Genomic DNA, 57,348 nt, shown 5'->3' on the forward strand with positions numbered 1-57,348 from the left:
CTAACCACAGAGGCACAGAGGCACAGAGAAGAGAGCACAGATAAGAAAGAAGATGAGGGGGGAGAGGGAGAGGGAGAGGGAGAGGGAGAGGGAGAGGGAGAGAGGGAGAAAGAAACAGACCAAGATCATATCAGGACAGGGAAATAGTTCTATTTATTGATGCCCATGTCATGGTGTCGGGCGAATCGCGAGCTTCCATGAGCTGGGCCCTGAGTCTCCTTCCTGCCCGCCTTTGCATCCTCTTCTCCGTGCCTCTGTGCCTCTGTGGTTAGTTCGTATTTTATCCGAGCAGCCCGGCCCAGCGCCAGCGGGGGGGGCTGACGGCGGGGCCGGCCAGCCAGCGGCGGAGGTCGGCGGCGAGGTCGCGGCAGGAGGGGTAGCGGCGGTCCGGCCGCTTGGCCATGGCCTTCTGGCAGAACGAGGCGAGCGGCCGGGGGATGGCGGGCTCGACGCTCCGGGGCGAGGGGGGCTGGTGGTGGATGGCGTGGAACAGGACGTAAGGGGGCGGCCCGTGGAAGGGGGGCTGGCCGCAGAGGAGCTCGTAGAGGACCGCGCCCAGGCTGTACTGGTCGCTGGCGGGGAGGACGTCCTTCTGGCCGCCGCGGGCCTGCTCCGGGGCGATGTAGGCGGGCGTGCCCAGCATCTTGCCGGGGGGGAGCGGGATCTCGCCGGAGTCGGGATGATAGGCGATGCCGAAGTCCATCAGGTAGACCTGCCCCTCGCGGTCGATCCGGACGTTGGCGGGCTTGACGTCGCGGTGGACGATCCCCTGGTCGTGGGCGTGCCCGAGCGCCTCGGCGAGCTCCGCGACGACGGCCGCCGCCCTGGCGAAGGGGAGCGGCCCGCGGGCGATGCGGTCGGCCAGGCTCTGGCCCTCGATCAGGGCCATCGCGATATAAGGGCGATCGGCCTCGCGGCCGGCGTCGTAGATCGGGACGATCCGCGGGTGGCGGAGCCGGGCGAGGACCCGCGCCTCGGCCAGGAATCGGTCGACGCCGCGGCGGCTGGGCGCGATGTCCTCGCGCGGCAGCTTGAGGGCGACCTCGCGGCGGAGGAGCGGGTCGAGCGCCCGGTAGACCGTCGCGTGATGGCCCTCGCCCAGGACCTCGATCAGCTCGAAGCGGCCGAGCCGCGGCCGGGGCTGTTCCTGCTCCTCTCCCTGCCCCTGCCCCTGCTCCTCTCCCCGCGGGGGCCGGGCCTCGTCGGGCCCGTCGGCCTCGTCGCGGTCGAGCGGGCCGATGTAGACCTCGCCGCTCTCCTGGAGGTCGTGGGCCAGGGAGTGGCCGGATGTCGACGGCTCATCCACCCTGGGGCCGAACGCGGCGGCGAGGAACTCGCCGCTCTCGATGCCCGGGGGCGGGGCCGTGGCCCGGGCCGCGGAGGCCCCCCGCCGCGCGGCCGGCGGGCAGCGGCGGGGCAGAGGGCCCAGGACGGATGTCCAGCCCGAATCGGACGTGCTCGCGCCGGCCGTGGGGAGCTTGGTCAGGCATCGCGGGCAGCGGAAGATGCGCCCGAGCGGATCCTCGCCCAGGGCCGTGGTCCGGCCGCACGTGGGGTTCGGGCACTGCACCACCGTGGTCATCTCGACCCTCCCCTGCATCCTGCCTTCCCTCGATCGCCCACCCCCCCGGCCCGGGCGACTTCGCCCGGATCCATCGAAGGGGACCGGCGACCACCGCGACCACCCTCCGTGCCGCAACCCTCCGCATCGCCATGGGCGAGGGGGACGATGCGGGATTCGATGCGGGCATCCGCCATCGCGCAAACATCTCTAATGGTAATCCGGACTGTATATTGGGTCGCTCCGGTTCGCAAGCGTGAATCTCGCCGGAATGACCGGGCCGGGCGTCAGGCTCCTCAATCCCGCCACAATTCCCCCGGGTTCCCACGCCTCGGCCGCGCCGCGGCGCCCGGCGGAGCGTGCTCGCGAGGACCCTTGCGACGATCGTTGCATGGGCGGATCCGGGTTCCCCTCGTCAACGTCGAAGGGGGTCGGTTAGAGTATCGTGGACCGAGGTGGGCGCCTCGGTTCGAGACTCGAGCGGGTCCGATCCGGGGGCCATCCGCGACTGCGACCCGAGGCGAGTCGGGTGGCGGCGGCGAGGCGAGGCGAATCGAGCCGACGAGAGCGAAAGCACGATGGGCTTAAACATACTCGATGAGATCGTCATTTCCAAGCGGCGTGAGGTCGCCACGGCGCGGCGGTGGATGCCCCTGGAGGAGCTGGAGGTCCAGGCGGCCGAGGCGCCGCCGCCGCGGGACTTCCGCGCGGCGCTGGCGGGTCCGGGGCCGATCCGATTGATCGCGGAGGTCAAGAAGGCCAGCCCGTCCGCCCGCGTGATCCGCGAGGACTTCGACCCGATCGCGATCGCCAGGGCCTACCAGGAGCACGGCGCCGCCTGCATCAGCGTGCTCACCGACGCCCCTTATTTCCAGGGGCACCTCTCCTACCTGGCGCGGATCCGCGCCTCGGTGGCGATCCCGCTCTTGCGCAAGGACTTCATCATCGACGAATACCAGGTTGTCGAGGCGAGGCTCGCGGGGGCCGACGCGATCCTCCTGATCGCGGAGATCCTGGACGACGCGGCGATGGCCGGGCTGCTGGAGCGGGCGCGGGGCCTGGGCATGACGGCCCTGGTGGAGCTGCACGAGGCGGAGAACCTGCCCCGGGTCCTGGCCTGCGGGGCGGACCTCGTGGGCATCAACAACCGCGACCTGCGCGCGTTCCGGACCGACCTGGAGCACACGCTCCGGCTCCGCGACGAGGTCCCGCCGGGGGTGCTCCTCGTCAGCGAGAGCGGCATCCGCAGCCGCGAGGAGGTCCTCCGGCTGGAGCGGGCCGGCGTCTCGGCCATCCTCGTCGGCGAGTCCCTGATGCGGGCCCTGGACATCGGCGCCGCCGTGGACGAGATCCTCGGCCTGGGCGTCGGGGTGACGGCCTGAGCGGGGGCAACGGCCCGGCGCCGATCATCGCCGGGCGGCCTCGGCCGGCTCGGGGTGGACGCGGATGGAGTAGTCGGCCGGCCGCCGGTCACGTCCCGGAGGCCGGGCCGTCGACGTTGTCCGTCGGATGCCCTGAGGACAGTCCTGCCGGGATCGCGACGGATTGTCGATGAGTCGGAGCCCGCGCCCGCGGAGCATCCCCCGGGATCGTCCGGACCGCGCCAGGCCGCGGGACCATCCCGCCGCGGGGCCGCGGCCGGCCTGGAAAATCCTCGGAATATCTGTACACTTAACGCGTGCTGGTCGATCACCACGAACCGAGGCCCCACGACGCCGCCATGTCCAGTCCCGCATCGACGTTCAAGTTCCTGCACGCGGCCGACATCCACCTGGACAGCCCCCAGCGCGGGCTGGACCGGTACGAGGGCGCGCCGGTCGAGGAATGCCGCGGGGCGACGCGGCGGGCGCTCGAGAATCTCGTCGAGCTGGCGATGGCGGAGAAGGTCGCGTTCGTGGTCGTCGCGGGGGACCTCTACGACGGCGACTGGCCGGACTACAACACCGGGCTCTTCTTCGGCAAGCAGATGCTGCGGCTCCGCGACGCGGGCATCAACGTCTACATGATCCGGGGGAACCACGACGCCCAGAACAAGATGACTCGCGACCTGAAGCTCGCGGACAACGTGAAGATGTTCGACCACGAGTCCCCCGGGACCATGGTCATCGACGATCTCGGCGTCGCGATCCACGCCCAGAGCTTCGCCAGGCAGGCGGTCTGGGACAACCTGGCGCGGGCGTACCCGCGGCGGGTCGCGGGCTGCTTCAACCTCGGCCTGCTCCACACCGGGGTCGACGGCCGCGAGGGGCACGACAGCTACGCCCCGTGCACGCTGGACGACCTCCGCACGCGGGAGTACGCCTACTGGGCGCTCGGTCACATCCACAAGCGAGAGGTCCTGATCGAGGATGATCCGTGGATCGTCTTCCCGGGGAACATCCAGGGCCGCCACGCGCGGGAGACCGGTCCCAAGGGCTGCATGCTGGTGACGGTGGACCCGCACCTGGAGGTGGCCTCCGCGGAGCCCCGCTGGCTGGACGTGGTGCGCTGGGAGGGCTGCAAGCTGGACGCCTCGGGGGACCGCGACGGCGACGCCGTGGTGGCCCGCTTCAACGACGAGCTGGGCGGGCGGCTCGCGGGCGACGACGGCCGCCTGCGGGCCATCCGCGTGGAGGTCATCGGCACGTCGCCGGCGCATGCGGCGCTCGCCTCGCAGGCGGCGAAATGGACCAACGAGATCCGCCGCGCGGCGATCGACGCGGGGGATGGCCGGGTCTGGGTGGAGAAGGTGATCTTCAGGACGTCGCCGCCGCGCGAGCTCTCGGAGGACCTGCTGGCCGACGCCCCGCTCGCGGAGCTGGCCGCGTTCCTGGACGAGCTCCGCGGCGACGACGCCCGGCTCGAGGCGCTCCGCGCCCAGGTCCTGGACGACCTGGTCCGCCGGCTCCCGGTGGACCTGAAGGAGGCGTTCGACGGCCCGGGGCGGATCCGCGGCCTGCTCGACCAGGTCGGCCCCCTGCTCCTGGACCGCCTGCGGCGGCGTTGACCGGCGGGGGCCTCCCCTGGGATACTCCAGCGGGGAGACGGCCTCCGGGACATCAAGGAGATCACGATGACGAAAGCGCTTCTCGGCCGCCCGGCCGTGGCGAAGTTTGGCGCATGGGCGGCGGTCGCGGCCCTGGCGATCGCGGCCCTGCCGGCGGCGCGGGCCTGCACGAGCATCCTGGTCAGCCGGGGGGCCTCGAAGGACGGCTCCGTGATCATCACCTACTCGGCCGACGCCCCCTTCATGCCGCGGCTCCTCCGGATCCCCGGCGGCACCCACCCGCCCGACGCCATGGTGGAGGTCCGCGGCTGGGAGGATGACGAGGTCCGCGGCAAGGTCAAGCAGGCCCCGAGGACCTACACGGTCGTCGGCCTGATGAACGAGCACCAGCTCTCGCTGGGCGAGACGACCACCGGCGGCCGTCACGAGCTGGTCGACCGCAAGGGGCAGCTCGACTACGACGCCATGATGCTGCTCACGCTCCAGCGGGCGAAGACCGCCCGCGAGGCCATCGCCACCATCGACGCCCTCTGCAAGGAATACGGCTACGGCGCCTCCGGCGAGACGATCTCGATCGCCGACAGGGACGAGGCCTGGATCATGGAGCTGATCGGCAAGGGGCCCGGCGGCCGGGGCATCGTCTGGGTCGCCGCCCGCGTGCCCGAGGGCTACATCACCTCGCATGCCAACATGAGCCGGATCACCACGTTCCCGCTCAACGATCCCGACAACTGGCTGTACGCGCCCGACGTCATCTCGTTCGCCGTCGAGAAGGGCTATTACCGGACCGACTCCGGCAAGCCGTTCAGCTACCGCGACGCGTACCACCCGGACCAGAGCCCGTCCCAGAAGCGGGCCTGCGCCGGGCGGGTCTGGAGCATCTGCCGCCGCGCCGCCCCCAGCCAGAACTACTCCGACGCCTATTTCCGGGGCGCGGAGGGGGCGGAGGACTACCCGCTCTTCGTCAAGCCGGATAAGCCCCTGGCGGTCTCCGACGTGATGGCCCTGATGCGCGACCATTACGAGGGGACGCCCTACGACATGACGAAGGGGATCGACGCCGGCCCCTACGGCAGCCCGCTGCGGCTCCGCGACCTGGCGTTCACGGTCGACCAGAAGAAGTACATGTGGGAGCGGCCCATCGCCACCCAGCAGGCCGGCTTCGTGGTGGTCACCCAGAGTCGCAAGGCCCTGCCGGACGCGATCGGCGGCGTGACCTGGTTCACGCCCGACGAGGCCTCCACCTCGTGCTTCACGCCGCTCTACTGCTCGATCGGCTCCCTGCCCGCCGCGTACGAGCGCGGGGACTACCAGAAATTCTCCTGGGAATCGGCCTGGTGGGTGACGAACCTCGTCTCCAACCTCGCCTACGACCGCTGGTCGCGGGTCTACCCGGACGTCCGCAAGGCGCAGGAGGAGCAGGAGGGGAACCTCTTCCGGATGCAGCCCGTGATCGAGGAGGCCGCCGCCAAGCTCGCGGCGACCGACCCGGCTCTGGCGAACACGTTCCTCACCAATTACTCGGTCTCCACCGGCGAGGCCGTCTTCCGCCGCTGGCAGGAGGTGGCCTCGGCCATCCTGACGAAGCACGTCGACGGCTACCTGAAGAACGCCAAGGGGCACCCGTCCGCGCCCGGCTACTCCGCCGAGTGGCTCCGCGAGGTCGTCAAGAGCCGCCCCGATCAGTTCAAGCTGCCGGAGAACAAGAAGGCGGAGGAGACCGATCACTGACATGAAAGTCGCCCCCCGATCATGAAGATCCTCGAGCTGTCGCTCCTGGCCTTCGGCCCGTTCACGGGCGTGACCCTGGACCTCTCGGCGGGCGCCGAGGGGCTGCACGTCGTGTACGGGCCGAACGAGGCCGGCAAGTCGTCGTCGCTGCGGGCGCTCCAGCAGGCGCTCTTCGGCATCCCCGTGCGGTCGACGGACAACTTCCTCCACGCGCACGCGGCGATGCGCATCGGCATGACGCTGCGGGGCTCCTCCGGCGAGGAGCTCCGGTTCATCCGTCGCAAGGGGAGCCGCGCCACGCTCCTGGCCGAGGATGGCGAAACACCCCTGCCCGACGACGCGGTCTCTCGGCTCCTGAAGGGGCTGGGCGAGGGCGAATTCCAGGGCCGCTTCGCCCTCGGCCACGACGAGCTCGTGCAGGGGGGCAAGGCGATCCTCGGCGGCGGCGGGGACCTCGGCACCCTGCTCTTCCAGGCCGGCGGCGGGCTCAAGGACCTGATGGGCGTCCAGCGCGAGCTCGCCCGGGAGGTCGAGGACCTGTTCAAGCCGAGCGGCCAGAAGCCGCGGATCAACGGCAGCCTGGCCGCGATCAGGGAGGCCGAGGAGGCCCGCAAGGCCCACTCGCTCCGCAGCTCGGAATGGGTGGAGAACGAGCGGCAGCTCGCCGAGGCGGAGGCTCGGCTCGCGGACATCGAGGCCCGGCTGGCGGACGACCGCGCGGCGCGGCGGCGGCTCGAGCGACTCCGCGAGGCGCTCCCGATCCTCTCCCGCCAGCGGGCCGCGGCCGAGGAGATCGAGGGCCTGGGGGACGTCCCCGCGCTCCGCGAGCCGTTCGCCACCGAGCGGGCCGAGGCCCAGCGCGGGCTGGAAGCCGCCGGCCTGGCCATCGACCGCGCCCGCGCCGAGATCGTCGCGCTCGAGGGTCGGGCCGAGGGCCTTGCCGTCCCCGCGGAGCGGCTCGCCGAGGTCGGCGCGGTCGACCGGCTTCGCGAAGCCATGGGCGCGGCCCGCAAGGCCCGCGCGGACCTCCCCAACGAGGAAGCCCGCCTCCGCCTGGCCGTCCGCGAGGCGATCGACCGCCTGGACGAATCGTGGCCGGGCCTCCTCGGCGATCGTCCCCGCGGCGACGAGCCCGGCCTCGACCCGGACACGCTCCGGGCCGCCTCCGAGCGGCTCCGGCTGAACCGATCGCAGAAGGCCGCGATCCAGCGCCTGGCGACCGAACGGACCCGGCTGGATGCCTCGCGGAAGCAGGCCGTCGCCCTGCTCGCGGACCTGGCGGCCCGCCACGAGGCCGAGCGGGCGGAGATCGATCGGCTGCCGCCATCGGCGGATACCTCGGCGCTGGAGCTGGCCCTCAAGCGGGCGAGGGACCAGGGGGACCTGGACGGGGCCATCGAGGCCGCCCGCGCGAAGCTTGCCCAGGCGGAGCGGCAGGTGGCGCGAGGGCTCCAGGCGCTGCCGCTCTGGACCGGCCCGATCGAGGCCCTTGATGCGCTCCGCGTGCCGGGGAAGGAGACGATCCAGCAGGCCGACGTCGAGCTCGGCCGGATCGACCAGGATCGCAAGGAGGTCCAGCGCGATCAGCGGAAGGCGAAGGATGAGAAGGTCGAGGCCGAGTCCGCGGTCGAGCGGCTGCGCCGGGCCCTCGGCGACGTGCCGGCTGAAGACGACCTGAGGCGCGACCGGGACGCCCGCGACGCCCTCTGGTCCCGCGTTCGGGCCGGCTGGGAACGCCAGGTCGCCCCGGAGCCGGGGCAGGCCGACGCGTTCGAGGCCGCCTCCTCGACCGCCGACGCCACCGCCGATCGCCTCCGCCGCGAGTCGGACCGCGTCAGCCAGCAGGCGACCGCGCAGGCGAATCTTCGTCGGTCGGAGCGGCGGCTCGAGGCCTTGGCTGGACAGGAGGCCGAGGTCGACCTCCGCGAGGCCAAGGCCCGCGCCCGCTGGCAGGGCCTGTGGGGGGGGCTGGACGCCCCCCCGCTCTCTCCGCGCGAGATGCTCGACTGGCTCGAAGACCGCGCCAGGGTCCTGGAGAAGGCCGCCGAGGTCGACGCCATGCGACGGGACCTGGACGCCATGGAGGCCCGGCGCGACCAGCTCCGCGAGCACCTTCGGGGGCTGCTTCCGGCGGCTCCCGCCGCGACCACGCCCCCCCTGCTCTCCCTCGATCGCGACCGGGCCGAGGCGGAGCTGAAGCGCCTGGCCGCCGTCGAATCTCGCCGAGACCGGCTCGTCGAGTCGTCCCGGATGCTCGGCCGGCAGCTCGAGGCGGAGCGGGCGAAGGCCGCCGCGATCGACGGCCAGCTCGCGGCCTGGCGCGACGAGTGGGCGGGCGCCGTGGAGCCGCTGGGCCTGAAGCCGGACGCGACCGGGGAGGAGGCGCTGGACCTGATGGCCCGCGCGGCCGACCTCCTCACCGGCCTCGCCGCCGCGGCCCAGACGCGGGAGCGGATCGAGGCCCATCGCCGCGAGCTCGACCGGTTCGCGGCCGACGTCCGCGAGACCTGCCGCCGCGCCTCGGCCGACCTCGCCCCGGACGATTCGGCGAGCCACGCGGCCATCGAGGCCGCGGCGCACGAGCTGCTGAGGCGGCTCCGCGAGGCCGAGGAGGTGGAGGCGGAGAGGAAGGCCGTGCTCAAGCAGCTTGCCGCCGAGCACGACCGGCTCCGGGACGCCGAGCACGCGTCGGCCGATGCGACGCGTCGGATCGAGTCCCTCTGTCGCGAGGCCCGCTGCCGGGACGTCGCCGAGCTGCCGGAGATCGAGCGCCGGTCCGCGCGGGCCGCGCGGCTCCGCGAGGAGATCCGCGACCGCGACGAGCAGATCGAGGCCCTCCGCGGATCGGAGACGCCGGACGCCTTCCGCGAGGCCGCGCTGGCGCTCGACGTGGACCGGCTCCCGGAGCGGCTCCGCGAGCTGGACGACCGCATCACCACGCTCGAGGCCGATCGCGACGGGTGGAACCAGATCCTGGGCCGGCAGCGGCAGATCCTGTCGACGATGGACGGCTCGTCGCGCGCGGCCGAGGCCGCCGAGGCGGTCGAGGAGCTGAAGGCCGGCCTCGCCCTGGACGTCGAGGAATACGCCCGGCTCCGGATCGCCTCCGAGGTCCTCAGGCAGTCCATCGACCGGTATCGCCAGCAGAGCCAGGGGCCGGTCATCCGCCGCGCCTCGGCCCTCTTCCGCGAGCTCACGCTCGGGTCGTTCGACTCCGTGAAGGTGGACTACGACGAGCAGGACCGGGCCGTGCTCCGTGCCGTCCGCGCGGGGCCCGGGGCGGCCGTGGACGTGGAGGGCCTCAGCCTGGGGACCGCGGACCAGCTCTACCTCGCGTTGCGGCTGGCCAGCCTGGATGCCCACCTCGAGGCGCACGAGCCCATCCCATTCATCGTCGATGATATTCTCATCCAGTTCGACGACGACCGCGCCGCCGCGGCCCTCGGGGTGCTCGCCGGGCTGTCGAGGCGGACGCAGGTCATCCTGTTCACGCACCACAACCGCGTCGTCGACCTCGCCGAGGGGGTGGCCGGCGGCGAGGGCGTCGTGTTCATCCACCGGTTGCACGAGCTGAAGGCGCAGGCGGGATCCAGGGCGGCCGCGGCGGCGTCCGAGGCCGAGCCATGCCCGGAGCCGGTCAAGGTCAGGCGCGGGGGCGGCCGGAGACGGTGAAGCGGCCGAGCGGCGTCATGGGGACGATCGCCAGCCCCGGGCGGGACTGCAAGGGCCGGCTGTACGACATCGCCACGGCGCGATACGTCCCGCCGGCCAGGTCGTGCGTCGTGAACGTCCAGCGGCCGGACGCGTCGGCCGCGGTCCGCCCCGCGGGGGCGATGGTCGAGGGATTCGCGGCCGGGCCGATGTAGACCCGGACCTGCGAGCCCGGCGCCGCGGTGCCGGAGAACGTGACCGCGTTCGTCGCGACGGCCCGCGTCGTCGCCCAGGCCGCGGCCCGCCGGGCGGCGAGCGGGCCCGTGCGGCCGGCATTCGCCGCCATCGGCGTCGCGTCCTCGACCGAGCCCGTCAGCGTCAGCTCGCGGACCAGCGGCGATTGCTCGCCGAGCGTCGGGGCGACGAAGTTGCGATACCAGAGCGAGACGCCGTACTTCCCCGAGTGGATCGCGCCGGCGGCCGTCAGGTTGTAGTAGGCGATGGGGGCGTCGCTGAAGTTGGCGACCGGGACCTGGCCCCACAGGTTGTAGATCTGATTGTGCACCGAGGCCTTGCTGTGCTGGTAGAAGACCTGGGCGGCGTCCACCCCGGCGGGGACGTAGGCGGGCGGGTCGTTGGCCCGCCGCTGGTAGTCGCGGACGACCTGGCGGGCGATGCCGCCGACCAGGCCGCCGGAATCGCTGGCCTGGCCCGGGATGTTGTTGCTGGCCGCGTGCGGGTCCAGCATCGTCTCCTCCAGGTAGCCGGCGCGGAGGCCCGGGGTCATCGATCCCTCCAGGGCGACGATGGCCTGGGTGTTCACCACCGCGCCCTCGCTGTGGCCGATGAGCTGGAGGTCGATCACAGAGCCCGCGGGGAAGGACTCGGCGATGTCCAGGATCTTGCCGGCCAGCCGGACCCCCTGCGCCGGGGCCTTGCCGGGCTGGCTGCTGACGTAGGCCCAGTTGAAGGGGATGACGGCGTCGAAGCCCTCGCGCTGCAGGATCTTCGCGGTCTGGAGCTGCCAGGGGGGGCCGTTCTTCCAGCTCGCGTTGATGAGGGCGCCGTGGGTCACCACGCCGATCGTGTACTTGCGGAACGAGGCGAGATCCGCCGAGCCGGCAGGGGCCGTCGTCGCGTCGCCCGAGACCACCAGGACGTAGGGTTGCCTCGGGCCGATGGGCAGGCCGCCCGGCAGGGGGATCGTCAGGGTGTGGGTCCCGACCGAGCCCGCGGGATGGCCGGCGTCGTCAAGCGTCGTTGCCCGGGGTGCAAGGCTACCCAGCAGGCTGTCGCCGGCGTCGAGGTCCTGGTCGGCGGATCGGAAGACGCGAAACGTCGGGGTCGTCGGGCTGTCCACGCGGTAGGTCACGGTGACGCCCTTCGAGTCGGCGGTCGTGGCCGAGAGCATGGTGAGGGGCGGGGCGATGCTCGCCGCGCTGAGCGCGATCCGTCGCTCGAGGCCCGTCAGGTCGGGCGACCAGGAGCGGGGACGTCGGTCCGGTCCGCGGGCGGAGAGCAGGAATGCCCGGAAAATGTGGAGGAATCGGCAGGCGTTCATGGATGTTGACGACCCCTGTGACTCCCTGTGCTCCGGCGGTCAACCTCGTATCGGCACGCCCGTCGATCTCCGCCGAGCGATTCGGGGCCGCTCGCCGCCCGGGACGGGCCCGGGGGGTTCGCATCCGCGCCAGGCGTCAAACGAGACCCTTCCGGAGCGGCCGGAGATCCCCGAGAATTCAGGCTGTAAGAAGAACCGGCCGGGGAGCGACTCTTCTCCTGGAGATTCGCTCAAGGTGGGGGAACGGAGATCCATGCCGGACTGGCGGGAGATCCTTGAGGCGGACGGGCCGGCGGCCTGGCGGGCGGCGTATCGCCTGGTGGGCAACCGGGCCGACGCCGACGAGTGCTTCCAGGATGCCTGCGTGGCCGCCGTGGAGGTGGCGCGCCGGGAAGACGTCCGGAGCTGGCGGGCCCTGCTCGTCCGCCTGGCCACGGCCCGCGCCGTGGACCGGCTGCGGGCGAGGGTTCGGCAGCGGGCGGCCGTCGAGGCGGCCGAGGGCTGGAGGCAGGTCGAGGACCCGTCGCCGACGCCCGCCGACGTCGCCTTCGAGCGTGAGCTGGCCGGGTCGCTCCGCGACGCCCTGGGCCGCATCCCCGCCAGGCAGGCGGAGGCGTTCTGCCTCCACGGCCTCGAGGGGCTCGGCTACCGGGACGTCGCCCGCCGGATGGGCGTCTCGGTCGGGCTCGCCGGCGTCCTGATCCATCGGGCTCGGGGCCGGCTCCAGGCCCTGCTGAGGGCCTATCAGACGACACCCCAGCCCACGCCCGCGGCGAGAAAGGAGCCGTCGTGAGACCGGATGCCGATCCGACCTCCGGACGTCCCGGAGACGACCGCGACCGACTCGCCCGCGCGGTGGATGCCCTCCGCGCCGAGCCCGTGCCGGACGGGCCCGCGCCGGCGGTCCTCGCCCGCGTGCTCGAGGCGGTGGAGGCCGCCGCGGGCTCGACATCGACCCCGATCCCTCTCAGAACCAGGAGAAACGCCATGTTCATCACGCTCAAGGTCGCGGCCGCGGCGGTGCTCGCCGCCGGGGGACTGTTCCTCGCCGGTAGCCCGTTCCTGGCCGGCGCGCCGATCAGCTATCGGGAGGTCGCGGAGAAGATCCGGGATGCCCGCACGCTCTCGTACACGACGACGTCCGAATTGCCCGACACGCCCAAGATGCCGCCGACCCGTCTCTCCTTCAAGCAACCCGGCCACTTCCGCGTCGAGGTCGTCGGCACGCCGGCGCTGGTGATCATCTCCGACTACGAGGCCGGCAAGAGGATGTTCCTCGATCCCGCGAAGAAGACCGCCCTGATGCTCGAGGGCCGCCTGCCGGGCGAGCCCAAGCCCGGCCAGGTCGATCTCACGGCTCAGGGCCTGGCGGAGTTTCGCAGGCTCGGCTCGGCCGAGGGCGAGGCCCTGGGCGAGAAGAAGATCGGCGACGTCACCGCGAAGGGCTTCCGCATCGCGGAGAAACCCGGGTACGAGACCATCGTCTGGGTCGATCCGAAGACCCGCCTGCCGATCCAGGTCGACCAGTCCGTCCCCTTCGCGGGCAAGACGAGCCGCGTCACGACCACCGACATCCGCCTCGATCCGCCGCTGGACGACGAACTCTTCCGCCTCGACCCACCACCTGGCTATGAGGTCATCAAGCAGAACCTCGCCGCCGGCACGGAGAAGGACGACGGCACGCCCGAGGCGGCCCTGATCTCGATGCTTCGCGGCTACGCGACCGCGTCCAATGGCGCCTTCCCGAAGAAGATCGACGACTGGCAGGACTACGGCAAGGTCCTCGCGAAGAAGACCGCCGGGCCCAAGGACGCGAAGGATACCGGCATGGCCGAGGCCATCCGCGTGGCCACGCTCGCGGGCCGCGCCTCCGTGTACATCGCGATGCTCGACGGCCAGTACGGCTACAAGCCCGACGGCGTCAAGCTCGGCGACGCCGACAAGCTCCTCTTCTGGTGCAAGCCCAAGGGCAAGGAGACCTGGCGGGGGATCTACGGCGACCTGCACGCCGTCGACCTGCCCGCCGACAAGGTGCCGGCCCGGTGAGGTCTCCGCGGGCCCGACGCGGGGGCAAACGGGATCTCCCCCTCTCCCGCCAAGCGGGAGAGGGTTGGGGTGAGGGCGGAGCGAGCCCCCTCACGAATCAATAATTGACGAGTGCCGCATACACCAGGTCGGCCCGCCGCGGCGAGCCCTTGCCGGTGACGAGGTCATAGCCGGCCTTGGCGGAGGCGACGGCGTTGGTGCCGGTGATCACGTCGTAGAGCGGCGTGGTGCCGGAGGTGCCCGAGGCCATCGCGTAGAGCGCGGGGAGGACCTGGGTGTCGCCGTCGAGCACCGACTTGCCGGCCGCGACCCGGCCCTGGTTGGCCAGGGCGATGATCGCCGCCCACTGGGGGGCCCCGGCGCTCGTGCCGCCGTACTGGCCCCAGCCGTAGTTGCCGTACGAGTCATAGACCGCCACGCCCGAATTCGGGTCGCCGTTGTAGGCGACGTCCGGATTGGCCCGTTTCGAGTAGCCCAGACCGGCCTGATACGAGGGCGAGGACTCGTACGCGCTCATGCCGCCGCCGCCGCTGGTCCAGCCCGATTCGCCGGTCCAGTTGTAGCTGCTGTCGTGCGACAGGAGCGTGCCCCCCACCGACACCACGTAGGGCGACTCCGCCGGGTACGACTGGTTGCCGCTGTCCCCCGCGGAGAACAGGAACGTCACGCCCGGCACCTGGAAGTGGCTGTCGTAGCTGGTCTCCGAGGACGACTCGCCGCCGCCCCAGCTATTCGAGACGACGGTCGCGCCATGGCTCACCGCGTAGTCATCCCCGCCCAGGAGCGAGGCGTACGTGGTGGACTTCGTCTCCACCAGGAGGATCTTCGCCAGCGGGGCGATCGCGTGGGCCCACTCCACGTCGAGCGAGATCTCCTGGCCCCAGCCCCTGTTCCCGGTCGGCTTGCTGCCGCCGGAATAGGCCTTCGTCAGCCAGGTGGAGGCCGCGCCATAGGCCGCGTAGTACGACGTCGAGCCGCCGATGGTCGTCATGAACTGCTTGTCGAAGGTGTCCGCGTCGCTGGCGATGTTGGGGTCGTCGTAGGCGTCCACGATCGCGATCGTCTGCCCCGCCCCGAGGTTGCTGACCTGGTCGAGCCCGTAGATGTGGCGGAGCTGGGCCGGCGTCAGCGCCGACGACGGCACGCTCGTGCTCAGGGGGCCGGCGTCGTCGTGCGTCCGCGCCCGGCTGAGGAACGTGTGGGCGTGGTTCCGGCCGTGCGAGGCCGAGCTCGCCGTGGCCACCGCGGCCGTCGCCGCCCCGGCGACGCGGGCGTATTCGTGGATGTGATGATGCGACAGGAGTGCCGTCGTGCTCAGCATCGCACGCTCTTCGAGCCGCTCGACGGACGTGGAGCGGAACGGGCGGACCTTCCTCGCGGTTCGCGTCATGATGGGATTCCCGAGTTGTGGATCAATCGGATGGGGATCGGACGCTGGGATGCGGATGCGGATGCGGATGCGGCGCTCTGGCGGGAGAGGGGGCCTTTCGCAAGGCGACGACGAACATAGCGGCGGCGCGCAATCGTCCTCTATCACATTCGTGGGACGAGTCTTATTTCTCCAATCCAATCAAACGCGTTTGATATCCGTGAATTCCTTCGGATTGGTGCGTGCGCGGGGACCTTGCGACGTCAGAACACCTGATTGATCCCGAACCAGAGCACCGGGCCCCCCTTGACGCCGATCGGCTGGGCGATCAGCGAGACGTCCTCCCCCTGGCGCGGGCTGACTTGCGGGGAGGCCCTGCGAGAGCCTTGGGGTCGCTCGCTTCATCACGGACGACGATCTTGCGGCGGCCCGAGGATCTCTCGATCGATACGCCATTGAGGGTGACGGTGGGGATCCCCACGGCCCTGCACACGGCCTCGGGGTTCTCGCTGTAGATCTGGAGCAGTCTTCGCGAGGCATGAGAGGGCGTGCGGACGCCCTGCTCCCAGCTCTGGATCGTCTTGGTGGAGACGTTGAGCATGCGGGCGAAGATGGCCTGCGACATCCCGGACTGGTCGCGGAGCGCGACGATGGTATCAGCCTCGATCTCCGGAGGTTCCTCGGGGAGCCCGCAGGCCTTGGTCCTGAGCGTGATCTCGCCCTCCGCGTGGCGGATTGCCTCCTCCAGACTCGCCCTCAATCGCTCGGCAAGCGGCCTTCGTTTGCTCTGCGTTTTCATCCGCGTGGTTCCCCGTTCGAGCGTCTCGTGATCGAACGCTTGAAGTGATCGGCGAGCGCCCGGAGTGATGCCTTGTCGTCCGCCGACAGGTCCTCTTGCTCACCCTTGTCGTAGATGTCCATCAGGAAGATCACGTTCGCCTGCGGGACGTGCAGGTAGATGACCCGAATCCCTCCCCGCCGCCCCTTGCCTCGTCCAGGGTCCGGCATCCTGAGCTTTCGCAGGCCCCGCAGCCGGGCATGGGCTTCCCTCTGTTCGGGTCGGCCAGGAGCTACCGCTGGAGCCCCCTGAGGCAATCATCCGGGAGGAATTTGGAGACCCATTCGGTGAACTCGCTCGACTCGATGAAGAGGACTTTCATGACGCGTCGATCTTATCCTACGAGGTAGGAGAAGGCCACTCGGAGAGCATCCCCTCAGAACACCTGATTGATCCCGAACCAGAGCACCGGGCCCCCCTTGACGCCGATCGGCTGGGCGATGTCGAGGCGGAGGGTGGCGCGCTCGAGGAAGGAGAAGAGGATGACGTCCCAGCGCAGGCCCAGGCCGGGGCCGTGGACGACCGGCCCCCAGTGGTCCTTCAGGTAGGACTGGCCGACGTCGTAGAAGAGGGCGCCGTAAAGGTGGCGGAACGTGATCGTGTGGTCGATCAGGTCGTGGTCGATGTCCCGCCAGATCGGGAATCGCCACTCGGCGGTGACGATCCAGACGGCCGAGCCCTCCTGCGAGGTCAGGTCGAGCGCCCGCAGCCGTTGGCCGCCGCCCAGGCGGAACATCGTGGCGTCGGCGGCCGTGGACCAGCCGCCGTAGCCTCGGAATGCGAACCGGCTGTTGGGGAGGATCCCCCACGACTCCGGCACCTTGCGGACGAGCCCGTACTGGCCCACGATCCGCGCGTAGTCGAGCTGAGATCCGATCAGCGTATTGCCATATTCCGCGGAGACGTCGATCAGCTCGCCCTGCACGGGATCCCAGTAGGGGAACTGGGTGTTCTGGCGGTAGCGGGCGCCGATCGCCCCCAGGTACTGGTTCACGGGGCGGCCGTCGTCCCCCTGCCAGAACTCGTTGCCGATGCCGTAATAGAGCTCGAAGAAGACCGGGTCGTCGACGATGAAGCTGGACGACTCCAGCAGCCGCTTCCGCATGTAGAACCGGCCGCCGGAGTGCCGCTTGTCGTTGTAGAAGTTGTACAGGCCCTGCTCGTAGAAGAACCCCGTCGCCCAGTTGGTCCCGGGGGTGTGGAAGAGCGTCGCCTCGCCGCCGAAGATCGCCTCGCGGAGCGCCGGCTCGGTCCCCGCCCAGCCGACCACCGACCAGCGGTTCGTCCGCTGCACGCCCGCCTTGAACCCACCGCGGGCATACTGGTCGATGAACGGCCCGGCCACGACCGAGACCCGGTCATACGCCTGGAACTGCCCGGAGGTGTCCAGGGGCGTGAACAGGGGCGTGAGCCGCCAGGCGATGTCCGGCTTCCAGCGGTTGTTGTCCGGCGTCGCGTCCAGCAGCGCGTGGTCCGGGTCCAGCTCGATCTGCGTCGGCTCGCCGGGCGCGTCCAGGGTGATGATCCAGCGCCCCCCCTGCCATCGCGGCTGGCCCCGGCCCTGGCCCTGGGGGGTTGCCTTCGGATTCGGTCCCTCTTTCCCGTCCTTGTCGCCGGCCGGCTCCGGGCCCTGGGGACTCGGCCGGACGATCCGCTCGACGCGGGCGCCGGGGACCTCGTAGTTCCCCTTCTCCGGCCAGATGGGGACGCGGATCTCGCCGTCGGCGGTCGTGCAGAGGATGACGGTCGGCTCGGCGAGGTCCCCCTTCTGCTCGACCTCGACGGTCACGCGGCGGACTTCGGAGTCGGCCTTCGGGCCGATCCCGGCCTCGGCGACGTGGCCGTCGTGAGGGGCGCCGACCTCCACCTTCTGCACCGACCAGTCGGTCTCCTTGCCGGACTCGAGCCAGCCCTCCAGGAACGCCGGCCAGTTCCCCTTCGGGTCGAAGGCCGCCAGCTCGCGCTTGAAGTCGGCGTAGTAGAGGGTCTTGAAGGCGTAGTCCGCGTAGAGCTTGCGGAAGAAGGCGAAGAACCTCTCCTCTCCCATCCGGTTGTGCATCATGTCCACGACCTTGCCGCCGCGGTCGTAGGCCAGGCTGAAGAGGGACATCAGGTTCCCCATCTGGCCCATGTCCTGGATGACCGGGCCGGTCCCCCCCTTGCGCTTCCAGCCGTAGTAGCCGGCCATCCGCATGTCCTCGCGGCCGATCGTGGGGAGCCACGTCAGCCCCTTCGGCCAGGTGATCAGCGGGCCATTGCGGCCGTACTTCGCGTCCATCCTCCGCGCCGTGAAGCTGCTGACGAGCCCCTCGTCCATGAAGGTCTCGCCATAGCCGTTGGTCCCCACCGTGTTGTACCACCACTGGTGCATCGTCTCGTGGGTCACGAGGTGCTCGATGTAGCGCTGGCCGGCCGTCGGCAGGCGGAAGACCCGGTCGTCCAGCAGGACCAGGCCGGAGCACTCGTTGCCGTTCCAGCCGAAGAACGAGGGGGCGATCTCGAACTCGGTGTCGGAATAGGGCCCGAACCATTTCTCGTACTGGGGGATCACCTCGCAGGCATAGTCGAGCGCCCGGCGGGCGTTGGCCTCATGCTCGCGGAAGCCGTGGACGCGGATGGTCGTCGACCCGACCGTGCGCTCCCAGGTCTGGAAGCGGTCGGAGCAGACCAGGGCGAAGTCGCGGACGGGGTCCGCCGCGATGCTCAGCCGTTGCCAGCCGCCGGGGCCTTCCGCCCGCCCGACGATCCGCCCCGAGGACGCCACCACCTGCCCGGCCGGCAGGTCCACGTTCACATGATAATGCCCCGCATCCTGGTAGAAGGGCTGATGCCACGGGGCGAACGGCGTGCGGTCCCATCCCCCGTCGTCGTGATGGGCCAGCACGGGATACCAGTTCACCAGGTAGGTGACCCCCTGGTAGGTCCCCCATCGCCCCCACTTCTCCGGCAGGTCCACCACGAAGTCGATCCGGGCCACGACCTGGCCCCCCGGCGGCAGCGGCCGGGCCAGCGGCACGACCAGGATCGTCGGGTCCTTGGGGTCGAACGAGAAGCCCGCCGGCTTCCTCTCCCCATCCACGGAGACGGCGGAGACGGCCAGCCGGTCCCCCTTGTCGTCCAGGGCCTCTTCCGGGCTGAGGCGGAGCATCTCCATGGTCTTGGCCAGCTTGAGCCGATCCTTCCCCTCCACCTTGTAGCGCGGATAGACGTGGAAGACCAGCTCGTTCACCGGCACCTTCGACCGGTTCGTGAACGTCACCCGCTCGACGGCCCCCACCCGATTCGCCCGGGGGTCGATCCGCGCCGCGATCTCATACCGCGGCAGCCCCGGCGGGATGTTCACGGCCGGCCGTTGGGGCGAGGCCGTCACCTGGGGCGAGGCCGTCACCTGGGGCGAGGCGGCCGGCCCCTCACCATTCGCCCGGCCTGGCGTCTGCGCGCACGCCGATGTTCCCGGCCGGATGGCCAGGCTGGTGAGCACGAGCGCGAACCCAAGTCTAATCGCCGCGGACCGTTGCATCCTTGCCACGTGGTCCCATGAACCGATAAGCCCCTGGACAAGCGTCTGTCTTAACCCATTCAAGGAAGACCCTCAAGTTCAATCGCAGAAGATGCATGCGTGCTGTTGAGGTTTCGGCCCCCGGTTTGCGTGGGAAAGAATCCTGCGGTCATCTCCCAGGAACTGTCAGGATGTGCGGACCATGAATCACCATTTCTCGCTCGATCCCCGGACGATCCTGGGCGTCGGGCCCGGGGCGACGGAGGAGGAGATCGACCGTGCCTTCCGGGCGAAGTCGAAGAAGTATCATCCGGACGTCGGCGGCGACGAGTGGGCCTTCCGGATGGTCCAGCGGGCCCATGAGATCCTCACGGCGACGGTCGAGATGACGTCCCGCAACGGGTTCGCGCCAGCGGCCTCGCCGGCCTCGCCCCCCCCGCCGTCATGGGCGCCCGGCCCGCCGCCGGATTCGTCGTCCTCATCAGCCTCTTCATGGACTCCTCCGCCCCCCTCGCGGGCGGAGTTCCGCACGGTGGACGCGGAGCTGATCTGGATCCGCTTCGATCTCCGGGCCGCCGAGGCGGCGGGGGACAGCACCCTGAGCGTCTGCGTGGTCGTCTCCTGGCCGCGGACGTCGCTGGTGAAGCACTCGGCGGAGTTCCCCGACTCGGCGGGGACCCTGCACGAGGTGATCGAGGCCTTCGAGCACCTGCGTTCGAAGGACCAGGTGCAGGGCTCGCGGTCTCGCATCGAGGACGGCCAGTTCGTCGGCTGGCTCAGCTATCCGAACGTCGTGCAGGCGCAGATGGGCGTCGAGTCCCTCCGCGATATCCTGGCCGGCCGCGACCTCCACCTCAGCCTCCAGACCCGCGACGAGCCCCTGCCCACGGAGTGGCTGGCCGGGCGCTGAGGATCGCTCGAGCAAGCCGCTCGAACGGCCGATCGTCGTCGTCACTTCCCCGAGGGCGAGGCCGCCGTCCCCGCGGCGGTCGCCATCCGGAACAGCGGCACGGACTTGGTCACGCTCTGGACGACTCCCCATCCCAGCGGGATCAGGACGATCAGCCAGGACAGGACGACGCGGGGTGTTGAGGACCTCGTCTCGGTGCGATCCATGATCGGGCTCCGTCTCGGGTCGTCAGGCCTCGACCGACGCGGGCTTGGGCGAGTCGGCCTCGCGGTGGTGGAATCGCTCGTCGACCGGGCGGATCAGGAGGTTGCACGCCAGGCCGGCCAGGAGCAGGCCCGCCATCACGTACATGGTCGCGTTGTAGGCTTCCGCCCTCGGGACGCCGTGGTCGATCCGGTCGGTCGAGATGTAGTTGACCAGTTGGGGGCCGAGGACCGCGGCCATCGACCACGCGGTGATCAGCCGGCCGTGGATGGCCCCCAGGTGCATGGTGCCGAAGAGGTCGCGGAGGTAGGCGGGGGTCGTGGCGAACCCGCCGCCGTACATCGAGATGATCGCCGCCGTGAGCAGGATGAACAGGCCCACGCTGTGCGACGCCTGGGCGGTCGGGATGAGCGCGTAGAGGCACGCCCCCAGCAGGAAGAAGACGCCGTAGATCGCCTTCCGCCCCGTCAGGTCGGACGCCGACGACCAGAAGAGCCGGCCCCCCATGTTGAAGAGGCTGAGCAGCCCCGCGAACCCGCCGCCGACCGTCGCGGACACGCCGAACATGTCCTGGCAGATCAGCGACGCCTGGCCCAGGATGCCGATCCCGGCCGTGACGTTCAGGCAGAGCACCGCCCACAGGAGCCAGAACGGCAGCGTCTTCCAGGCGACCTCCACGTGGACGTCCGCGGGCGTGACGTGCCACCCCGGCCTCGCCGCCGGGACGTAGCCCTCGGGCCGCCACCCGGCCGCGGGCACCCGGATCGTGAACGCGCCGAAGAGCATGAAGAGGCCGTAGGCGACGGCCATCACCAGGAAAGCCTCCTTCACGCCCACCGAGCCGTCCGACTTGAAGTAACTCATCAGCTCGACGCCGAGCGGCGCGCCGATCAGGGCCCCGCCGCCGAACCCCATGATGGCCAGGCCCGTCGCCATGCCCGGCCGGTCGGGGAACCATTTCACCAGGGTCGAGACCGGGGCGATGTACCCGAGCCCCATGCCGATCCCCCCGAGCACCCCGTATCCCAGGTAGAGCAGCCCGATGCGGTGGACCGCCACGCCGACCGCGGCCAGCCCCAGCCCGCCGCAGAAGCAGACGGCGCTGGCGACGATCGTCTTCCTGGGCCCGACGCGTTCCACCCACCGCCCGAGGACCGCGGCCGAGAGCCCGAGCATGATCAGGGCGATCGAGTAGATCCAGCCGACCTCCGGGATCGTCCAGTCGCTCCCCGGGATCGACCGGGTGAGGCCGACGAGCCGAGTCAGAGGAACGTTGAAGACGCTGAACCCGTAGACCTCGCCGATGCAGAGATGCACCGCCATCGCGGCCGGCGGGATCAGCCATCGGTTGAACCCGGGCGGGGCGATCGTCCGCCTTCGATCCAGCAGGCCGTGTACCGACATGGCCATCCATCCCGTTCGCGAATCGACGAGCCCCGCGGCCGCCTCGGTCGCAGGGCGCGGGCCGTGCGAGCCCCCCTCGGCCCGCGGGCGGCGGGCCATGATACCCGAGCCGTGAACGGGACGCCAGCAACCCGCGCTCACCGCCCCTGCCCCAGGCGATAGGCGGTCGGCGAGCACTCGAACCGCCGGCGGAAGGCGTTGGCGAAGTACTGGGACGAGGCGTAGCCGCAGCGGAGTGCCACCTGGGTCACGCCCAGCCCTGGGCACTCGCGGAGGAGCCGGCCGGCGGCCTCGAGGCGGCACCTGTTGAGGAACTGGAGCGGCGACAGGTTGGTGAGCGACCGGCAGTGGTCGTTGAACCGGGTGGCGCCCAGGCCGCACCGCGCGGCCATCGCGGGCACCGTCCATTCCTCGGCGAGGACGTCGAGGTCCTCGCGGAGGTCGGCCAGGAACAGCGCGACCGTCCGCGCGGCGTCGGTCAGGGCCTCGTCGAGCGCCGGGTCGTGGGCCTGGAGGGTCTCGTAGACCAGGAGCAGGAGGTCGTTGATCTTGATTGCCAGCCGCGAGAGGTGGCCCCCCGCGTGGACCTGATCGACGGCCCGGGCGATCTGCTGGAAGCACTGCCGCAGCTCGGGCATCGCGCGCCAGACGGGGTGCTCGTTGTGGCGGAGGAGCCGGGTGAGGCCCTCGCGGTCCTCGCGGGTGAGCACCAGCCAGGGGGGCCATCGCCACGCCTGGTGCGGGCGCCGGACGCCGACATCGACGTGCAGCCAGTGGAGCCGGCCGGCGCCGACGTTCGGGTCGCCCACGCGATGGAGCTGCCAGGGCCGGGTGATCGTCAGGTCGCCCGGCTGGAGGCGGAACCGCTGGTCGTCCACGCCGAAGGCGAGCGAGCCGCTCTCCAGGAAGGTCAGCTCGATCCCCTCGTTGCGGTGCCAGTCCAGGCCCCAGCTCTGGGGCTCCCTCGCGTCCCAGTAGCCGACCGACTTCACCTCGGGCAGCGTCCGGCCGGGGAGCGATTTCCCCGGATAATGGCCGTGGGTCAGCGCGCGGAGCGTGACCTCGCCCGCTTCCACGCCGCGCACCAGGGATCGGCACGTGTCGGCCTGGTAGATCCGGTCGCGGTCGGCGTAGAGGGGGGCGGGTCGGCTCATGAGGCTTGCCCTGTGTGTAAATTCCACCGCTGAAGGAAGTCGCACGACCGGCCCGCGGCGCGATTGTAACGTGCGGGTGTCGTGAGTAAAGCGCCTTGCGTCGGGGCGACCCGCCCCGCCGCGACTTCGGGGAGGGATTGCCATGGGTCGGGTGCACATCGGCGTCAACATGGAGTTCGTGCGGCACGACGACAGGCCGTTCGAGTGGGGCGTGGAGAAGGCGGCCGAGCTCGGCTACGAGTACGTCGAGCCGATGGTCCACCTGGGCCGCGAGCTGCTCAGCGAGGCCGGCTACTTCCACAGCGTCTCCATGCTCGACGACCCGCTCCGGATCCGACGGGCCTGCGAGAAGGCCAAGATCAAGGTCTCCGGCCTGTCGGCCCACTGCCCGCTGATCAAGCCCGAGGTCAGCGTCGAGTACCTCAAGCAGGCCGTCCGCTTCGCCGCCGAGGTCGGCACCCACGTGATCAACTCCGACGAGGGCCCGAAGCCCGACTGGACCACGGAGGCGGAGGATCACGTGCTGATGCGATACACGCTGATGGAGGCCGCCCGGTTGGCGGTCCCGCGGAAGATCCGGATCGGGCTGGAGCCGCACCAGCAGTACAGCAAGACGCCGGCCGGGCTGGACCGGATCTTCGCCCTGGTGGACTCGCCGGCGATCGGCATCAACTTCGACACCGGCAACAGCTACCTCGCCGGCCAGGACCCGTACGCCTGGCTCGAGCACGTCAAGGGCCGGCTGGTCCACCTCCACGCCAAGGACATCTCGGTCGAGCAGTCCGACGCCGAGCGCGGCAAGGTCACCGGCACGCCGGTCGGCTGCGCCTGCGGCGACGGCGTGATCGACTGGCAGCGGGTGGTGGCGATCTGCAAGACCTGCGACCGCGACGTCGTCTTCAGCGTCGAGTGCGGCACGGTCGACCAGGCCGCCCGCAGCATCGACCACCTGCGGCGGATCGTCTGACCGTCGCCGCGTCCCTCGTGCCCTCCATCCTCCCGCTCCCTCCCACCAACCTTCTCGCTCAGGAGCCTCCCGATGCGCGCCCCGAACGCGACGCCCCGATCCGGCTCGAATCGTCGCACCTTCCTCCAGGCCACCTGCGCCGCGGCCGGCATGGGCCCCGCGCTGGCCGCGGCCGGGGCCCCCGTGAAGGGGGCCAACGAGCGGCTCGGCGTGGGATTCATCGGCGTGGGGGGCCGGGCCCAGGCCCACATCGACATCGTGATGGCGCTCAAGGATCGCGGGATCGCGGAGCCGGTCGCGGTCTGCGACGTCTACCGGCCCCGCCTGGACGCCGCCGCGAAGAAGACCGGCGGGAAGGCCTACATGGAGCACGAGGCTCTCCTGGCCGACCCCCGCGTGGACGTCGTCTGCGTGGCCACGCCCGACCGGCTGCACGCGCCCCAGACCCTGGACGCGATCCGGGCCGGCAAGGACGTCTACTGCGAGAAGCCGCTGACCCACTGGGGCCAGTTCGAGCTCGCCCGGACGATCGAGGCGGTCGCCGCCGAGCACGGCCGGCTCGTCCAGGTCGGCACCCAGCACATGGCCGACGACAACTATCCGGAGATCATCCGCCTGATCCGCGAGGGGGTCATCGGCAAGCCGATGCACGCGACCTGCAGCTACTTCCGCCGCGGCGACTGGGGCGAGCGCATGCCCATCCCCGACGCCGCCGCCCGGCCCGGCCCCGACCTCCTCTGGGATCGGTTCCTCGGCGACGCGCCGAAGGTCCCGTTCTCGGTCTCCCGGTTCTTCCAGTGGCGGATGTACTGGGACTACGCCGGCGGCCCGGCCACCGACCTGCTCGTCCATACGTTCACCCCGGTCTTCTGCGTGCTGGAGCTCGGGTTTCCCGACCGCGTCTTCGGCGGCGGCGGCACCTTCGAGTACCACCGCGAGGTGCCCGACCAGTGCAACATCCTGGCGGACTACCCCGGCGGCCCCTCGGTGGTGATGACCAACTCCCTCTCCAACGCCACCCCGGCCGACACCGTCATCCGCGGCACCGACGGCATCATCACCTGGGGCATGCTCCAGGGGGGCCAGGAATACGGCGTCCGGATCGTCCCGGGCGGCAAGGACCGTCACGAGATCGTCATCCCGTGGAAGGGCCAGGGCGACACCAGCAAGCTCTGGGTCGACTTCCTGGGCTGCGTGAAGACCCGCAAGCAGCCGCTCTGCAACATCGCCATGGCCGTGAAGGTGCAGGCCCCGCTCTCCATGGGCATCGTCTCCCACCGCACCAGCAAGGTCGTGAAGTTCGACCAGGCGTCGAGGACGTTCGCCTGCGTCTGACCGGATGGGACGAATCACAACGGAGGAGCCGATCGTGACCGCACTCTTGCTCTGGCTGGCGGCCGCAAGCCTCGGCGCCGAGCCCGCCCAGGGGACGACCTGGACGCAGACCGACCGCTCGCTGGCGCTCGTGGCCGACGGGCGGGTCGTCTGGCAGTTCAACCACGAGGAGGACCGCAAGCCGTACTTCCACCCGCTGACGGTCGCGGGCGGCCCGGCCCTCACCGACTTCCGCCCCAAGGACCACCCGTGGCATCGGGCCCTCTGGTTCTCGTGGAAGAGCATCAATCACGTCCTCTACTGGGAGGAGGACCCCGCCACGGCCAGGTCCCCCGGGGTGACCGAGGTGACGAGCCTGACCCTCACGCCCAGGCCGGATCACTCCGCGCGGATCGCCCTCGAGCTGAGCTACCACCCCCCGGGCCAGCCGGCGGTGCTCGCCGAGCATCGCGAGCTGGCCGTGTCAGCCCCGGAACCATCGGGCGCGTACCACATCGACTGGCGGAGCACGTTCACGGCCGGCGCGTCCGACGTCCTCCTGGACCGGACGCCGATCCAGGGCGAGCCCGAGGGCGTCGGCTGGGGCGGCTACGCGGGGCTCTCCCTGCGGCTCTCGCCGGCGTTGAAGGCGTGGCGGTTCTCCGACCGCGACGGGCCGGTGAAGGCCCTCTGGAAGCGCGCGCCGTGGATGGCCTTCGGCGGCCCGGTCGAGGGGGGGAGATCCGCCTCGGTGGTCGTGTTCGAGCATCCGTCGAGCTTCCGTCATCCCACGCCCTGGTATCTGATCCCGGACATGCCCTACTTCAGCCCCGCGGTGATCTACGAGTCCCCCCACACGATCCCCGCCGGCCGGTCCCTGACCCTGCGTTACCGCATCCTGCTCCAGCCGCAAGCCGCCGACGCCGGAGCGATCGAGGCCCTCTGGAAGGCGTACGCGGGCGAGCCGTGAGCGTGGATCGAACCTCGACTCGAGGAGTATGATGGCAGCAGGAAGTGCCACGACATGGCACCTTCAAAGGGTCTTGCCTTGTGGACTCATGACCACTCGCCCACGCGGGTGGTCGCCCTCGCGAGCCGGAGCGTGCCGACCGTGCGGCGTCTCCCGTCCCTGAGCGCCGCCCTGGCCTTCGCGGCCGGGCTGCTGGTCCTCAAGGTGACCGCGGGCATCGTGTCGAATTATGTCGATTATTTCCCGCCGGATTTCCACGTCGGGTTCCTCCGCGGCCGCGAGCCCCACTTCTGGGGACCTTATCGCTGGGCCTTCTACGCCCATGTCCTGTCCGGGCCGTTGACGCTGGTCTTGGGGCTCGTGCTGGTGAACTCGCGGCTGCGGGCGCGGTGGCCGCGATGGCACCGGCGGATCGGCTGGATCCAGGTCGGTTGCGTCGTGGTGTTGCTGGCACCCGGCGGCCTCTGGATGGCGCGATACGCCGAGGCCGGACCCGTCGCCGGGGCCGGCCTGGCGACGCTGGCGATCCTGACTTTCCTCTCCGCGGTGCTCGGCGTGCATGCGGCCAGGCGGCGGCGTTTCGCGGATCATCGCCGCTGGATGTGGCGGCTTTACCTGCTCCTTTGCTCGGCCGTCGTGCTCCGCCTGCTCGGCGGCCTCGCCGTGGCCATGGGCATCACCGCGTCCTGGTACGATCCCCTGGCCAACTGGATCAACTGGCTGGCCCCGCTCGCCGGGTTCGAGATCTGGGAGCGGGTGCGACGGCGTTTCTCGGCTTCCTGACGCGATCGCCGTCAGAATTCCTCAGCCTTCGGCCCGTCGCCGCCGGCGATCGAGATCAGGGCCCGCCGTACCGTCGCCGGCAGGGTGACCTTGAGGAACTTCACGGAGCCGTCGACCATCCCCGCGTTGAACCCCCAAATATGGTTCGGCTTCGACCCGGCGGACAGGCCGAGGATGAGCGATTCGTCGGCGTCGATCGGGGCCATCCAGGGAACGGCGTGGCCGTCGTCGACCTCGATGTCCAGGATCGTCGCACCGGTCGGATCGGAGATCTCGGCGAATCGGCGGTGCTTTCCCGGGATCAGGCAGCCGCCCTCGGCCGCGTTGGCGAGGTACGTCGTGGCGTTCCTCGGCGCCGTCGATGAGGGGCAGCGGTAGACGTACGGTATGGCCGCCAGCGCCTTCGCGTTGACCGGGTCATCCCAGGGCCTGGAGAGGTCGATGGAGTCGAAAAGGGCCTTCTGCTCGAGGTAGGGCAGCAGCAGCGTCCGCCAGCTATGGAGCCGCCGGCCGCTGGGGTCCACGGTGCAGGCGGGGGGTAAGGCCCCGTGATCCGAGACGTAATTGTGCATCGCCAGAGCGATCTGCTTGAGGTTGTTGACGCACTGGGCGCGGCGGGCCGCCTCCCGGCCACCGCCGCGGAAGAGGTCCGAGAGGAGGAACAGGAAGCACTGGAGGACGAGCACGATCAGGACCATGCAGCCCAGGGATTTCAGGATTCGGAATCCCGGGGGCTCCGGCTTGCGGATCGAGCCGGCGAACATCGGGTCGTGGTCGAAGCGGCCGGACATGGCGGAGACTCCCCGGCGAGCCCGCTCGCCCGGGCCGCCGATACCTTCATCTTACAAACGTCACGGCGAGGCGACGAGAGAGAGCTTAAGGACCTCGACCTGGAAACCGCGCGTGGCCCGAACTCGAAGGTCGACTTGCCTGTTCGTGTATCACGAACTAGGATCGACCGGGTGGTTCGCCCGGTGTGAGGAGGAGGGATGCGGGTGATCTCGAAGGCGAGGCTGAGGGCCTTCTGGGAGTTGGCCGGGAACGACGATTCGGAGGGACCGCTTCGGGCCTGGCACACCCACGTCGGCCATCGATCGGTCGCGTGGCGATCCTGGGGCGACATTCGTGCCGTGTTTGGAAACGCCAGCCTGGTCGGGACCTGTATCGTCTTCAACATCGGCGGGAACAGGTATCGGCTGGTCACGCGTGTCCTCTTCTCGAGCCAGAAAGTCTTCGTGCTCCGGGTCATGTCCCACCGCGAATACGACGATCCGCGCTAGAGGGAGGAGTGTGGTTGTCACACGCCCCCGCCCCGGCCCAGGGAGCCCGGCCCCGGACGCCGGCGAGGTTGAACGATGCCTGCACGATCTTCGTTCGCGTTGCGGGGCGAGAATCAGGATGCCTACCTGGACCTCGTGCGTGCCTTCCCCCTCGCCTCGATCCGCTCCGAGTCCCATCTCGAGAAGGCCCAGTCGGTGATGGACGACCTGCTTGCCCGCGACGCACTCGGTCCCGGCGAGGTGATGTACCTGGATGCCCTGAGCGATCTCGTCGCGACCTATGAGGACCTTCACCATCCGATCGAGCCCGCCTCCGACGCCGACATGCTCCGCCACCTGATGGAGGCGAACGGCCTGACCCAGGCCGAGCTGGCCCGCGCCGCGGAGATCCCCCGGTCTTCGGTCTCCGAGGTCCTTGCCGGCAAGAAGCCCTTCACGCGGGCGATGATCCGTCGCCTTGCCGCCTACTTCCAGATCGACGCCCGCATCCTGGCGTCGAACTTCTGAGAGTCTGTCTCCTGCACAGTTTTCCCACCGACGGCATTCCCAAATGAAGCAGGCACGCTCCGCGTGCCGTCCGCTCTGCGTCTCCAATCGGTCGACAAACCGTGCTAATACACGTCCCCCCTCGGGTTGTCGCCGCCGGCGATCGAGATCAAAGCCCGGCGCACCGTCGCCGGCAGGGTGGGCTTGAGGAATCTCACGGAGCCGTCGACCATCCCCGCGTTGAACCCACTGGGGTGGTTCGGCTTCGACGCTTGGGACAGGCCGAGGATGAGCGATTCGTCGGCGTCGATCGGGGCCATCCACGGGACGGCGTGCCCGTCGTCGGCCTCGATGTCCAGGATCGTCGCACCGGTCGGATCGGAGATCTCGGCGAATCGGCGGGGCCTTCCCGGGATCAGGCAGCCACCCTCGGCCGCGTTGGCGAGGTACGTCGTCGAATCTCTTGGCGCCGATGAGGAGGGGCAGCGGTAGACGGTCGGCCTGGCCTCGAGCGCCTTCGCGTTGGCCGGGTCGTCCCAGGGCTTCGACAGGTCGATGGACTCGTAAAGGGTCTTCTGCTCGAGGTAAGGCAGCAGCAGCGTCCGCCAGCTATGAAGCCGTCGGCCGCTGGCGTCCACGGTGCAGGCCGGAGGGAAGGCCCCGTGATCCGAGGCGTAATTGTGCATCGCCAGCGCGATCTGCTTGAGGTTGTAGGCGCATTGGGCGCGGCAGGCCGCCTGCCGCGCCTCGCTGGGGAAGAGGTCCGGCAGGAGGTACAGGATGACGAGCACGATCACGCCCAGGCAGACGAGGGTATTCACGAGCCCGAATCCCGTACGCCGTGGCTTCTGGATCGTGGCGGCGAACTCGGGATCGTTTGCGAAAGTGCCGGACATGGCGGAGACTCCCCGACGAGCCCGCTCGCCCGGGCCGCCGATTCGTTCATCTTACAAACGTCGCGGAGACGCTTCGAGGGGAAAGCACCGGACCTCAACCCGGGAGCCGCCGGAAGCCAATCCGCGGCGGTTGTCCCTTGCCGAAGCCCCTCAATGCGTGTATTATTTTCGGCTTCCTTTTCGACTCTCCGCGCCCGATGGCGAGGACGGTCCCGGCGGGACTTCGATCGGCGTCCCGGCTTACGCTCCTTCCCCGCCTGAACCGCGAGACGAAATCCCGATGATCCGTTTGATCAACGCCCGCAAGAAGTTCGGCAATCAGACGATTTACGACGGCATCGACGCCTCGATCGTCCGCGGCGAGCGGATCGGGCTGCTCGGGAAGAATGGCGCGGGCAAGTCGACCCTGTTCAAGGTGCTCACGGGCGAGGAGACGCTGGACTCCGGCGAGCTCCTCCGCGACCGCAAGTGCTCGGTCGGCTATCTCTCCCAGGAGATCCATCCCCTCCGCGAGGGGACGGTCTTCGAGAACATGCTCAACCACCTCGGCCCCTGGACCGAGGCCGACATCCGGCTCAAGGCGGTCATGAAGGGGCTCGAGGACGGCGACCCCCAGGCCCTGGAAGACTACGACGACGCGATGGAGGCGTTCGTCGCCGCCGGCGGCTACGAGATGGAGGCCCGCGCCAAGGCGATCTTGCTGGGGCTCGGGTTCTCGGTCGCCCAGCTCGACGCGCCGGTCGCCACCCTCTCGGGCGGCTGGGCGATGCGGCTGGCGCTCGGCGGCCTGCTCGCCTTCGAGCACGACATCCTCCTCCTCGACGAGCCCACCAATCACCTGGACCTCCTCAGCGTCAAGTGGTTCGAGGAGTTCCTCCGCTCCTACCCCGGCGCGATCCTGATCACCTGCCACGACCGCGACTTCCTCGACCGCGTGATCACCAAGACGTTCGAGCTGGAGCTGGGCAATCTCTACACCTATGCCGGCAACTACTCGGCCTATCTCCCTCAGAAGGAGCATCGGCTGACGGTCCACCAGGCGTCGTTCGACACCCAGCAGAAGAAGCTCCGCCAGATGCAGGACTTCGTCGATCGCAACCGCGCCAACGCGGCCACCGCCGCACGCGCCCAGAGCCGCCTCAAGGCGATGGACAAGATCGATCGGATCGACGCCCCCCGGTCCGACAACGCCTCGGTCCGGATCCGACTGCCCGAACCCCCCCGGAGCGGCCAGGTCGTCGCCCGGTTCGCCGACGTGACTTTCGCCTACGGCGAGAAGGTGGTCTACCGGGGCCTCGACCTCGAGATCGAGCGCGGCGACAAGGTGGTGCTGGTCGGGCCCAACGGGGCCGGCAAGACGACGCTCATGAAGCTGCTGGCGGGCGTCCACGCGGCGACGAAGGGCGATGTGGCGTTCGGCAGCAACGTCTTCGCCACCTACTTCGCCCAGCATCGTGTCGAAGCCCTGAACATGAAGTCGACCGTGATCGCCAACCTGAGGGACGTCCACCCCGGCGCCAGCGAAGGCGCCCTCAGGCAGATGCTCGGCGCCTTCCTCTTCTCGGGCGACGCCGTCGACAAGGCCGTCGGGTCGCTCTCCGGCGGCGAGAAGACCCGGCTCTGCCTGGCGCGGATCCTGACCGTCGCCCACAACTTCATCATGATGGACGAGCCGACCAACCATCTCGACATCGCCAGCCGCGACGTGCTGGAAGAGGCCCTGGACGAGTACGAGGGCTCGCTCTGCTTCATCTCGCACGACGAGCACTTCATCCGGGCCGTGGCGAACAAGGTGATCGAGGTCGAGTCGGGCAAGCTGACGGTCTACCCCTGCAACTACGACGACTACCTCTACGCCCGGCTCAAGCGTCAAGAGTCCGACAGCCCCTTCGCCGTGCTCACCCGCCGGGTCAAGCCTCGGTCCGAAGATTCCGCCGACGGTACGGGCCCCAGGGCCGGCCGCCGGGCGTCTTCGGTCTCCTGAGCATCACTTGAATTCCGGGCCGAGTGGCCTGGACGATGAGGTCCACTTCACGGTTCGCGGGCGATTCAGCCCGCCGAGCGTCCCTCGTACGCCGGGTTGTCGAGGCCCTCGAGCGGCCCGGTGCTGTCGGCGAACCGCTCCACGGGCACGCCGACGCGGTCGAGCATCGAGACGTAGAGGTTGCAGAGCGGCGTATCCTTCGCGTAGACGAGGTGGCGTCCCGGGGCGAGTCGCCCGCCGGCACGGCCGGCCAGGACGGTCGGCAGGTCGTGAGGGTCGTGCTCGTTGCCGTCGCGCAGGGCGGAGCCGAACAGCACCATGGAATGGTCCAGCAGCGTCCCCTCGCCCTCCCGGACCTGCTTCATCCGGTCGAGCAGCCGGGCACACTGTTCGATGTGCCAGGTCGTGATGATCTGATATTGCTCCAGCTTCTTCGGATCGTTCTCGTGGTGCGAGAACTCGTGGTGGCCCCCCTTCACGCCCGGCAGGAACGAGAAGTTCTTGTTGCTCACCGAGTTGCCGAACATGAAGGTGGCGATCCGCGTCGCGTCGGTCTGGAGGGCCAGGACGAGGAGGTCGAGCATCAGCCCCGCGTGCTCGGCATGGTCCATCGACCGCTCGCGCAGCCGGCCGGGGTCCCGGTTGTAGAGGTCAACCCGGCCGCCGAGCTCCTCGATGTCCCTCCGCGCCCGCGCGTCGTCGACATACCGCGCACGGCGATCGCTCGCCTCGAAGGCGATCCGCGTCTCGACGGCGCGCACCGAGTCGAGGAACTCATCGAGCTTGCGGCGGTCTTCCCGGCCGATCCGGTCGCGGAGGGCGCGGGCGTCGTCGGCGACGAGGTCGAGGACGCTCCGATCGTCGTCGCGGTCGTCGCGCCGACGGGCCACCGCCCCCGGGCGGAAGAGCCGGTCGAACGCGAGCCTGGGGTTGATCTCGCGGCCGACCGGGGTCAACGGGCTCGACCAGGAGATGTGCGAGCCGTAGAGCCGGGTGTAGCCGACGTTGGTGTCCACGCCGGTCGTCACCGGCTCGACGCCGAGCTCCAGCGACGGGATCCGCGTCTGCACGCCGATCTTGCCGGCGGCGAGCTGATCCATCGAGATGCCGCCCGCGTCCAGGTCCGATCCGGTGGTGCGGCGGATCGTGGTGCCGGTCAGCCAGGCGGCGTCCTTGACGTAGTGGCCGTCCCCCGTGAAGGTGCCCCGATTGCTCAACCGGGTCAGGATGAGCACGTCATCCCGGTGCCGTGCCAGCGGCCGGAGGATGGGCGACAGCTCGTAATCCCGGCCCCTTCCCTTCGGCGTCCAGGTGTGGGGATTGCACCCGTTGGGCCAGAAGAGGCAGGCCATCCGGACCGGCGGGCGATCGTCGGCCGGCCCCGCCCCGATCGCGCCGGCCGACGCGGGGCGCATGGCCTCCAGGAGAGGCAGGCCGATCATCGTGCCCATGCCCCTCAACACGGTCCTGCGCGTGATCGGAAGTTCCCTTCGACTCATCGCCGCCCCCCTGCCGTCTCGCCGCGTCGATACTGGAATGGCAAGCTCTCGACCACCGCGGTGATCAGGGCTCCTCCCCGATAATCCCTCGCCTCGAGCTCGGCCATGACCTGCTTGATCGCCGGGGCGTCGTAGTATTCTACCCCCCGTCGCAGGGCGTAGGCGAGCATCCGCGCCACCAGGTTGCGGACCAGCAACTCGCGCCGGGTCTCCATCAGGATCGTCCTGAGCGCCGCCGGCCCGACGAACTCCTCGCCCGTGGTCAGCTTGCCCGAGGCGTCGACCGGCTGCTTCTGGATCCGGTCGCGCCATCGGCCCAGGACGTCGTAGTTCTCCAGCCCGAAGCCGAGCGGGTCGAGCCGCGAGTGGCAGGAGGCGCAATCGGCCCGCTTGCGGTGCATCTCCAGCCGTTGCCGGAACGTCAGGCCGTCCCGGATCCGGTCGTCCGTCGGCAGCGCCTTGATCATCGGCGGGGGGGGCGGCGGCGGCGTGCCCAGCAGCTCCTCGAGCACCCACTTGCCCCGCAGCACCGGGCTGGTCCGCCTGGGATAGGAGGTCAGGGTCAGCACGGCCGCCATGCCGAGCACGCCGCCGCGGCGACGGTCCGGCAGCTCGACCCGCCGGAACTCGGGCCCGTCCACCCCGGCGATGCCATAGTGCCGGGCCAGCCGGTCGTTGAGGAAGGTGTAATGGGACTCGAACAGCTCGAGGACCGGCCGATCCTCGCGGAGGATGGCGTGGAAGTACGCGACCGCCTCCTCGACCATCGCGTCCCGGAGCTCGGGCGTGTATTCGGGGAAGAGCCGCCTGTCCGGCTCGGCCAGGTCCGCCAGGCTGCCGACGCGGAGCCACTGGCCGGCGAAGTCCTCGGCCATCGACCGCGACTTCGGGTCGGAGAGCATCCGGCGCACCTGGATTTCCAGGACGCCGGGCTCGTGGAGTCGTCCGGCGTCGGCCAGGTCAAACAGCTCCCCGTCGGGCATCGACGACCAGAGGAAATACGACAGCCGGCACGCCAGCTCGTGGTCGGTGACCCGATACGGCCCTTCGCCGTCGGTCCGGTCGGTCTCCAGCAGGTAGAGGAAGGCCGGCGAGACGAGCACGGCGCGGAGCGAAAGCCGGACCGCATCCTCGAATCCCTCTCCCCGGCCCGCTGCGCGGCGATAGAGCCTCAGCGGCCGCTCGACCTCGGCCGCCTCGACCGGGCGGCGGAACGCCCGGCGGGCGAACGCGGCGATGCAGCGTCGGGCCGCCTCCTCGGCGGGCAGGTCGTCGCCCGGTCGGGCGACGACGAACCGCGCCGGCTCGGCCTTCGCCAGCACGTCGGCCGCGGCGGCGAGATACCGCTCCATCAGGATGGGCGGCACGAAGAGCGTCGAGGCGTTGTTGTCGAAGCCGGCGCCCCCGCCGCCGTCGGCGGGGAAGGCGTCGGCCGGACGCGTGTCCACTCCCAGCAGGTCCCGGATGGTGTTGTTGTACTGCCGCCGCGTGAGCCGCTGGATCAGGCTGGGGCCGGGATCGGGGACGCCGTCGGTGACGTCGAGGATGGCCCGGATCGAGGCCGCCGCCCGCTGGCGATCGTCCTCGTTGGGCCCGGCCCGATCTCCGGGCGGCGGCATCGTCCGCTCCACCACGGCATCCACGACCCGTTCCCACAGGTCGCGATCGCCCCGGATGCCCGCCTCGTCCCCGAACTTCGACAGGTCGACACCCCCCTTGGGCTTCTCGCCGCCATGACAGCGCAGGCAGTGCTGCTGGAGCAGCGGACGGACGTTCCCCTCGAACCCGTCGCACCGGGCCGCATTCGGGTTGCCCAGGAGCAGCAGCACGGCGGCCAGGGTCGAGATCGATCGGGGGACGGCAGTCCGATGACCCACGGGCGGCTCCTCGATCAGGACGCGGCGCCTCGACCGTGGCGTGGTCGGGCGCGAAAGGGCGGCGGGGCGGGCGAGAGGTATGGCCCTTTCATCTTAGCGTCATTTCGGCCTCCGAGGTACCCACGCTCCGGGATCCGGGGCCGATGACGCCACGCACCCAGGGCGGGCCGCGAAGAATACCGCCGGCGGCGAAGGATGAACAGGAAATTGCCCCGCTCTCGCAGTTTGCGGCAAAATTGCGGTGTCCCGCTTTCCGCCCGCCGTTTTCCGCCCGCAAGGCCGTCGGGTCGCTCTCCGGCGGCGAGAAGACCCGGCTCTGCCTGGCGCGGATCCTGACCGTCGCCCACAACTTCATCATGATGGACGAGCCGACCAACCATCTCGACATCGCCAGCCGCGACGTGCTGGAAGAGGCCCTGGACGAGTACGAGGGCTCGCTCTGCTTCATCTCGCACGACGAGCACTTCACCCGGGCCGTGGCGAACAAGGTGATCGAGGTCGAGTCGGGCAAGCTGACGGTCTACCCCTGCAACTACGACGACTACCTCTACGCCCGGCTCAAGCGGCAAGAGTCCGACAGCCCCTTCGCCGTGCTCACCCGCCGGGTCAAGCCTCGGTCCGAAGATTCCGCCGACGGTACGGGCCCCAGGGCCGGCCGCCGGACGTCTTCGGTTTCCTGAGGCGTTACGGCCGCCCGCGCTCTGCAAGAGCTTGGTGGCTCCGATCATTCTTACGGTTTGAAGCGGCGGAACTGGATGAGAGCCTCTCGGGTTTCGACCATAAGGGGATCGTTCATGTCCAGGACCTGAACCGTCGTCCGGCCGACGGGGGTAAGGCCGATGAGGCGTGGGCCTTCCCACGCGAAGTGCTCACTCCAGCGGTCGCTGCGAGGATGATAGAGACGGCACAACTCCTCGGTGAGTGGGTCTCGCCCCGCGATGTTCGGGCCCTTGTGCAAGTTGCAGTGAGTACACGCGAGAGCCAGGTTAGATTCGTCGTCGTCGCCTCGGTGCTGCTCCGCGATGACGTGCTCGATCTGGTGTCGAGTCGATACCGCGGACTGGGGGAGCCGGCAATACTCGCAACGATACCGGGCCCGCCTCCGGATTCGACCCCGGAGGGCATCGTTCATCGCGCCGGCTTCACCTTCTGAAGCGACAGGCGGGCCTTGGACTTGAGGACCGCCAGTTCATGATCCACGCGGATATACTCCTCCAGTTCCACCCGCTCCCCGGGCTTGAGCGTGCCATCCCGCGCCTTTGCGGACAACTCGTCCACACGCCGAAGGTCGTCCTCGTCGAACTTCAGCTTGAGTATTGCCCGCGCGGCCTCAGGCGCCATGTTGCCCTGATCCGGCTTCACCACGCGCCCCCAGATCGCCGATGCGGTCTTGCCGGGCGAAAGCGTAGATTCCATGGGCTGACTCCGTCGCGATCGACCTGAACACCAGCGCGACACTACGAGTACACCCTATTCTAGTCGAATTTCGGTCCCGGGGCGAGCGGGCCCGCCTTGCGGGTGTGGATCAGATTCTTCGATACGGGACGGGCAGACAGCGGTCTCGCCGCCGTCTCGTCTACTCGGCGATCGGAACTCCGCCGGCCGGCGTCGGCGCGGGGCCCGCCGGGTCGTCTGCCGCGGCCCGGGCCCGCGATCGCCGGGCCCCGTACTGGATGGTCAGGCCGGCCAGGATGGAATCCACCTGGGCGTCCATGCGGGCGGAGCTGCCCGGGATCTGGGGGATCGGCCCCTCGATGGCGTTGCGGAACCCGTGGACCCATCCGGCCGTGAACATGATGTCATCGGTCATCCGCAGGCTTGCACCGAGCGACAGCGTGTGCTGGATGAACGCGGGGGCCTGGATGTTGAAGATGGTCTTCACGCTGCTGATCGGGTTCTCGTTGAAGAGGTAGCCGCCGCGGAGGGTGAGCCGGTCCGTAACCTGATACTGGCCGCCGACGGCCACGGCGAAGATGCTGCTCCAGGCCAGGCCGCCGCTCTTGATGGAATCGCCCCAGAGGGCCGCGTTGGCGTAATCGAAGTAGCGCAGGTCGACGTCGACCAGCATCCGTTCGATGCCCTTGTAGGCGACGCCCCACGAGTAGATGGCCGGGATGTCGGCCTGGGTGCCGACCCGGCGCGGGGTGAGGTCCGGATTGTAGCTGTTGAAGCTCCACCTCTCCTGCCAGATGGGGCTCTTGTAGGAGAACCCGACGTTCCAGTCGTCGTTGACGTCGTAGAGCAGGCCGAGCTCGAAGCCCCCTCCCCAGAACGGGCGCGAGTTGGTCGCGGTCGGGAAGGTCGCGATCCCGTACTGGTCGGCGGGGCCGGGCGCGAAGAAGGCGGGGTTGAACTGGACGGTGCCCGTCGTGACGACCGGCGCGACCGCGAACGAGAGCCGATCGCTGACGGCGTAAGACGCCATCGGCTTGATCGACAGCAGCGTCGTGTTCGCATAGACCGGCCCCAGGCCGAAGTAGTTCGGCGGCACACGCCCGGCCAGCGTCGGGGTGTTGTAGTTCCCCGCGAAATTGACGCCGCCGCCGACCACGCCGCTGATCAGCAATCCCATGGTCAGCGGCGAATCGGGCCGGAACTTCCAGGAGGCCCCGACGGCCAGATTCGTCGGCACCCCGCTGTCGCTCCGCGAGGTCCCGTAGCGGTTCTCGGGCGGCAAGGACCCGTTGATCGACCCGGCCAGGAGCGCCGCGGAGTAGTGGATGCTCGGGATGATCAGCTCGGACCCGATCAGGAACTCGTCCCGCTCCAGGAAGCTGAGGGTCGCCGGGTTCCAGTAACTGGAGCCGAGGTCGACGGCCGCCGCGGTCGAGGCCCCGGCCATGGAACGGTTGATCGGCCCGGCACCGGGCGCGACGATCCCCTGGGCTCGAGTGGTCGCCGGCAGCATTACGATGGCTGCAAGCACACATCCGATAAGCACGTTGATCCGGTGCATGCGGTTCTGGCCCCAAGCAACGCTCGCAATGAATCTTTCTTAATCCCTACCACTGTATCGACCGTTGCAGTCGTCAAATTCAGTACGAGGCGCGTCACCGGTTCCCCTCCAATCTATTTGCGGTCATCGATTGCACTTTTTGGTCTTCCTTTCATGCAATCGGACCATCTGATTCAATCCGCAGATTCGGACGATAATCCTTCCGTCAAGGGTGAGGGGAGGGACGTTAGGGTATCCCCCTTCGTGACGGGTCATCTCGGCTCGGGCTCGGAGCTGGCGGGCGGCTTCAACCGGTTCGTCCTCAAGGGGCGGGACAACCCCCGCGACACGCGCGGCCCGGCATGGCTGGAGCATTCGCCGGACGGCCAGGATCGGGCAGGTAACGTGGCGGGTCGGGCGGGGATCCTGATGCGCACTCGAGCGACGGTCCTGTGCTAGGAATCATGCCATGAAGATACGAACGACGGTTTTCGTGATCGGCGTGATCTTCCTCACGGGCCGGCCGTCTCGTGCGCAGGAGGGAGGGGCCGAGGCCGACCCGCCGCCGGGGACGGAGACGGTGACGGAACGTCTGGCCCATCCCTACTCGATTGACCTCCTGCCGGACGACCCGGAGCCGGCTCCCGAGGCCGGGGAACAGTCGGGTGAGCCCTCGACGACAGCCCCCGCCCCGGCGGCTCCCGGGCCGCCGTGGGGCCGCAAGACGGTGACCGGTGACCTGTTCGACAACCTCCTTTCGACGAAGGACTCGGGCATCACCTTCGGCGGTCGGGTCACCCAGTTCGGCGTCGGCATCGCCGGCGGGATCAACCGGCCGGTGCCCGCGCCGCTGGGGATGGGAGACGTCTTCCGGTACACCGGCCGGGGTGAGTATGACCTCCTGTTCGACCTCGAGAAGCTCGGAGGGCTGCCCCACGGGCGGTTGCTGGTGCGGGCCGAGCACTGGTACGGCGAGTACGGCAACATCTCACTCCGCGCCGGCACGTTCGCGCCCCCCGTGTTCGCCGCGCTCCTGCCGCCCCGGCCGAATGACCCGGGCGTGCCCTACATCACGGACTTCCTGCTGACGCAACCGCTGTCGCCGAGCTGGGTGCTCTACGTCGGCAAGAAGGACGTGCTCGGGACGCTGGACCAGGACATCTTCGCGGGCGGCGACGGCACGGACCAGTTCATGAACCAGTCGTTCGTCGCCAACCCGGTGTTCCTGCTGGGCATGCCGTACTCGTCGTTCTGGGCGGGTTTCGTCTCGCCGCGCAGGTGGGGTGGATTCGGTGCGTACGTCGTCGACCCGAGGGATCACACCGCCGACTTCATGCAGTTCGGCAACCTCTTCAACCAGGGGGTCATCATCGGCGGGGAGGTGAAGAGGAAGACTCGTTTCTTCGGGCTCTCGGGGCAACACCACGTCGGCGCGATCTGGAAGCACAACGAGCAGAGCGACCTGCGGTACAGCTTCGGGCTCCCCGGCGGGTCGAACGACCATCCCGCCGCAAGGACCCCGGTGAAGTGGGACTCATACTCCCTCTACTACGGCTTCGACCAGTACCTGGTGCGATTCACCGACAATCCGGACCGCGGCTTCGGCATGTTCGGTCGCGCGGCCCTCTCCGACGGCAACCCCAACCCGGTCCGCTACTTCCTGAGCGCGGGCGTGGGCGGCTTCAGTGCCCTGGGCAAGTCCCGCGGCGATACGTTCGGCCTCGGCTGGTTCCTCGTCGGGGCCAGCAATGAGTTCGGCCCCACCCCCAGGACGATCTTCGGGCCTCGCAACGGATCGGGGGTCGAGGTCTATTACAACGTCCAGGCGACCCCGTGGTTGAACATCACCCCGGACGTCCAGTGGCTTCGCCCCGGGGCCGGGAACCTGACGACGGACAACGCGTTCGTCTACGGCCTGCGGCTCAACCTCACCTTCTGAGGCTGCCTTCGCGGGCCGTCCGGGGTGATCGGTCCCCCGGACGGGAGCCGGGCCGGGTGGGCATCACTCCGCGTCGGTGACCTCCGGCACGGCCTCGAACGGGTCGGCCCTCTTGCCGCCGGCACGCCGTGCTTCGGTCCCGGGCAGGATCTCGAACCGGGGGTCGAACTCGACCATGAGCGCGGCGAGCTTCGCCAGGACGCCGAGGTCCCCCTCGGCCTTCGCCGTGCCGTCCTTGAGCTGAGCCTGAATCGGCTTCTGGCCGGTCATCGCCCGTTCCAGATCCGTGCGGTTGATGGTCAGGGTGAGGTCCGGCTTGTCGGCGAGGAAGCCGGGGAGGTTCGTGAGCGTGGCGTTTTCCAGCTCGACGACGAACTTCTCTCCGTTGTCGGGCGTGATCAGGTTGATCGTGAACCGCAGGCCCTCGGCGCTGCGGGGGTCCATGCGGATCCCCAGGAAGTCGAGGAACAACTCCGTGGTCATGGCCCGGATCACGTCGGGCCCGGTCGACTTGGGCGCGGCGCCCTGCGGGATGCCCGACCTCAGCTCATAGGCGCCGGCCAGGAAGCTGTTGCGCAGGCCCGGGTTCTCCTGCTGGTAGCCGATCTGCTCGAAGACGTCGGCGAGCAGCTCCTTCGCCTCCCGGTTCTCTGGCTCGGCATGGACCAGCTTGTCGAGGATCTCGGTCGCAAGCAGGTACTTCCCCTCGTCGTGGAGTTGCCGGGCCCGGGCGAGGATCTTGGCCGCACCGCCCATCATCTCGACGTACAGCGGCGCCGAGTCGCCCGGCGAGAGTGGGATCAGGGTGGCCGGGTTGCAGTCCCACCAGCCGAGGTAGCGGTTGATCACCCCGCGTGCGTTGTGCTGCACCGAACCGTGATAGCCCCGGCAATCCCACCTCTGCTGGAGGCTCTTCGGGAGCTGGAAGACGTTGTGGATCTCGCTGATCGTCGTGCCCTGGTTCGCCAGGTGCAGGACCTGGTTGTTGAAGTTCGCGTAGAGGTCGCGCTGGCCGCGGAGGATCTCCTGGACGCGATCGTTCCCCCACCGCGGCCAGTGGTGCGAGGCGAACAGGACCTCCGCCTCGCGCCCGAAGCGGTAGAGCGCCTCGTTGATGGATTTCGACCAGTTCAGGGAGTCGCGGACGAGCGCCCCGCGGAGCGTGTAGATGTTGTGCAGGCTGGCGACGACGTTCTCCGCCATCCAGAGGGCCTTCATCTCGGGGAGATACGTGTTCATCTCCGAGGGGGCCTCGGTGTTCGGCGTGTTCTGGAAGATCATCCGGACGCCGTCGACCTCGATCTCCTCGATGTCCTTCTCGACGATCCGCGTCGGCGCGATCAGGCCCACATTCCCCTTGGCCACGCCGTGCCCGAGCCCCTGGGTGACGAACCCGTAAGGATTGACGGGGAGCAGGAGCCCGTACTGGTAGAACATCCGCCGGTTCATCGCGTTGCCGGCGTAGACGTTCTCGGAAACCGCATATTCCATGAAGCCGCGAGGGGCCAGGATCTGGACCTTGCCGGCGCGGACGTCCGCCTCGTCGACCACGCCCCGCACGCCCCCCCAGTGGTCGCCGTGCGAGTGGGAGTAGATGACCGTCGTGAGCGGCAGGCCCTTGCCGACGTGCTCCTGGAAGAGCTTCCACGCCGCCCGCATCGTCTCCGCGGCGACCAGCGGGTCGAACAGGATCCAGCCCGCCTTGCCCCGCACGAAGGTCGCCTGCGTCAGGTCGAACCCCCGCACCTGGTAGATGCCCGGGATGACCTCGTAGAGGCCGTAGTTGTTGTTCAACCGGGCGATCCGGTGGAGCGAGGGGTGGATGCTGTCGAATTCCTCCTTTCGGTCGAGGAACCGGTACTTCTCCATGTCCCAGGCAACGTTGCCGGCGTCGGCCTTGATCTGCATCTCCTTCATCGGGGCGATCAGGCCACGCTCCTGCTCCTCGAAGTCGCGGGCGTCGCCGAAGGGGAGCTCGGCCCTGGCCTTGCGGAGGACTTCCTTGGTGAACTCGGAAGGAGCCTTGCCCTTGGGATCGAAATGGCCCGCCACCGACGCGGCCGATGCCGCCCGAGCCGGACCGGACTCCTGCATCAGGTGCGCCGCCACGGCGAACGCGGGTAGCGATTTGACAAACTCACGCCTGGTGGCCATGCTCAGCTCCTGATGATGTCGAGGATCGGGCCTGCGACGAAGCGGAGCGAATTCGCCCGATTCTCGACGACACGTTGATCGATCCGGGGAGGCGGCCGGACGGGGCCGCTCGCCGAGGCTTCGCGCGTCATGGGCGGTGAGCCGAATGGCGCCGGGGCGTCCGGCTCGATCGCAAAAAGCCCCAAATTATCTCAGTCTGCAAGATTGTGTACCGCAAGACCAGGAAGTGCAATCGACCCGACGCCCGCGTCGCACCGGTCGTCTGAGGGACCCGACGATGAGCAGCGACGGCCCCAGCCTGGCGGGTGCGAGTGATCCGGCGCGGCCCATGGTCCGGGCCGTGGAGACCGACGACCTCGACGAGATCCGCCAGGCCTTCGTCCGCTGGGACCAGCGGCTCGAGCAGCTCGAAGGCGGACCATTCCGCGGCGGCCTGCGGCTGGTCGACTTGGGCGGTGTCCAGCTCCTGGCGGTCCGATCGGCCCGCGTCGTCCGGGCTCGCGGGGCGCGCCCGGACGGTTCCTGCGTGTTCTCGACCGTGACCGACCGGAACGCCGGCTCCTCCTGGCGCGGGCGCACCCTCGGCACCGGCATGGTCAACGTCATCGCGCCGGACTCGGAGATGGATCACCGCACCTGCTCCAACTATCAGAACGTCTCGATCGTGGTCCAGATCGGCCTGCTGGAGTGGACCGCCGCCGCCCTGATCGGCGTGGGGCTCGATCGGATCCTCTGCGGCGATCGCGCCCTGGCGATCGGCTCCCGGGACGCCGACGAGCTGTCCCAGAGGCTGCACACGACCCTGCTCGCCCTCTCCACACCTCCGGACGGCAAGGGGACCGAGGCGAAGCCCCTCGTGAACCCCGACGACCTCGTCGTGCTCCTGCTGGACACGCTGACGGCGGGCCGCGTGGTCGATCCCTTCCGGACGACGACCGGCCAGCGGCTCGCCGCCGTCAGGAAGGTCGAGGAATACGTCCGGGCCTTCCCGGATCGTCGCCCCGGAGTCCTGGAATTGTGCAAGCTTGCGGGCGTGAGCAAGCGGACGCTCCACTACGCGTTCCTGGAAGCGACCGGGTGCACGCCCAAGGACTTCATCAAGGCGATCAAGCTGAACGCGGCACGCCGTGCTCTCCGGACGATCGGCCCGGGCGCGGGCCACGTCGAGCAGGTCGCCCGGCGCTACGGCTTCCACCGCCCCGGCAACTTCGCCAGCGACTTCCGCCGCCTCTTCGGCGAGCTGCCATCAGAATTCATCCGAAAGCCCTGAGCATCGACCGCCCACCGCAAATTGGCTTCGATCGTCGCGCGGCCTGTTCCGAAAATTGTCCGCAAGTCCTTTTCCTGTTTCACCTTGGATGCGGTTTTTTGATTGCCGGGACGGGATTGTCGCAAACGGCGGGGGGTTTAGGACGCGGAGAGATTGACAGATGGCACTGGGTGGCCGTGGTGGGACACCACGGGGGGCAGGCCGAGTGGGTGGACTGGCTCTTCACCAAGGCTGAGGCGGTCCCGTGGTATTCCACCACGGCCACCCGGAGGGTCTGCGTCGGAGCAAAGGCTGTCAACGTCCGCCATTGCGTATTGCGACAATCCCGCCAGGACGCCCCCGCCCTGTCCATAACGGTGGGCCCTGTTTTCTTGCAGGTGTTGAGAGTGTTCGGGTGGCGTGGTGGGACACTCCGGGATCGCCCGAAAATTGGCTTCGATCGTCGCGCAGCCTGGGTCTGGTTTTCTTCCATAAGTTGATGTGGATAAAGAACTTAAATTTGGATCTTCGGTTGGCTTTGCCCCCCTCTTCCCCGGTCGCAACGGCGGCCGGGGTTCCGGCCTTGGAGAGGAATCTGTCCAGGTCCATGGACCGCCCTCCGCGGTGTTTCACCACGGCCACCGGCAGCCAACGGCCAGGCTCTCCATGCTCCGGAGCCCGTCGCTCGAGCCATCCCCATCGCCTTGCCGACCTGATCCCGCTCAACATGGCAAGTCGTTCCGGATTGAGGAAGGATGGCAAACGGCCGGATCGGCACGCAGGAGCCCTCCATGAAGAGAAGTGCGCTACGTTTCGCCATTTTCGACGCTCGGCTCCCGGCCTTTTTCCGCTGCCCCGACGTAAGCCGCCTGCCCCAATCGCCTTCTGTTGACGTGATGGCGGACGATTTGTCGGAGGCCTGGTTTCAGAATCCTGCTCGTCCCGGTTTCGCTCGTCCGGCTCAGGGCTCCTGGGGGCTGGTCGCTCCGAACGCCTCGTGAAAGTGGACCTTCCCCTTCGGCATGGGCCCGTCGAAGGCCAGGGCGAAGAAGAACTCCGGCGGTACGTCGTCGTAGCCCAGGCCCGCCGGGTTTTCGAAGCCGAATCGGCCGTAGTAGCCGGGATGTCCCACCAGGCAGCAGCCCCGGGCCTTCCGGGCTTTCAGCCGGGCGAGTCCTTCGCGGATCAACGCCGAGCCGATGCCCTGCCCCTGGCAGTCCGGCAGGACGGAAACCGGGCCCAGCCCGTACCAGCCGGGGGTGTCGTCCGAGATGGTCACCGGCGAGAAGGCAATGTGCCCCGCGACCCGGCCGTCCCTCTCCGCGACCAGCGACACCGCAAGGGCACCCGCCGCGCGCAGGGCCTCGATGATGAACGGCTCCGTATGGCTGCTGATGTCCAGGGATCGGAAGGCCTCGACGGTCACCGTTTCGATCGCGAGGGCGTCCCGCTCGGTCTCGTCGCGGATGACGATAAGAGTGCTCATGGTTCCCTCGCTTTGATTCCGACGACCCGAGTGCATTGTCAGTGGCTTTGAACCCGGGGGACAGACATTCCCGTCTGTCCTGAATCCCGAATTCCGAGTGTTGACCGAGCACTACCGTGGCGGTGAGGAGGCTCGTTCGACGAGGCTGAACAGGGCTTCGATGGCCATGGCCATGAGGGCGGCGGGGATGGCACCTTCGAGCATGAGGGGGACGTCGAACTTGTCGATGCCGCGGAGGATGGGGCGGCCGTAGCCGCCGGCGCCGATGAAGCCGCCCAGGGTGGCCGTGCCGACGTTGATCACCGCGGCGGTGCGCACGCCGGCGAGGATCGTCGGGGCGGCCAGGGGGATCTCGACGAGCCGCAAGACGGCCCCGGGGGGCAGGCCGAGGGCCTGGGCGGATTCTCGGAGCGACCGGGGAATCCCCGTCAATCCGGCGTGCGTGTTCCGGACGATCGGCAGCAGGCTGTAGAGCGTCAGCGCGGCGATGGCCGGCGGGGCACCCGTCCCTCGCCCGATCAGCCACATCATCAGGGGGATCATGAAGAGCAGGAGCGCCAGCGACGGGATCGTCTGCAGGAGCCCGACGACCGCCAGGACGATCCGCCCCAGCCCCGGCCGCCGGGCCGCCACGATCCCGAGCGGCACGGCGAGGAAGATCGCCGCCAGCAGGGAGGGGACGACCAGCAGCAGGTGCTCACCCGTCGTCGTCAGGAGCCGGCCGGGGAGGCTCCCCTCGATCGGGCCGGCGTGCAATCCCAGCGAGGATTGCAGGAATTGTGCGGCCACCTCGCCCTCGTCGCGCTTCTCCCCCTGCACGGCGGCGTTCAGAGTCTGCATCTGGGCTTCGGTGATGCGTCCTTCGAGCCGAAGCAGGCTCGCCACCACATCGGGCCGGCGCTCCGCGAGCTGGGCGCGATACAGCCAGACCGCCTCATATTTGGGGAAGAAATCCCGGTCGTCCGGCAGGACCAGGAGGTCGTACTGGGCGATCTCGCCGTCGGTGGTGTAGACCTCGGTCACGTCGAGCGCCCCCTCCACCACCGCGCGATAGGCGAGCGTGTGATTCATCCCCTGCACGTTGGTCTGGGGCAGCCCGTAGTGGGCCTTCACGCCGGGCCATCCGTCGGGCCTGTCCAGGAACTCGTGGATGAAGCCGCAGCGGAGGTCCGGGTGGTCGCGCAGGTCCGAGGTCTTGGTGATCCCGCGCGCGGCCGCCACGTCCTTCCGCATGCCGAGCGCGTAGTTGTTGCGGAATCCCAGCGACTTGCTGATCCGCACGCCGTCGGCGGCGAGCGCCGCCGCGAGGTCCGGCGGGTCGGCCTTGAGGATCTGCCGCGTGATCGTGCCCGTGTACTCGACATACGCGTCGACATCCCCCTGCCTGAGCGCCAGCCAGAGGGCCGGCGTGCCGCCGAGGTCGTCCCGGCGGGCCGATGCCCCCGCGGCGCGTGCCAGGGCCACGCCCATCTCCGAGAGGATGACGGACTCGGTGAACTTCTTGGCCCCGATCACCACGGGCTTCTCGCCGGGCCCGCAGCCGAACCCCGTCGCCAGGATGGCGACGAGGAGGCCCCGCGCGAATGCACGCGGCGGGGCGAGGCGAGTCCGGGGCCCGATCATGCGAGCACCTCCGGCCCGCGCTGGGCCTGGATGAAACGGGTGACGAAGGGGTCCGCCGGCCGATGCCAGAGGTCCGCCGGCGTCCCCTCCTGGATGATCCGGCCGTCGCGCAGGAGGACGATCCGATCGGCGAAGAATGTCGCCTCGCCCAGGTCGTGCGTCACCAGGACGACCGTCTTGCCCAGGTCGCGGAAGATGTCGCGGAGCTCGTCCTGGAGCTCGGCGCGGACCAGCGGGTCGAGCGCACCGAGAGGCTCGTCCAGGAGGAGCGCATCCGGCTCGAGCATCAGGGCTCGCATCAGGCCCACGCGCTGACGCTGGCCGCCGGAAAGCTCGCCCGGGTGGCGATCGAGGCCGTCGACCGGGAAGCGAGTGAGCGCGGCCAGCTCGTCGATCCGGGCGGCGATGGCCTTCGGGTCTCGCCCCAGGTAGCGGGCCATGAGCGCGATGTTCCCGCGCGCGGTGAGGTGCGGGAACAGCCCGCCGTCCTGGATGACGTATCCGACCCGGAGCCGGATCGCGGGCGCGGATTCGCGCGTGACCGGCACGCCGTCGAAGCGGACCTCCCCCGCATGGGGGCCGGCCAGGCCGATCAGCAGCCGCAGGAGCGTCGACTTGCCGCAGCCGCTCGGCCCGATCAGGGCCGTCGTGCGGCCGACGGGCGTCTCGAGCGAGATCGGCCCGAGGGCCGTCCGGCCGCCGTAGGACTTCTCGACGTCGCGGAGTGAGAACATCAGGGGGCCACTCCGTCACTCCTCCTCCGAACGATCCAGGCCGGTCGCGGTCAGGTAGAGGACCGCGAAGTAGCCCCGATCGTCCGTCCAGCGCTCCTCCAGCCGGAGCCCGCAATCCAGGGCCCGGGCCGCCAGCTCGTCGACGTCGTACTTGTAGGAGTTCTCGGTGTGGATCGTCTCGCCGGCCCGGAAGTCGAACGTGCTCGAACCGACCCGGACCTGGCGGGCGGCGTCGCTCACGAGGTGCATCTCGATGCGGGACTGGGCGGCGTCGTAGAACGCCAGGTGGCGGAACGAGGAGGCGCGGAAATTCCCGCCCAGCTCGCGGTCGATTCGCACCAGCAGGTTGCGATTGAACTCCGCCGTCACCCCCGCCGAATCGTTGTAGGCCCGCTCGAGGATGTTCACGTCCTTGCGCAGGTCGACTCCCAGCAGGAGCCCGCCGCCGGGGCCGACGAGCCGGGCGATCCGGCGCAACAGGGCGTCGGCCTCGGGGGGGTCGAAATTGCCGATCGTCGAGCCGGGGAAGTAGGCCACGCGACGCTCCGCCCGGCCGTCCGGGACGTCGAAGGGCGCCGTGAAATCGGCGACGACGGGCTCGACGTCCAGGGTCGGATAATCGGCGGCCAGCGCGGCGGCGGCCTCGCGGAGGTGGGCCCCGGAGACGTCCACCGGCACGTAGCCCTCCGGGTCTTCGAGATGGTCGAGCAGGAGCCGCACCTTGGTGGGCGTCCCGGCCCCCAGCTCGATCAACTGGCACCTCGGGCCGCACCGGGCGGCCATCGCGGGGGCGTGAGTCCGCATGACCTTCAGCTCGGTCCGGGTCGGGTAGTACTCGGGCAACCTGGTGATGCGGTCGAACAGCCGCGAGCCGGCGGCGTCGTAGAAGTACTTGGAAGGCAGCCGCTTCCGCGCCAGCGATAGGCCGGAGATCACGTCGGACCGGAAGCGACGGTCCGGGCCCGCCGCGAGTCGGGTGTTCGTCATTCGGGTAGATCCTTCGCGAGCCTCAGGCCGGAGAATTGCCAGCGGGCGCCCGGCGGGAAGAAGTTGCGATACGTCGGGCGGACGTGCCCCGGTGGCGTGACGCACGACCCGCCGCGGAGCACCATCTGGTTGCACATGAACTTGCCGTTGTACTCACCGATCGCCCCGGCCGCCGGCCGATAGCCGGGATAGGCCGAGTAGGGGCTGGCGGTCCATGTCCAGACGTCGCCGTAGATCGAGCCGCCGGCGTTCGACGGGTGCAGCCGGCCCGAGTCCAGGAAGTTCCCCGCCATGGGACGGCCCACGGCCACGGACTCCCATTCGGCCTCGGTCGGCAGGCGGGCGCCGGCCCATCGGGCGAACGCGTCGGCCTCATAGAAGCTGACGTGACAGACGGGCTCGCCCGGATCCAGGGGCCGCATCCCCCGGAGCGTGAAGAGCGCGAAATCCGAGCCGTCGCGATGCCAGTGCATCGGCGCGGACCAGCCGCCGGAACCCCTGGCGTACCAGCCGTCGGAGAGCCAGAGCTCCGGCCGGTTGTAGCCGTCGTCCCGGATGAACTCCAGGTATTCGCCGTTGTTCACCGGGCGAGAGCCCAGCGCGAATGGCCCCACGTAGGCGCGATGCCGCGGCCCCTCGTTGTCGAACGCGAAGCCCGTGCCCTCGTGGCCGATCCGGCGGACGCCGCCCGGGAAGGCCTCCCACTCCATGGGGGCGGCGTCGATCCGGGGCCCTTCCTCCGCCGGGGCATACCGCGGCCTCAGGGGATTCAATCCGAACGCATGCTTGAGATCGGTGAGGAGGAGCTCCTGATGCTGTTCCTCGTGATTGAGGCCAATCTCGAGGATCGGCCCGATCGTTCGCATGAGCGGGTCGTCGGCGGATTCGAGCAGCGAGAGCATCCCTTCGTCCACCGCGCGGCGGTAGGCGTACACCTCGGCGATCGTGGGCCGGGACAGCAGGCCGCGCGAAGGTCGCGGCCAGCGGTCCCCGACCGCGTCATAATAGGAATTGAAGAGGTAGCCGAACTGCGGGTCGAAGGCTCGATGGCCGGGTGCATGCGGCGCCAGCAGGAAGGTCTCGAAGAACCAGGCCGAGTGCGCCAGGTGCCATTTCGGCGGGCTGCAATCCGGCATCGATTGGAGCTGGTAATCCTCGGGCTCCAGCGTCGCACAGAGCCGCTCGCTACGGCCGCGGACCTCGCGGTAGCGGGCCGCGAGCGAATGCCGGTCGAAGTGTTCGGTTTCGGACGATGGCTCGGGCATTTCACCTCCGTGAGGATCGTATACGGCCATCGACGCATCGGCAAGGAGGGGGGACGGCGATGGCGCATGGGGCTCCTCTGCGACGATGCGAGGCCCAAAGCCTGGCCGTCTCGAATTGCAACTCCTGGGCCGACTGCCCGGCCGCTCACGTGGGCGAGGGATCAGCTTGCCGAGATCCTGCGCGTCGATAGGAATTGATGAGCACGCCCGAGGTCATGGCCTGGGTGCTGACGAAGGCGAGTTCGCGCGGGTCGGCACCTTCCGGGAAGAGGCGCTTGCCTTTGCCCAGCAGGATCGGGTAGACGATCAGCACGAGCTCGTCGACTAGTTCGTGTTCGAACAGCAGGGACGTCACGGCCGTGCTCCCCCAGACGACCAGGTCGGGCCCGTCGCCCGACCTGAGGCGGCGAATCCCCTCCAGGATGTCCGCGCCGAGGTCGCCGACCGGGCCCCACCCCAGGCTCTCCGGCCTGCGGGTCGCGACGTATTTCGTGGCGGCGTTCAGGGCGTCCGAGATCGGGCTGCTCGGCGCCTTCGGCCAGAAGCCGGCCCAGAGGTCGTAGGTGCGGCGGCCGAGCAGCAGCGCGAACCCCGTCCCCTGGGCCTCGGCGACGGCCGCCGCCCCGGCCGGCGACCGATAGGGTGCCGTCCATCCGCCGTGCGCATACTCGCTGTCCTCGCCCTGTCCGCTCGGCGAGATCACGCCGTCCAGCGAGGTGTGTGCGAAGATCCTGATATTCCTCATTTCGAGTCTCCTCCGCGGATCGCCGCCTCAATGGCCGCGATGTCGATCTTCCGCATCGTCATCATCGCTTCGAACGCGCGCCCGGCGGCGGCGGGATCGGGATCGGTGTACGCCTTCGTGAGCGCGATCGGCGTGATCTGCCAGGACAGGCCCCATCGGTCCTTGCACCAGCCGCACTGGCTCTCCTGGCCGCCGTTGCCGACGATCGCGTCCCAGTAGCGATCCGTCTCGGCCTGGTCGACGGTCGCGACCTGGAACGAGAACGCCTCGCTCTGCTTGAACGCAGGCCCGCCGTTGAGTCCGAGGCACGGGATGCCCATCACGGTGAACTCGACGGTCAGCACGTCCCCCTTCTTCCCCGACGGGAAGTCGCCCGGCGCGCGGTGCACCGCGCCGACCGACGAATCGGGGAAGGTCTCCGCATAGAACCGCGCCGCGTCCTCGGCGCCGCCGTCATACCAGAGGCAAATCGTGTTCTTCGCCGGCTTGGCCATGTCCCGTCTCCGCCCGTGCAAGTAACCAGGAGTCCAGAGCCCTTCCGGATCTGGTCGAACGCCCACGCCCCCGATCGACATCCGAGTCGCCGGAAACCCCCCGCCCGTGGCGATCATCGCTCGTCCGGGCCCGAGGAACCCGACTCGATCAACCCGACGTCGCCCCACCGCTCGTTGTTCGACATCTGTCACAGATCGCGAGGAACGCCGTAGCTCTCGTGCACGTCGCGAGGGAGACACGCTCACATCGTCGGACTGACGGAGAAGCCGATCATGCTCGATCCCACGCAAACTCTGGCTGTGCTCGCGCGGAAGCTGGCAAGGCCGAGGGGCCTCGTCGGCTGGCTCTACACCAGCAATCCTTTCTACGTCCTGAGCGCCGATCTCGTCTTCATCGGCCTGCGGATGTCGTTCGACACCAGCGGCAGGACGATCGAGACCGGGGCGCTCATGATCGCCCTGCTCGGGTACACGCTGCTGCTGGCGACGACGGCGTGCCTCCTGATCCGCTGCGGCCGCGTCTGGGACGACGCGCGGACCATGCTCCTCCTGATCGTGGCCATGTTCCTGGCGATCTCGGTGACCTTCGACGAGACGCTGGCCGGCAGCCCGCGGCTCGGCCGGGCTTGCTTCCTGGGCGGGCTCCTCTTCGCGGTCCTCGTCAGCGAGGGGTTGCTCCGGGGGATTCGACTCCGGCTGGCCCCGCTCTATCACGTCCCCTACCTCCTGATCCTCGGCCTGTTCTTCCTCTACCCGCTGGTCCTGTCCCCGTTCCTCCACGATCCCGAGGGTCCGGTCCTGCGGTGGCTCCTCTTCGGATTCTCGCCCCTGGCGGGGTTGGCGTTCCTCTCGCTGATCCCCGCGATCCGCCGGGGCCCCGGCTATGTGGCCAAGAACGGCAGCCCCTGGCCGTATCCGCTCTTCCCGTGGACCCTCTTCGGCCTGCTCGCCGTGGCGGTCTGCGGTCGGGCCGCCTATCTCTGCACGTCGTTCCACTTCGTGGAGATGTCGCGATTGGTGGGGAGGTCGGACAGCATCTTCGGCCCCTACTTCCTGGTCCCGTTCCTTCTCGCCATGGATGTCCTGCTGGTCGAGGCGGCGATCGTCTCCCGCAACCGCCCGATGCAGCGGCTGGCGATGGCCGTGCTCCCGGGCGTCCTCGTGCTGGCCGTGCTCGGCCATCGCACCGATCCCGTCTTCCGGGGTTTCCTGGGCCTCTTCCGGGAAGGGCTGGGCGGTTCCCCCCTCTATCTGTCCCTGGTTGCGGTGACGGGGCTCTACGGCCATGCCGCGGTCCGTCGCGTGCCGCTGGGTCTGGCGGGGCTGGCCTCATCGCTGATCGCGTTGTCGGTCATCGGTCCCGACACGTTCGACCTGAACGGCCTGGTGGCCCCGCGGCCGTTCCCCCTGCTGGCGGCTGCCATCCTGGAGATCGGGCTGGCGGCCCGGCGGCGGGAGTCCTGGAGGGGCCTGGTCGGATCGGCCTGCCTGATCGCCGCGGGCGCGATCGGGCTCGACCGGCTTGGCCTGGAGGCTTACCGGGAACTCGTCGCCTTCCACCTGGCGGTGATCGCCGCGATCCTGATCGGCGCGTGGTTCCAGGACCGGCTCGGACGGTTCCTGTGGCATCTTGCCGCGGCCTGCCTCGGGCTGTCATGCCTGGTCGCGATCCGCGGCGGTCCCGGCCCGATCGACCGTGTCCCGGCGGATCTGCTCCGCGCCTATCCCCTGCTGGTGATCGTCGCCTGTTTCCTGCTCGGCTACGGCAGCCGTTGCCGATCCTTCCTGGCCGTCGCCCTCGTGGGGCTGACGGGCTGGCTGGCGAGCGTCGGCTGGCGGTCCTACTGCGACCTGCGACGGATCGCCGTCGGGCTCGACTGGATCGCCTCGGGCCTGATCTTCTTCGCGTTGGCGGCGGCCATCAGCCTGCTCAAGACCGGCCTGCCGGCGAGGTGGGTCGACGGTCGTCACGCCGATCGGCTCGACGCGGGGCCCGATACGGAAGCCCAAGGACCGGTCAACTAGGCAGAAAGGCGCCTTCACGGAAGCTTCGCTGGTGGCCCCGTTCCGGCGGTCGTATTTTATGGCTTTCTCGTTCCCGCCTCGAGATGACTCCGCGGCGGGCGGACCCTACGAGGAGAGCATCATGCGACGACCCGCCGGATGGCACGCATCCCTCCTGCTGGCCTTGATGGCCCCGATCGGAGTGGCCGAGGCGGCCGACCTGGTCACCATCACGGCCCAGACCCGCGACCGCTACGTCCCCGACGGCAAGGAGGTCGACGCGATCCACGGCGACCTCACCCTCGCGAACGATCAGATCCTGGCCGTGATCGCCGCTCCGAGGCGAGGCCGCCACGCGAATCTCACGGTGCGCGAGGTCGGCGGCGCGGTGATCGATCTCACCCGCCGCGATCGGCCCGGCGATCAGCTCTCGGCCTTCTATCCGGGGGCCCAGCTCCGCGAGCTGAAGTTCGGGGGCATCGAGGTCGAGGCGCCGACGGTCTACGACACGGCCTCCCTCGATCGGATCTTCGTCAAGGCCAGGCGGGTCACCCTTCGCCTCGTCGCGACGCCGCGCGAGCGGGAGCCCGACGTCGAGGTCTCCTATACGCTGGAGGACGGCTGGCCCTACGTGCTCGTCAGGACGACCTACGCGAACCGCGGCGCCGGCCCGGTCGACGTCAGCCTCGTCGACTCGATCCGGGCGGACCACTCGTTCGAGAGCTCGCCCGAGGCCCCGGCGGACCTCTTCTGGACGTATGACCGGCACTTCGGCCAGGCCTACGGCGTCGCCCCGCGGGACCACCTGGTCAAGGGCGTCAACGCCCGCGCGATCCTGCTCCGCTACCAGAATGGCGAAGGGAAGGTCGCGGTCCGGCTCGATCCCGGCGCCCGCTACACCCTCGAGCGGCGCCTGATCCCCGGCGGTGATACGTTCCAGGTCCGGTCGCTGGCCGGCTGGCCGGCCGGTCGCCCGTCCCGCTCCGCCAAGGTCTCGGTGAGCTCGAAGGGCCGGCCCGTCGTCGGGGCGGACGTGATCCTGGAGCGCGAAGGCAAGCCGGTCGCGAGCGGTCGCACCCGCCCCGACGGGACGATCGACGTCGAGCTCGGCGAGGGGGCGGCAACCCTGGCCGTGTCCGAGCCGTCGCGCGGCAAGGCGTCCCTCCAGGTCGCGGCGGACGCGAAGGGGCCGTTCGCGCTGGAGCTGCCCGAGCCGGGCGTGGTCGTGGCGACGATCTCCGACGCGCGCGGGGGGAAGATCCCCTGCAAGGTCCGGTTCACGGGGCGCGACGGCACCAAGGACCCCGACTTCGGGCCGGACAGCGCGGACTTCGCCGTCAGGAACCTCTGCTACAGCCACGACGGGCGGTTCCGCCGGGAGCTCGCCCCGGGGGCCTACGACGTCAGCATCAGCTATGGGCCCGAATACGACGCCGTCTTCACGCGGGTCGACGTGAGGCGAGGCGAGGAGACGCCGCTCGCCGGGACGCTTATTCGGTCCGTGACGACGAAGGGCTCCATCAGCGCCGACTTCCACAGCCACTCGAGCCCCTCCGGGGACAACACGGCGAGCCAGCTCGGGCGGGTCCTGAACCTGCTCTGCGAGCAGATCGAATTCGCCCCGTGCACCGAGCACGGCCGGATCTCGAGCTACGACCCCCACCTGGCCGCGCTCGGCGTGACCCATCTCATGGCGACCTGCTCGGGGATGGAGCTGACCGGCAAGCCGCTCCCCATCAATCATCAGAACGCATTCCCCCTGGTGATGCGCCCGGGCGAGCAGGACGGCGGCGCCCCGACGGCCGACGACGACCCCGAGGTCCAGATCGAGCGGCTCGCGCTCTGGGACGGGTCGAGCGAGAAGCTGGTCCAGGTGAACCATCCCGACATCGGCTGGATGTTCTTCGACCGCGACGGCGACGGCCGCAAGGACTCGGGGTACTCGGGCATGATCCCGCACATGGACGTGATCGAGGTCCACCCGCCGGACCGGATCTTCTCGGGGCCGAGCATCGAGGCCCAGGGGCATCGCTACAACGCGCCCATCTACAACTGGCTCCAGCTCCTCAACCTGGGGCGTCGGATCCCGGGCGTGGTGAACACCGACGCCCACTACAACTTCCACGGCTCCGGCTGGCTGAGGAATTACATCAAGAGCCCCACCGACGACCCCGCCCGGATCCGGACGATCGACATCGTCCACGCCGCCGAGCGCGGGCAGCTCGTGATGTCGAACGGCCCGTTCCTGGAGGCCGAGATCCGCGGCGAAGGGGGCTCGCCCGCCCCCGCGGGGCCGGGCGAGGACGTCGCCGCGCCGGGGGGCTCGGCCACGCTCCGCGTCCGGGTCCAGTGCCCCAACTGGTTCGACGTCGACCGGGTGCAGGTCTTCGTCAACGGGCGGGCGCCGGAGGAGCTGAACTTCACCCGGGCCAGGGGGAATGGGCCGTTCGCCGACGGGGCCGTCAAGTTCGACCGCGCCATCCCGCTCCGGCTGAGCGGGGACGCCCACGTGATCGTCGCCGCCATCGGCGAGCACTCGAAGCTCGGCCCGATCGTGGGCCCCGAACACCGGGAGGATCGTCCGGTCGCCGTGTCCAACCCCATCTTCGTGGACGTGGACGGGGGCGGCTTCAAGGCCAACGGAGACACCCTGGGAACCCTCCCCGTGAAGGCCGGCCGCTGAGGCCGCCGCAAGGACCGTTCTTCCATCATGGGCCCCGGGGACGCGGAAGCAGGCGTCCCGGGGCCTCCGCGTTCTCGAAAGGGCGAAACGAAGTGGCCCTGAACTTCAGCAAGGACCTGATGAAGGAGGCGGGAGGGAAAGGGCCGGCCGGCCGCTCGACAGATTCGAGGTGGCCGTCGTGTGCAACCTGTCCGCCAACCCGAACCTCTATCAGGCTCAGTGTGCTGATATAGAAGTTCAAAGCGACAGGTTGAAAACGGTCGTCATCATGGAATACGTACCGAGTCCTTGGGGGTGAACCGGTCGTTGTTTCCCAGGGGGCCATTCACATCACGCCCACGGCCCACGGAAGTTGGGCGGCCCTGTGTACCCGCCACATGGATCGACCAGCCCGGCCATTGGAGTCAAGGCTCAGGGCGATTCCCGGCCAGCCCTCGTTGAGGGCCCTCGGGCGGCCCCATCTCCGCCGCGTGACGGTTCCCGGGGCGGATCCTTGCGTTCATGCGCATCACCCGTGCAGGCGGCCCTCGGCATTGATCCTGGTTCAAGAAAGGAGTAGCTTGCGGGAAACCGCCAGACTGGCCGCACGATGCGGTCCCTGCCAGAAACGGGAGGAGGCTGTTCTCATGAGGCACGCTGTCGTGCTCTGGGTGATCGCCGCTTCAGGCGCCTTGATGGCGCCGGGTTCTGTGAATGCGGGCTCCACGGAGTGGCTTGGGCCTTCGGCCTCGGGCCGTGCCTATCCACCCGGAGAGGAGGACCGCCAGTACGAGATGCTGGCTTACGACCTCTCACGCCGCGACGCGTTTCGCCGCGTCGCCGAGCAGGCGTTTCGGCCTGAGTCTCTGATCTTCGACTCCGATCGCGACCCGCTGGACGTCATCCTCCGCCGCACGGAGGCCTTGATTTCCGACCTGAAGTCCATGCCCAAGTCGCCCGATCTGAAGCAGGCCGCCGCCGAGCTGACCTCGCTCCGCGGCGCCGCCGCGGGGATCGACGTCAAGGATGCAAAGGCGCGGCGGGCACTCTTCAACGAGGCCTGCCACCTCCGCCGCCGCGTCGCGCTGGCGAACCCGCTGCTCGACTTCAAGGACATTCTCTTCGTGAAGCGGCAGCGAAGCTGCTTCAATCATATGTGCGACCAGTTCTACGGCATGGCCCAGCGCCCTGGCGGGGGGCTCTTCGTGCTCGAGGACGCCTTCGGCCCTGCTCCCGCGGTTCGTGATGTGCTGGCCGGAGCCCTGGTGAAGAACGGCCCACTCCGCGGCCAGACCCTCTCCGGTGGGCCGAGACGCCATTGGGACCTGACGCTCGATTACTCCGGAAACCTCCACGGAGAGGAAACGGTCGGAGGCTCGTTCCTCTCGCCCGACCTTTCCTACGACGGCCAGTCCGTCGCTTTTGCCTACACGGAGTGCCGAGGCAGCCGCAACCACATCGAGCACACCGATCCCGCGCGAGGCCACTGGGACGCGGGCCGTTGCTTTCACCTGTTCCGGGTTGGCATGGACGGGACGAACCTGGTCCAGCTCACCGAGGGCACGTGGAACGACTTTCAGCCTTCCTGGATGCCCAGTGGCCGGATCGCGTTCATCAGCGAGCGGCGCGGGGGCTACCTGCGATGCGGCCGGGCGTGTCCCACCTTCACGGTGTTCGACATGGCCCCCGGCGGCCACGACCTGCGCTGCCTGAGCTATCACGAAACCAACGAGTGGTATCCCAGCGCGAGCCACGACGGACTCCTCGTGTACACCCGATGGGACTACGTCGACCGCAACGGCATGACCACGCACAACCCCTGGCTGATGACGCCCGACGGCCGCGGCCCGCGTCCCATCCACGCGAACTACGCCCTGCGGGACTATCGGCCCGACATGGAGCTGAACGTGCGCGCGATCCCCGGCTCGCACCGGTTCCTCGCGACGGCGGCGCCGCACCACGGCCAGGCCTTCGGCTCGCTCGTGCTCATCGACCCGCTCGTGCCCGACGACGACCGCATGGCGCCGGTCAAGCGGCTCACCCCCGAGGTGGATTTTCCCGAGAGCCAGGGCGGAACCGAGTCATTCGGCGAGGCGTGGCC

General features: G+C 69.4%; 45 protein-coding genes (1 of these 45 only partly in view). 21 read left to right on the forward strand and 24 right to left on the reverse strand.

The genetic code is table 11. From position 1 onward, the window contains the following. Window positions 1-280: 280 nt before the first annotated feature. The gene (locus G6O54_RS25710; RefSeq protein ID WP_165229620.1) at window positions 281-1,582 is read right to left on the reverse strand and encodes a protein kinase domain-containing protein; all 1,302 of its coding nucleotides are present in this window, start codon (window positions 1,580-1,582) and stop codon (window positions 281-283) included. A 557-nt stretch (window positions 1,583-2,139) separates the two neighbouring features. On the opposite strand from G6O54_RS25710, the gene trpC reads away from it, so the two are divergent. From trpC to G6O54_RS25730, 4 genes are all read left to right on the forward strand, one after another. Next, window positions 2,140-2,943 (forward strand): indole-3-glycerol phosphate synthase TrpC, encoded by an 804-nt coding sequence (trpC, locus tag G6O54_RS25715; RefSeq protein ID WP_165229623.1) that lies wholly within the window; start codon window positions 2,140-2,142, stop codon window positions 2,941-2,943. Window positions 2,944-3,281: 338 nt separating this feature from the next. Beyond that, window positions 3,282-4,547, forward strand: a complete 1,266-nt coding sequence (locus tag G6O54_RS25720; protein ID WP_165229626.1) for a metallophosphoesterase family protein — start codon at window positions 3,282-3,284, stop codon at window positions 4,545-4,547. A 66-nt stretch (window positions 4,548-4,613) separates the two neighbouring features. Further along, window positions 4,614-6,278: a dipeptidase gene (locus G6O54_RS25725; protein ID WP_165229629.1), complete on the forward strand. Its 1,665-nt coding sequence runs from the start codon at window positions 4,614-4,616 to the stop codon at window positions 6,276-6,278. Window positions 6,279-6,299: 21 nt separating this feature from the next. Further along, window positions 6,300-9,950: an AAA family ATPase gene (locus G6O54_RS25730; RefSeq protein WP_165229632.1), complete on the forward strand. Its 3,651-nt coding sequence runs from the start codon at window positions 6,300-6,302 to the stop codon at window positions 9,948-9,950. Here G6O54_RS25730 and G6O54_RS25735 read toward each other — a convergent pair. Beyond that, window positions 9,922-11,490 carry an Ig-like domain-containing protein gene (locus G6O54_RS25735; RefSeq protein ID WP_165229634.1) on the reverse strand — a complete coding sequence of 523 codons (1,569 nt, stop codon included), beginning with the start codon at window positions 11,488-11,490 and terminating at the stop codon, window positions 9,922-9,924. The genes G6O54_RS25730 and G6O54_RS25735 overlap by 29 nt on opposite strands. Before the next feature lie 253 nt (window positions 11,491-11,743). Here G6O54_RS25735 and G6O54_RS25740 point away from each other — a divergent pair, with 253 nt between their 5' ends. Together G6O54_RS25740 and G6O54_RS25745 are read left to right on the forward strand one after the other, a co-directional pair. Beyond that, entirely contained in the window at window positions 11,744-12,283 is a 540-nt protein-coding gene (locus tag G6O54_RS25740; RefSeq protein ID WP_165229637.1) for an RNA polymerase sigma factor, read from the forward strand. Beyond that, window positions 12,280-13,536, forward strand: coding sequence for a LolA family protein (locus tag G6O54_RS25745; RefSeq protein WP_165229640.1), 1,257 nt, complete (start codon window positions 12,280-12,282; stop codon window positions 13,534-13,536). The genes G6O54_RS25740 and G6O54_RS25745 overlap by 4 nt, the downstream gene beginning before the upstream one ends. 97 nt (window positions 13,537-13,633) lie before the next feature. Here the strand turns inward: G6O54_RS25745 and G6O54_RS25750 are convergent, their stop codons facing one another. The 4 genes from G6O54_RS25750 to G6O54_RS38065 all read right to left on the reverse strand — a co-directional run bounded on the left by G6O54_RS25750 (window position 13,634) and on the right by G6O54_RS38065 (window position 19,263). Next, a complete protein-coding gene (locus tag G6O54_RS25750) occupies window positions 13,634-14,926 on the reverse strand; it encodes a S53 family peptidase (protein WP_165229643.1) in 1,293 nt (430 codons plus the stop codon). Window positions 14,927-15,233: 307 nt separating this feature from the next. Continuing rightward, window positions 15,234-15,704 (reverse strand): helix-turn-helix domain-containing protein, encoded by a 471-nt coding sequence (locus G6O54_RS25755; protein ID WP_165229646.1) that lies wholly within the window; start codon window positions 15,702-15,704, stop codon window positions 15,234-15,236. After that, window positions 15,701-15,913: a hypothetical protein gene (locus G6O54_RS25760; protein WP_165229649.1), complete on the reverse strand. Its 213-nt coding sequence runs from the start codon at window positions 15,911-15,913 to the stop codon at window positions 15,701-15,703. The genes G6O54_RS25755 and G6O54_RS25760 overlap by 4 nt, the downstream gene beginning before the upstream one ends. A gap of 206 nt (window positions 15,914-16,119) precedes the next feature. Next, window positions 16,120-19,263 (reverse strand): M1 family aminopeptidase, encoded by a 3,144-nt coding sequence (locus G6O54_RS38065; protein WP_250847084.1) that lies wholly within the window; start codon window positions 19,261-19,263, stop codon window positions 16,120-16,122. Between the two features lie 181 nt (window positions 19,264-19,444). Between G6O54_RS38065 and G6O54_RS25770 the strand changes: the two genes are divergently transcribed. Next, complete coding sequence (locus G6O54_RS25770) at window positions 19,445-20,152, forward strand: J domain-containing protein (RefSeq protein ID WP_165229652.1); 708 nt, start codon at window positions 19,445-19,447, stop codon at window positions 20,150-20,152. Window positions 20,153-20,193: 41 nt separating this feature from the next. On the opposite strand, the gene G6O54_RS25775 is transcribed toward G6O54_RS25770, so the two are convergent. The 3 genes from G6O54_RS25775 to G6O54_RS25785 form a co-directional block, all read right to left on the reverse strand. Continuing rightward, window positions 20,194-20,358, reverse strand: a complete 165-nt coding sequence (locus tag G6O54_RS25775) for an MFS transporter small subunit (RefSeq protein ID WP_165229655.1) — start codon at window positions 20,356-20,358, stop codon at window positions 20,194-20,196. Window positions 20,359-20,380: 22 nt separating this feature from the next. Next, window positions 20,381-21,766, reverse strand: coding sequence for an OFA family MFS transporter (locus G6O54_RS25780; RefSeq protein ID WP_439650278.1), 1,386 nt, complete (start codon window positions 21,764-21,766; stop codon window positions 20,381-20,383). A gap of 131 nt (window positions 21,767-21,897) precedes the next feature. Next, the gene (locus G6O54_RS25785) at window positions 21,898-22,914 is read right to left on the reverse strand and encodes a helix-turn-helix domain-containing protein (protein ID WP_165229661.1); all 1,017 of its coding nucleotides are present in this window, start codon (window positions 22,912-22,914) and stop codon (window positions 21,898-21,900) included. 142 nt (window positions 22,915-23,056) lie between these two features. On the opposite strand from G6O54_RS25785, the gene G6O54_RS25790 reads away from it, so the two are divergent. From G6O54_RS25790 to G6O54_RS25805, 4 genes are all read left to right on the forward strand, one after another. After that, window positions 23,057-23,881 carry a sugar phosphate isomerase/epimerase family protein gene (locus G6O54_RS25790; protein WP_165229664.1) on the forward strand — a complete coding sequence of 275 codons (825 nt, stop codon included), beginning with the start codon at window positions 23,057-23,059 and terminating at the stop codon, window positions 23,879-23,881. A gap of 72 nt (window positions 23,882-23,953) precedes the next feature. Continuing rightward, the gene (locus G6O54_RS25795; protein ID WP_165229667.1) at window positions 23,954-25,216 is read left to right on the forward strand and encodes a Gfo/Idh/MocA family protein; all 1,263 of its coding nucleotides are present in this window, start codon (window positions 23,954-23,956) and stop codon (window positions 25,214-25,216) included. Between the two features lie 34 nt (window positions 25,217-25,250). Next, on the forward strand, window positions 25,251-26,165 hold the full coding sequence (locus tag G6O54_RS25800) for a DUF6807 domain-containing protein (RefSeq protein ID WP_165229670.1): 915 nt from the start codon (window positions 25,251-25,253) through the stop codon (window positions 26,163-26,165). Between the two features lie 54 nt (window positions 26,166-26,219). Continuing rightward, window positions 26,220-26,948 (forward strand): DUF2306 domain-containing protein, encoded by a 729-nt coding sequence (locus G6O54_RS25805; protein WP_165229673.1) that lies wholly within the window; start codon window positions 26,220-26,222, stop codon window positions 26,946-26,948. 11 nt (window positions 26,949-26,959) lie between these two features. Here G6O54_RS25805 and G6O54_RS25810 read toward each other — a convergent pair whose 3' ends face one another. Then, entirely contained in the window at window positions 26,960-27,739 is a 780-nt protein-coding gene (locus G6O54_RS25810) for a DUF1559 domain-containing protein (RefSeq protein ID WP_250847085.1), read from the reverse strand. A 198-nt stretch (window positions 27,740-27,937) separates the two neighbouring features. Here G6O54_RS25810 and G6O54_RS25815 point away from each other — a divergent pair, with 198 nt between their 5' ends. Together G6O54_RS25815 and G6O54_RS25820 are read left to right on the forward strand one after the other, a co-directional pair. Continuing rightward, window positions 27,938-28,228 (forward strand): type II toxin-antitoxin system HigB family toxin, encoded by a 291-nt coding sequence (locus G6O54_RS25815; RefSeq protein ID WP_205679042.1) that lies wholly within the window; start codon window positions 27,938-27,940, stop codon window positions 28,226-28,228. Window positions 28,229-28,303: 75 nt separating this feature from the next. Beyond that, window positions 28,304-28,735 (forward strand): helix-turn-helix domain-containing protein, encoded by a 432-nt coding sequence (locus tag G6O54_RS25820; RefSeq protein WP_165229676.1) that lies wholly within the window; start codon window positions 28,304-28,306, stop codon window positions 28,733-28,735. A gap of 104 nt (window positions 28,736-28,839) precedes the next feature. Here G6O54_RS25820 and G6O54_RS25825 read toward each other — a convergent pair whose 3' ends face one another. Beyond that, a complete protein-coding gene (locus G6O54_RS25825; protein ID WP_165229679.1) occupies window positions 28,840-29,610 on the reverse strand; it encodes a DUF1559 domain-containing protein in 771 nt (256 codons plus the stop codon). Window positions 29,611-29,890: 280 nt separating this feature from the next. Here G6O54_RS25825 and G6O54_RS25830 point away from each other — a divergent pair, with 280 nt between their 5' ends. Continuing rightward, window positions 29,891-31,594 (forward strand): ABC-F family ATP-binding cassette domain-containing protein, encoded by a 1,704-nt coding sequence (locus tag G6O54_RS25830; protein WP_165229682.1) that lies wholly within the window; start codon window positions 29,891-29,893, stop codon window positions 31,592-31,594. A 65-nt stretch (window positions 31,595-31,659) separates the two neighbouring features. On the opposite strand, the gene G6O54_RS25835 is transcribed toward G6O54_RS25830, so the two are convergent. Both G6O54_RS25835 and G6O54_RS25840 read right to left on the reverse strand, forming a co-directional pair. Continuing rightward, entirely contained in the window at window positions 31,660-33,093 is a 1,434-nt protein-coding gene (locus G6O54_RS25835; protein ID WP_165229685.1) for a DUF1552 domain-containing protein, read from the reverse strand. Then, window positions 33,090-34,970, reverse strand: coding sequence for a DUF1592 domain-containing protein (locus G6O54_RS25840; protein ID WP_165229688.1), 1,881 nt, complete (start codon window positions 34,968-34,970; stop codon window positions 33,090-33,092). Before G6O54_RS25840 ends, G6O54_RS25835 begins: the two co-directional genes overlap by 4 nt. Before the next feature lie 143 nt (window positions 34,971-35,113). Between G6O54_RS25840 and G6O54_RS25845 the strand changes: the two genes are divergently transcribed. Further along, complete coding sequence (locus G6O54_RS25845; protein WP_165229691.1) at window positions 35,114-35,650, forward strand: ATP-binding cassette domain-containing protein; 537 nt, start codon at window positions 35,114-35,116, stop codon at window positions 35,648-35,650. 50 nt (window positions 35,651-35,700) lie between these two features. On the opposite strand, the gene G6O54_RS25850 is transcribed toward G6O54_RS25845, so the two are convergent. The 3 genes from G6O54_RS25850 to G6O54_RS25860 all read right to left on the reverse strand — a co-directional run bounded on the left by G6O54_RS25850 (window position 35,701) and on the right by G6O54_RS25860 (window position 37,878). Next, the gene (locus tag G6O54_RS25850; protein WP_165229694.1) at window positions 35,701-36,102 is read right to left on the reverse strand and encodes an HNH endonuclease; all 402 of its coding nucleotides are present in this window, start codon (window positions 36,100-36,102) and stop codon (window positions 35,701-35,703) included. Beyond that, window positions 36,099-36,386 (reverse strand): hypothetical protein, encoded by a 288-nt coding sequence (locus G6O54_RS25855; protein WP_165229697.1) that lies wholly within the window; start codon window positions 36,384-36,386, stop codon window positions 36,099-36,101. Before G6O54_RS25855 ends, G6O54_RS25850 begins: the two co-directional genes overlap by 4 nt. 160 nt (window positions 36,387-36,546) lie before the next feature. Continuing rightward, on the reverse strand, window positions 36,547-37,878 hold the full coding sequence (locus G6O54_RS25860) for an OmpP1/FadL family transporter (RefSeq protein WP_165229700.1): 1,332 nt from the start codon (window positions 37,876-37,878) through the stop codon (window positions 36,547-36,549). A 291-nt stretch (window positions 37,879-38,169) separates the two neighbouring features. On the opposite strand from G6O54_RS25860, the gene G6O54_RS25865 reads away from it, so the two are divergent. Then, window positions 38,170-38,364: a hypothetical protein gene (locus tag G6O54_RS25865; RefSeq protein WP_165229703.1), complete on the forward strand. Its 195-nt coding sequence runs from the start codon at window positions 38,170-38,172 to the stop codon at window positions 38,362-38,364. A 10-nt stretch (window positions 38,365-38,374) separates the two neighbouring features. After that, window positions 38,375-39,844, forward strand: coding sequence for a carbohydrate porin (locus G6O54_RS25870; RefSeq protein WP_165229706.1), 1,470 nt, complete (start codon window positions 38,375-38,377; stop codon window positions 39,842-39,844). Between the two features lie 63 nt (window positions 39,845-39,907). Here the strand turns inward: G6O54_RS25870 and G6O54_RS25875 are convergent, their stop codons facing one another. Beyond that, complete coding sequence (locus G6O54_RS25875; protein WP_165229709.1) at window positions 39,908-41,998, reverse strand: alkyl/aryl-sulfatase; 2,091 nt, start codon at window positions 41,996-41,998, stop codon at window positions 39,908-39,910. A gap of 277 nt (window positions 41,999-42,275) precedes the next feature. Here G6O54_RS25875 and G6O54_RS25880 point away from each other — a divergent pair, with 277 nt between their 5' ends. Further along, window positions 42,276-43,268, forward strand: a complete 993-nt coding sequence (locus tag G6O54_RS25880) for an AraC family transcriptional regulator (protein WP_165229712.1) — start codon at window positions 42,276-42,278, stop codon at window positions 43,266-43,268. Between the two features lie 940 nt (window positions 43,269-44,208). Here the strand turns inward: G6O54_RS25880 and G6O54_RS25885 are convergent. The 7 genes from G6O54_RS25885 to G6O54_RS25915 form a co-directional block, all read right to left on the reverse strand. After that, the gene (locus tag G6O54_RS25885) at window positions 44,209-44,733 is read right to left on the reverse strand and encodes a GNAT family N-acetyltransferase (RefSeq protein ID WP_165229715.1); all 525 of its coding nucleotides are present in this window, start codon (window positions 44,731-44,733) and stop codon (window positions 44,209-44,211) included. Window positions 44,734-44,844: 111 nt separating this feature from the next. Beyond that, window positions 44,845-46,356 carry a glycine betaine ABC transporter substrate-binding protein gene (locus G6O54_RS25890; protein ID WP_165229718.1) on the reverse strand — a complete coding sequence of 504 codons (1,512 nt, stop codon included), beginning with the start codon at window positions 46,354-46,356 and terminating at the stop codon, window positions 44,845-44,847. Further along, window positions 46,353-47,090, reverse strand: coding sequence for an ATP-binding cassette domain-containing protein (locus G6O54_RS25895; protein ID WP_165229721.1), 738 nt, complete (start codon window positions 47,088-47,090; stop codon window positions 46,353-46,355). The genes G6O54_RS25890 and G6O54_RS25895 overlap by 4 nt, the downstream gene beginning before the upstream one ends. A gap of 15 nt (window positions 47,091-47,105) precedes the next feature. Continuing rightward, entirely contained in the window at window positions 47,106-48,077 is a 972-nt protein-coding gene (egtD, locus tag G6O54_RS25900; protein ID WP_165229724.1) for an L-histidine N(alpha)-methyltransferase, read from the reverse strand. Beyond that, complete coding sequence (gene egtB / locus G6O54_RS25905; RefSeq protein WP_250847087.1) at window positions 48,074-49,342, reverse strand: ergothioneine biosynthesis protein EgtB; 1,269 nt, start codon at window positions 49,340-49,342, stop codon at window positions 48,074-48,076. The genes egtD and egtB overlap by 4 nt, the downstream gene beginning before the upstream one ends. Window positions 49,343-49,487: 145 nt before the next feature. Then, entirely contained in the window at window positions 49,488-50,087 is a 600-nt protein-coding gene (locus tag G6O54_RS25910; RefSeq protein ID WP_165229730.1) for a dihydrofolate reductase family protein, read from the reverse strand. Beyond that, window positions 50,084-50,581 carry a VOC family protein gene (locus tag G6O54_RS25915; RefSeq protein ID WP_165229733.1) on the reverse strand — a complete coding sequence of 166 codons (498 nt, stop codon included), beginning with the start codon at window positions 50,579-50,581 and terminating at the stop codon, window positions 50,084-50,086. The genes G6O54_RS25910 and G6O54_RS25915 overlap by 4 nt, the downstream gene beginning before the upstream one ends. Window positions 50,582-50,854: 273 nt before the next feature. Between G6O54_RS25915 and G6O54_RS25920 the strand changes: the two genes are divergently transcribed. The 3 genes from G6O54_RS25920 to G6O54_RS25930 form a co-directional block, all read left to right on the forward strand. After that, window positions 50,855-52,606, forward strand: a complete 1,752-nt coding sequence (locus G6O54_RS25920) for a hypothetical protein (protein WP_165229736.1) — start codon at window positions 50,855-50,857, stop codon at window positions 52,604-52,606. A 121-nt stretch (window positions 52,607-52,727) separates the two neighbouring features. Beyond that, on the forward strand, window positions 52,728-55,268 hold the full coding sequence (locus G6O54_RS25925) for a CehA/McbA family metallohydrolase (protein ID WP_165229739.1): 2,541 nt from the start codon (window positions 52,728-52,730) through the stop codon (window positions 55,266-55,268). 626 nt (window positions 55,269-55,894) lie between these two features. Then, window positions 55,895-57,348, forward strand: partial view of an HzsA-related protein gene (locus G6O54_RS25930; RefSeq protein WP_165229742.1) — the 5' portion only. 1,165 nt of this gene lie beyond the right edge of the window; the window shows 1,454 of its 2,619 coding nt (coding positions 1-1,454); it begins with the start codon at window positions 55,895-55,897; its stop codon lies beyond the right edge, outside the window.

This window comes from Aquisphaera insulae, from assembly GCF_011064615.1.
GTDB lineage: Bacteria > Planctomycetota > Planctomycetia > Isosphaerales > Isosphaeraceae > Aquisphaera > Aquisphaera insulae.

Excerpts from the sequence above, each read along its gene's own strand:
- G6O54_RS38065 (WP_250847084.1), bottom strand. The coding sequence starts at position 19,263 with ATGCAACGGTCCGCGGCGATTAGACTTGGGTTCGCGCTCGTGCTCACC.
- G6O54_RS25895 (WP_165229721.1), bottom strand. The coding sequence starts at position 47,090 with ATGTTCTCACTCCGCGACGTCGAGAAGTCCTACGGCGGCCGGACGGCC.
- G6O54_RS25755 (WP_165229646.1), bottom strand. The coding sequence starts at position 15,704 with ATGAAAACGCAGAGCAAACGAAGGCCGCTTGCCGAGCGATTGAGGGCG.
- G6O54_RS25720 (WP_165229626.1), top strand. The coding sequence starts at position 3,282 with ATGTCCAGTCCCGCATCGACGTTCAAGTTCCTGCACGCGGCCGACATC.
- G6O54_RS25925 (WP_165229739.1), top strand. The coding sequence starts at position 52,728 with ATGCGACGACCCGCCGGATGGCACGCATCCCTCCTGCTGGCCTTGATG.
- G6O54_RS25825 (WP_165229679.1), bottom strand. The coding sequence starts at position 29,610 with ATGTCCGGCACTTTCGCAAACGATCCCGAGTTCGCCGCCACGATCCAG.
- G6O54_RS25875 (WP_165229709.1), bottom strand. The coding sequence starts at position 41,998 with ATGGCCACCAGGCGTGAGTTTGTCAAATCGCTACCCGCGTTCGCCGTG.
- G6O54_RS25770 (WP_165229652.1), top strand. The coding sequence starts at position 19,445 with ATGAATCACCATTTCTCGCTCGATCCCCGGACGATCCTGGGCGTCGGG.
- G6O54_RS25845 (WP_165229691.1), top strand. The coding sequence starts at position 35,114 with ATGACGCCACGCACCCAGGGCGGGCCGCGAAGAATACCGCCGGCGGCG.
- G6O54_RS25890 (WP_165229718.1), bottom strand. The coding sequence starts at position 46,356 with ATGATCGGGCCCCGGACTCGCCTCGCCCCGCCGCGTGCATTCGCGCGG.
- G6O54_RS25915 (WP_165229733.1), bottom strand. The coding sequence starts at position 50,581 with ATGGCCAAGCCGGCGAAGAACACGATTTGCCTCTGGTATGACGGCGGC.
- G6O54_RS25785 (WP_165229661.1), bottom strand. The coding sequence starts at position 22,914 with ATGAGCCGACCCGCCCCCCTCTACGCCGACCGCGACCGGATCTACCAG.
- G6O54_RS25810 (WP_250847085.1), bottom strand. The coding sequence starts at position 27,739 with ATGTCCGGCCGCTTCGACCACGACCCGATGTTCGCCGGCTCGATCCGC.
- G6O54_RS25735 (WP_165229634.1), bottom strand. The coding sequence starts at position 11,490 with ATGAACGCCTGCCGATTCCTCCACATTTTCCGGGCATTCCTGCTCTCC.
- G6O54_RS25775 (WP_165229655.1), bottom strand. The coding sequence starts at position 20,358 with ATGGATCGCACCGAGACGAGGTCCTCAACACCCCGCGTCGTCCTGTCC.
- G6O54_RS25710 (WP_165229620.1), bottom strand. The coding sequence starts at position 1,582 with ATGACCACGGTGGTGCAGTGCCCGAACCCCACGTGCGGCCGGACCACG.
- G6O54_RS25795 (WP_165229667.1), top strand. The coding sequence starts at position 23,954 with ATGCGCGCCCCGAACGCGACGCCCCGATCCGGCTCGAATCGTCGCACC.
- G6O54_RS25835 (WP_165229685.1), bottom strand. The coding sequence starts at position 33,093 with ATGAGTCGAAGGGAACTTCCGATCACGCGCAGGACCGTGTTGAGGGGC.
- trpC (WP_165229623.1), top strand. The coding sequence starts at position 2,140 with ATGGGCTTAAACATACTCGATGAGATCGTCATTTCCAAGCGGCGTGAG.
- G6O54_RS25760 (WP_165229649.1), bottom strand. The coding sequence starts at position 15,913 with ATGCCGGACCCTGGACGAGGCAAGGGGCGGCGGGGAGGGATTCGGGTC.
- G6O54_RS25790 (WP_165229664.1), top strand. The coding sequence starts at position 23,057 with ATGGGTCGGGTGCACATCGGCGTCAACATGGAGTTCGTGCGGCACGAC.
- G6O54_RS25740 (WP_165229637.1), top strand. The coding sequence starts at position 11,744 with ATGCCGGACTGGCGGGAGATCCTTGAGGCGGACGGGCCGGCGGCCTGG.
- egtB (WP_250847087.1), bottom strand. The coding sequence starts at position 49,342 with ATGCCCGAGCCATCGTCCGAAACCGAACACTTCGACCGGCATTCGCTC.
- G6O54_RS25820 (WP_165229676.1), top strand. The coding sequence starts at position 28,304 with ATGCCTGCACGATCTTCGTTCGCGTTGCGGGGCGAGAATCAGGATGCC.
- egtD (WP_165229724.1), bottom strand. The coding sequence starts at position 48,077 with ATGACGAACACCCGACTCGCGGCGGGCCCGGACCGTCGCTTCCGGTCC.
- G6O54_RS25830 (WP_165229682.1), top strand. The coding sequence starts at position 29,891 with ATGATCCGTTTGATCAACGCCCGCAAGAAGTTCGGCAATCAGACGATT.
- G6O54_RS25725 (WP_165229629.1), top strand. The coding sequence starts at position 4,614 with ATGACGAAAGCGCTTCTCGGCCGCCCGGCCGTGGCGAAGTTTGGCGCA.
- G6O54_RS25910 (WP_165229730.1), bottom strand. The coding sequence starts at position 50,087 with ATGAGGAATATCAGGATCTTCGCACACACCTCGCTGGACGGCGTGATC.
- G6O54_RS25850 (WP_165229694.1), bottom strand. The coding sequence starts at position 36,102 with ATGAACGATGCCCTCCGGGGTCGAATCCGGAGGCGGGCCCGGTATCGT.
- G6O54_RS25815 (WP_205679042.1), top strand. The coding sequence starts at position 27,938 with ATGCGGGTGATCTCGAAGGCGAGGCTGAGGGCCTTCTGGGAGTTGGCC.
- G6O54_RS25730 (WP_165229632.1), top strand. The coding sequence starts at position 6,300 with ATGAAGATCCTCGAGCTGTCGCTCCTGGCCTTCGGCCCGTTCACGGGC.
- G6O54_RS25860 (WP_165229700.1), bottom strand. The coding sequence starts at position 37,878 with ATGCTGCCGGCGACCACTCGAGCCCAGGGGATCGTCGCGCCCGGTGCC.
- G6O54_RS25805 (WP_165229673.1), top strand. The coding sequence starts at position 26,220 with ATGGCACCTTCAAAGGGTCTTGCCTTGTGGACTCATGACCACTCGCCC.
- G6O54_RS25880 (WP_165229712.1), top strand. The coding sequence starts at position 42,276 with ATGAGCAGCGACGGCCCCAGCCTGGCGGGTGCGAGTGATCCGGCGCGG.
- G6O54_RS25780 (WP_439650278.1), bottom strand. The coding sequence starts at position 21,766 with ATGGCCATGTCGGTACACGGCCTGCTGGATCGAAGGCGGACGATCGCC.
- G6O54_RS25885 (WP_165229715.1), bottom strand. The coding sequence starts at position 44,733 with ATGAGCACTCTTATCGTCATCCGCGACGAGACCGAGCGGGACGCCCTC.
- G6O54_RS25870 (WP_165229706.1), top strand. The coding sequence starts at position 38,375 with ATGAAGATACGAACGACGGTTTTCGTGATCGGCGTGATCTTCCTCACG.
- G6O54_RS25920 (WP_165229736.1), top strand. The coding sequence starts at position 50,855 with ATGCTCGATCCCACGCAAACTCTGGCTGTGCTCGCGCGGAAGCTGGCA.
- G6O54_RS25855 (WP_165229697.1), bottom strand. The coding sequence starts at position 36,386 with ATGGAATCTACGCTTTCGCCCGGCAAGACCGCATCGGCGATCTGGGGG.
- G6O54_RS25750 (WP_165229643.1), bottom strand. The coding sequence starts at position 14,926 with ATGACGCGAACCGCGAGGAAGGTCCGCCCGTTCCGCTCCACGTCCGTC.